Origin of the sequence: Ruegeria sp. YS9 (genome assembly GCF_024628725.1) — a bacterium.
Taxonomy (GTDB): domain Bacteria; phylum Pseudomonadota; class Alphaproteobacteria; order Rhodobacterales; family Rhodobacteraceae; genus Ruegeria; species Ruegeria atlantica_C.
Map to the genome: position 1 here is coordinate 2,319,778 of NZ_CP102409.1, position 57,431 is coordinate 2,377,208.

At 60.1% G+C, this 57,431-nt stretch carries 51 protein-coding genes and 1 tRNA gene (2 of these 52 only partly in view); 26 read left to right on the forward strand and 26 right to left on the reverse strand.

Translation table 11 applies throughout. The features are described from left to right. The 4 genes from speA to speB form a co-directional block, all read left to right on the forward strand. A protein-coding gene (gene speA / locus NOR97_RS11790; RefSeq protein ID WP_257599213.1) for a biosynthetic arginine decarboxylase crosses the window boundary here: on the forward strand, positions 1–342 show its end. 1,548 nt of this gene lie to the left of the window's left edge; 342 of the gene's 1,890 nt are visible here — the last part of the coding sequence; its start codon lies beyond the left edge, outside the window; it ends in the stop codon at positions 340–342. Between the two features lie 24 nt (positions 343–366). Next, positions 367–1,578: a saccharopine dehydrogenase family protein gene (locus tag NOR97_RS11795; protein ID WP_257599214.1), complete on the forward strand. Its 1,212-nt coding sequence runs from the start codon at positions 367–369 to the stop codon at positions 1,576–1,578. Between the two features lie 84 nt (positions 1,579–1,662). Further along, entirely contained in the window at positions 1,663–2,832 is a 1,170-nt protein-coding gene (gene nspC, locus NOR97_RS11800) for a carboxynorspermidine decarboxylase (protein WP_257599215.1), read from the forward strand. Beyond that, the gene (speB, locus tag NOR97_RS11805) at positions 2,829–3,671 is read left to right on the forward strand and encodes an agmatinase (RefSeq protein WP_257599216.1); all 843 of its coding nucleotides are present in this window, start codon (positions 2,829–2,831) and stop codon (positions 3,669–3,671) included. Before nspC ends, speB begins: the two co-directional genes overlap by 4 nt. A gap of 39 nt (positions 3,672–3,710) precedes the next feature. Here speB and NOR97_RS11810 read toward each other — a convergent pair whose 3' ends face one another. Beyond that, complete coding sequence (locus NOR97_RS11810) at positions 3,711–4,313, reverse strand: HD domain-containing protein (protein ID WP_171206203.1); 603 nt, start codon at positions 4,311–4,313, stop codon at positions 3,711–3,713. Positions 4,314–4,414: 101 nt separating this feature from the next. On the opposite strand from NOR97_RS11810, the gene NOR97_RS11815 reads away from it, so the two are divergent. After that, positions 4,415–5,248, forward strand: coding sequence for a LysR family transcriptional regulator (locus NOR97_RS11815; protein WP_257599217.1), 834 nt, complete (start codon positions 4,415–4,417; stop codon positions 5,246–5,248). Between the two features lie 3 nt (positions 5,249–5,251). Here the strand turns inward: NOR97_RS11815 and lptF are convergent, their stop codons facing one another. Next, positions 5,252–6,391, reverse strand: coding sequence for an LPS export ABC transporter permease LptF (lptF, locus tag NOR97_RS11820; protein ID WP_257599218.1), 1,140 nt, complete (start codon positions 6,389–6,391; stop codon positions 5,252–5,254). A gap of 218 nt (positions 6,392–6,609) precedes the next feature. On the opposite strand from lptF, the gene NOR97_RS11825 reads away from it, so the two are divergent. After that, complete coding sequence (locus NOR97_RS11825) at positions 6,610–7,536, forward strand: alpha/beta hydrolase (RefSeq protein ID WP_257599219.1); 927 nt, start codon at positions 6,610–6,612, stop codon at positions 7,534–7,536. A gap of 427 nt (positions 7,537–7,963) precedes the next feature. Here NOR97_RS11825 and NOR97_RS11830 read toward each other — a convergent pair. After that, positions 7,964–8,039: transfer RNA gene (locus tag NOR97_RS11830), tRNA-Trp, on the reverse strand. A 141-nt stretch (positions 8,040–8,180) separates the two neighbouring features. On the opposite strand from NOR97_RS11830, the gene NOR97_RS11835 reads away from it, so the two are divergent. After that, complete coding sequence (locus tag NOR97_RS11835; RefSeq protein ID WP_170346143.1) at positions 8,181–8,885, forward strand: lysophospholipid acyltransferase family protein; 705 nt, start codon at positions 8,181–8,183, stop codon at positions 8,883–8,885. Here NOR97_RS11835 and NOR97_RS11840 read toward each other — a convergent pair. The 5 genes from NOR97_RS11840 to NOR97_RS11860 all read right to left on the reverse strand — a co-directional run bounded on the left by NOR97_RS11840 (position 8,882) and on the right by NOR97_RS11860 (position 16,055). Beyond that, positions 8,882–9,127, reverse strand: a complete 246-nt coding sequence (locus NOR97_RS11840) for a MoaD/ThiS family protein (protein ID WP_257599220.1) — start codon at positions 9,125–9,127, stop codon at positions 8,882–8,884. The two genes, NOR97_RS11835 and NOR97_RS11840, sit on opposite strands and share 4 nt — an antisense overlap. Further along, positions 9,120–11,375, reverse strand: coding sequence for a xanthine dehydrogenase family protein molybdopterin-binding subunit (locus tag NOR97_RS11845; RefSeq protein ID WP_257599221.1), 2,256 nt, complete (start codon positions 11,373–11,375; stop codon positions 9,120–9,122). Before NOR97_RS11845 ends, NOR97_RS11840 begins: the two co-directional genes overlap by 8 nt. Continuing rightward, positions 11,375–11,854: a (2Fe-2S)-binding protein gene (locus NOR97_RS11850; RefSeq protein ID WP_117868038.1), complete on the reverse strand. Its 480-nt coding sequence runs from the start codon at positions 11,852–11,854 to the stop codon at positions 11,375–11,377. Before NOR97_RS11850 ends, NOR97_RS11845 begins: the two co-directional genes overlap by 1 nt. Further along, on the reverse strand, positions 11,851–12,717 hold the full coding sequence (locus NOR97_RS11855; RefSeq protein WP_257599222.1) for a xanthine dehydrogenase family protein subunit M: 867 nt from the start codon (positions 12,715–12,717) through the stop codon (positions 11,851–11,853). The genes NOR97_RS11850 and NOR97_RS11855 overlap by 4 nt, the downstream gene beginning before the upstream one ends. 125 nt (positions 12,718–12,842) lie before the next feature. Next, positions 12,843–16,055, reverse strand: a complete 3,213-nt coding sequence (locus NOR97_RS11860) for a reductive dehalogenase (RefSeq protein WP_257599223.1) — start codon at positions 16,053–16,055, stop codon at positions 12,843–12,845. Between the two features lie 75 nt (positions 16,056–16,130). Between NOR97_RS11860 and NOR97_RS11865 the strand changes: the two genes are divergently transcribed. Beyond that, positions 16,131–17,033, forward strand: coding sequence for a LysR family transcriptional regulator (locus NOR97_RS11865; RefSeq protein ID WP_257599224.1), 903 nt, complete (start codon positions 16,131–16,133; stop codon positions 17,031–17,033). Here the strand turns inward: NOR97_RS11865 and NOR97_RS11870 are convergent. After that, a complete protein-coding gene (locus NOR97_RS11870; RefSeq protein WP_257599225.1) occupies positions 17,024–17,875 on the reverse strand; it encodes a LysR substrate-binding domain-containing protein in 852 nt (283 codons plus the stop codon). The two genes, NOR97_RS11865 and NOR97_RS11870, sit on opposite strands and share 10 nt — an antisense overlap. Positions 17,876–17,979: 104 nt before the next feature. On the opposite strand from NOR97_RS11870, the gene NOR97_RS11875 reads away from it, so the two are divergent. Beyond that, complete coding sequence (locus tag NOR97_RS11875; protein ID WP_170346136.1) at positions 17,980–18,681, forward strand: SDR family oxidoreductase; 702 nt, start codon at positions 17,980–17,982, stop codon at positions 18,679–18,681. 2 nt (positions 18,682–18,683) lie between these two features. Here NOR97_RS11875 and NOR97_RS11880 read toward each other — a convergent pair whose 3' ends face one another. The 3 genes from NOR97_RS11880 to NOR97_RS11890 form a co-directional block, all read right to left on the reverse strand. After that, positions 18,684–19,955, reverse strand: a complete 1,272-nt coding sequence (locus NOR97_RS11880) for an FAD-binding oxidoreductase (RefSeq protein WP_257599226.1) — start codon at positions 19,953–19,955, stop codon at positions 18,684–18,686. A gap of 191 nt (positions 19,956–20,146) precedes the next feature. Further along, a complete protein-coding gene (locus tag NOR97_RS11885; RefSeq protein ID WP_257599227.1) occupies positions 20,147–21,304 on the reverse strand; it encodes an acyl-CoA dehydrogenase family protein in 1,158 nt (385 codons plus the stop codon). A gap of 141 nt (positions 21,305–21,445) precedes the next feature. Continuing rightward, the gene (locus NOR97_RS11890) at positions 21,446–22,009 is read right to left on the reverse strand and encodes a TetR/AcrR family transcriptional regulator (RefSeq protein WP_170346133.1); all 564 of its coding nucleotides are present in this window, start codon (positions 22,007–22,009) and stop codon (positions 21,446–21,448) included. A gap of 292 nt (positions 22,010–22,301) precedes the next feature. Between NOR97_RS11890 and NOR97_RS11895 the strand changes: the two genes are divergently transcribed. Together NOR97_RS11895 and NOR97_RS11900 are read left to right on the forward strand one after the other, a co-directional pair. After that, positions 22,302–22,766, forward strand: a complete 465-nt coding sequence (locus NOR97_RS11895; protein ID WP_257599228.1) for a nuclear transport factor 2 family protein — start codon at positions 22,302–22,304, stop codon at positions 22,764–22,766. A gap of 10 nt (positions 22,767–22,776) precedes the next feature. Next, positions 22,777–23,397, forward strand: a complete 621-nt coding sequence (locus NOR97_RS11900) for a pyridoxamine 5'-phosphate oxidase family protein (protein ID WP_257599229.1) — start codon at positions 22,777–22,779, stop codon at positions 23,395–23,397. A gap of 386 nt (positions 23,398–23,783) precedes the next feature. On the opposite strand, the gene NOR97_RS11905 is transcribed toward NOR97_RS11900, so the two are convergent. Both NOR97_RS11905 and NOR97_RS11910 read right to left on the reverse strand, forming a co-directional pair. Then, complete coding sequence (locus tag NOR97_RS11905; protein ID WP_257599230.1) at positions 23,784–24,479, reverse strand: VPLPA-CTERM sorting domain-containing protein; 696 nt, start codon at positions 24,477–24,479, stop codon at positions 23,784–23,786. A 257-nt stretch (positions 24,480–24,736) separates the two neighbouring features. After that, positions 24,737–25,399, reverse strand: a complete 663-nt coding sequence (locus NOR97_RS11910; RefSeq protein WP_257599231.1) for a TetR/AcrR family transcriptional regulator — start codon at positions 25,397–25,399, stop codon at positions 24,737–24,739. A gap of 65 nt (positions 25,400–25,464) precedes the next feature. On the opposite strand from NOR97_RS11910, the gene NOR97_RS11915 reads away from it, so the two are divergent. From NOR97_RS11915 to NOR97_RS11950, 8 genes are all read left to right on the forward strand, one after another. Next, positions 25,465–26,781: an NAD(P)/FAD-dependent oxidoreductase gene (locus NOR97_RS11915; RefSeq protein ID WP_257599232.1), complete on the forward strand. Its 1,317-nt coding sequence runs from the start codon at positions 25,465–25,467 to the stop codon at positions 26,779–26,781. Continuing rightward, on the forward strand, positions 26,778–27,680 hold the full coding sequence (locus NOR97_RS11920) for a bile acid:sodium symporter family protein (RefSeq protein ID WP_170346128.1): 903 nt from the start codon (positions 26,778–26,780) through the stop codon (positions 27,678–27,680). Before NOR97_RS11915 ends, NOR97_RS11920 begins: the two co-directional genes overlap by 4 nt. After that, the gene (locus tag NOR97_RS11925; protein ID WP_257599233.1) at positions 27,677–28,609 is read left to right on the forward strand and encodes an SDR family oxidoreductase; all 933 of its coding nucleotides are present in this window, start codon (positions 27,677–27,679) and stop codon (positions 28,607–28,609) included. The genes NOR97_RS11920 and NOR97_RS11925 overlap by 4 nt, the downstream gene beginning before the upstream one ends. Next, complete coding sequence (locus tag NOR97_RS11930; protein WP_257599234.1) at positions 28,606–29,370, forward strand: SDR family oxidoreductase; 765 nt, start codon at positions 28,606–28,608, stop codon at positions 29,368–29,370. Before NOR97_RS11925 ends, NOR97_RS11930 begins: the two co-directional genes overlap by 4 nt. 78 nt (positions 29,371–29,448) lie before the next feature. Beyond that, complete coding sequence (locus NOR97_RS11935; protein WP_257599235.1) at positions 29,449–31,917, forward strand: heavy metal translocating P-type ATPase; 2,469 nt, start codon at positions 29,449–29,451, stop codon at positions 31,915–31,917. Next, complete coding sequence (gene cueR / locus NOR97_RS11940; RefSeq protein ID WP_170346124.1) at positions 31,914–32,303, forward strand: Cu(I)-responsive transcriptional regulator; 390 nt, start codon at positions 31,914–31,916, stop codon at positions 32,301–32,303. The genes NOR97_RS11935 and cueR overlap by 4 nt, the downstream gene beginning before the upstream one ends. A gap of 101 nt (positions 32,304–32,404) precedes the next feature. Continuing rightward, positions 32,405–33,277: an NAD(P)-dependent oxidoreductase gene (locus NOR97_RS11945; protein WP_257599236.1), complete on the forward strand. Its 873-nt coding sequence runs from the start codon at positions 32,405–32,407 to the stop codon at positions 33,275–33,277. Between the two features lie 101 nt (positions 33,278–33,378). Beyond that, the gene (locus NOR97_RS11950) at positions 33,379–36,444 is read left to right on the forward strand and encodes an aminotransferase class III-fold pyridoxal phosphate-dependent enzyme (RefSeq protein ID WP_257599237.1); all 3,066 of its coding nucleotides are present in this window, start codon (positions 33,379–33,381) and stop codon (positions 36,442–36,444) included. Positions 36,445–36,494: 50 nt separating this feature from the next. On the opposite strand, the gene NOR97_RS11955 is transcribed toward NOR97_RS11950, so the two are convergent. After that, positions 36,495–36,971, reverse strand: a complete 477-nt coding sequence (locus tag NOR97_RS11955) for a hypothetical protein (RefSeq protein ID WP_257599238.1) — start codon at positions 36,969–36,971, stop codon at positions 36,495–36,497. Then, on the reverse strand, positions 36,968–37,135 hold the full coding sequence (gene hemP, locus NOR97_RS11960) for a hemin uptake protein HemP (RefSeq protein ID WP_083445319.1): 168 nt from the start codon (positions 37,133–37,135) through the stop codon (positions 36,968–36,970). Before hemP ends, NOR97_RS11955 begins: the two co-directional genes overlap by 4 nt. Positions 37,136–37,341: 206 nt before the next feature. Between hemP and gph the strand changes: the two genes are divergently transcribed. Further along, positions 37,342–38,001 (forward strand): phosphoglycolate phosphatase, encoded by a 660-nt coding sequence (gene gph / locus NOR97_RS11965; protein ID WP_257599239.1) that lies wholly within the window; start codon positions 37,342–37,344, stop codon positions 37,999–38,001. 731 nt (positions 38,002–38,732) lie between these two features. Here the strand turns inward: gph and dld are convergent. The 4 genes from dld to NOR97_RS11990 form a co-directional block, all read right to left on the reverse strand. Beyond that, the gene (dld, locus tag NOR97_RS11970) at positions 38,733–40,412 is read right to left on the reverse strand and encodes a D-lactate dehydrogenase (protein WP_257599240.1); all 1,680 of its coding nucleotides are present in this window, start codon (positions 40,410–40,412) and stop codon (positions 38,733–38,735) included. Between the two features lie 17 nt (positions 40,413–40,429). Next, entirely contained in the window at positions 40,430–41,581 is a 1,152-nt protein-coding gene (locus tag NOR97_RS11975; protein WP_170346118.1) for an alpha-hydroxy acid oxidase, read from the reverse strand. A 13-nt stretch (positions 41,582–41,594) separates the two neighbouring features. Continuing rightward, entirely contained in the window at positions 41,595–43,658 is a 2,064-nt protein-coding gene (locus NOR97_RS11980) for a TRAP transporter large permease subunit (RefSeq protein WP_170346117.1), read from the reverse strand. 120 nt (positions 43,659–43,778) lie between these two features. Next, positions 43,779–44,828, reverse strand: coding sequence for a TRAP transporter substrate-binding protein (locus tag NOR97_RS11990; protein WP_170346116.1), 1,050 nt, complete (start codon positions 44,826–44,828; stop codon positions 43,779–43,781). Positions 44,829–45,162: 334 nt separating this feature from the next. Between NOR97_RS11990 and NOR97_RS11995 the strand changes: the two genes are divergently transcribed. Next, the gene (locus NOR97_RS11995) at positions 45,163–45,936 is read left to right on the forward strand and encodes a FadR/GntR family transcriptional regulator (RefSeq protein ID WP_170346115.1); all 774 of its coding nucleotides are present in this window, start codon (positions 45,163–45,165) and stop codon (positions 45,934–45,936) included. A 113-nt stretch (positions 45,937–46,049) separates the two neighbouring features. Here NOR97_RS11995 and NOR97_RS12000 read toward each other — a convergent pair whose 3' ends face one another. Both NOR97_RS12000 and NOR97_RS12005 read right to left on the reverse strand, forming a co-directional pair. Beyond that, positions 46,050–46,562 (reverse strand): hypothetical protein, encoded by a 513-nt coding sequence (locus NOR97_RS12000; protein ID WP_257599241.1) that lies wholly within the window; start codon positions 46,560–46,562, stop codon positions 46,050–46,052. An 84-nt stretch (positions 46,563–46,646) separates the two neighbouring features. Next, positions 46,647–47,129 (reverse strand): Lrp/AsnC family transcriptional regulator, encoded by a 483-nt coding sequence (locus tag NOR97_RS12005; RefSeq protein WP_170346113.1) that lies wholly within the window; start codon positions 47,127–47,129, stop codon positions 46,647–46,649. Positions 47,130–47,237: 108 nt separating this feature from the next. Between NOR97_RS12005 and putA the strand changes: the two genes are divergently transcribed. Together putA and NOR97_RS12015 are read left to right on the forward strand one after the other, a co-directional pair. After that, positions 47,238–50,636, forward strand: a complete 3,399-nt coding sequence (gene putA / locus NOR97_RS12010) for a bifunctional proline dehydrogenase/L-glutamate gamma-semialdehyde dehydrogenase PutA (protein ID WP_257599242.1) — start codon at positions 47,238–47,240, stop codon at positions 50,634–50,636. 42 nt (positions 50,637–50,678) lie between these two features. Beyond that, positions 50,679–51,422, forward strand: a complete 744-nt coding sequence (locus NOR97_RS12015; RefSeq protein ID WP_257599243.1) for a rhomboid family intramembrane serine protease — start codon at positions 50,679–50,681, stop codon at positions 51,420–51,422. Positions 51,423–51,439: 17 nt separating this feature from the next. Here the strand turns inward: NOR97_RS12015 and NOR97_RS12020 are convergent, their stop codons facing one another. After that, positions 51,440–52,225, reverse strand: a complete 786-nt coding sequence (locus NOR97_RS12020; RefSeq protein ID WP_257599244.1) for an inositol monophosphatase family protein — start codon at positions 52,223–52,225, stop codon at positions 51,440–51,442. 98 nt (positions 52,226–52,323) lie between these two features. Next, on the reverse strand, positions 52,324–53,229 hold the full coding sequence (locus tag NOR97_RS12025) for a LysR family transcriptional regulator (RefSeq protein ID WP_257599245.1): 906 nt from the start codon (positions 53,227–53,229) through the stop codon (positions 52,324–52,326). A gap of 94 nt (positions 53,230–53,323) precedes the next feature. Here NOR97_RS12025 and metF point away from each other — a divergent pair, with 94 nt between their 5' ends. Then, positions 53,324–54,190, forward strand: coding sequence for a methylenetetrahydrofolate reductase [NAD(P)H] (metF, locus tag NOR97_RS12030; protein ID WP_257599246.1), 867 nt, complete (start codon positions 53,324–53,326; stop codon positions 54,188–54,190). A gap of 230 nt (positions 54,191–54,420) precedes the next feature. After that, complete coding sequence (locus NOR97_RS12035) at positions 54,421–55,086, forward strand: J domain-containing protein (RefSeq protein ID WP_257599247.1); 666 nt, start codon at positions 54,421–54,423, stop codon at positions 55,084–55,086. A gap of 49 nt (positions 55,087–55,135) precedes the next feature. On the opposite strand, the gene NOR97_RS12040 is transcribed toward NOR97_RS12035, so the two are convergent. Continuing rightward, entirely contained in the window at positions 55,136–55,654 is a 519-nt protein-coding gene (locus NOR97_RS12040; protein ID WP_257599248.1) for a YHS domain-containing (seleno)protein, read from the reverse strand. A gap of 234 nt (positions 55,655–55,888) precedes the next feature. Here NOR97_RS12040 and yghU point away from each other — a divergent pair, with 234 nt between their 5' ends. Next, positions 55,889–56,767, forward strand: coding sequence for a glutathione-dependent disulfide-bond oxidoreductase (gene yghU, locus NOR97_RS12045; protein ID WP_257599249.1), 879 nt, complete (start codon positions 55,889–55,891; stop codon positions 56,765–56,767). A gap of 60 nt (positions 56,768–56,827) precedes the next feature. Here the strand turns inward: yghU and NOR97_RS12050 are convergent, their stop codons facing one another. Then, positions 56,828–57,431, reverse strand: partial view of an SseB family protein gene (locus tag NOR97_RS12050; RefSeq protein WP_257599250.1) — the 3' portion only. 185 nt of this gene lie beyond the right edge of the window; the window shows 604 of its 789 coding nt (coding positions 186–789); its start codon lies beyond the right edge, outside the window; its stop codon occupies positions 56,828–56,830.

The window sequence follows — 57,431 nt, forward strand, 5'->3', positions numbered from 1 at the left end:
CCGGTGCATTCCCTGCCGGAACAGGATGAATACTTCATGGGCGTCTTTTTCGTCGGCGCTTATCAGGAAACGCTGGGCGATCTGCACAACCTGTTCGGCGACACCAACGTCGTCACCATCGACCTGCGCGCTGACGGAGGGTTCGACCTGCTGCACGAACAAGAGGGCGACACGATCAGTCAGGTGCTGTCCTATGTCGAATTCGACCCGACCGACTGCGTCGCCGCCTTCCGCAAAATGGTGGACGAGGCGATATCGACCGGTACTCTGAAAGCCAAGGACCGCAAAACCCTGATGAGCGCCTATCGCGACTCGATCAACGGCTACACCTATTACGAATAACCCCCTGTGAGAGGAGACTACCCCATGGGAAAAACACTGGTTGTCGGCGCGGGCGGCGTATCCCACGCCGCCGTGCACAAGATGGCGATGAATTCGGACATCTTCACCGAAATCACATTGGCCAGCCGCACCAAGTCGAAATGCGACGCCATCGCCAAATCGGTCAAGGAACGCACCGGCGTCGACATCAAGACGGCTGAGCTTGACGCCTACAAGGTCGAAGACACGGTCAAGCTGATCAAGGAAACAGGTGCCGAGATCCTGGTGAACCTGGCCCTGCCCTATCAGGACCTGGTGCTGATGGATGCCTGCCTCGAGGCCGGCTGCCACTATCTCGACACCGCCAATTACGAGCCCGAGGACGAAGCCAAGTTCGAATACCACTGGCAATGGGCCTATCAGGACAAGTTCAAGCAGGCCGGCCTGACCGCCATCCTCGGCTCGGGCTTCGATCCGGGCGTTACATCCGTCTTTGCCAAGTGGCTCAAGAAACACAAGCTGGACACCATCCGCCAGATCGACGTGCTGGACGCCAATGGCGGCCAGAACGATCAGGAATTTGCCACCAATTTCAACCCGGAAATCAACCTGCGCGAAGTCCTGGCCGAGGTGCGCCACTGGGAGAACGGCGAATGGAAGCACTCTCCCGCCATGACCCACAAGGTCGAATTCGACTTCCCCGCCATCGGCCCCAAGAACATGTACCTGATGTATCACGAGGAACTGGAATCGCTCTCGACCCATTTCCCCGAGATCGAGCGCGCCCGGTTCTGGATGACCTTCGGCGACGCCTATATCACCCACGCCAAAGTGTTGGAAAACGTCGGCATGACCCGCATCGACCCGGTGATGCATGACGGCAAGGAAATCATCCCGATCCAGTTTCTGAAAACCCTGCTGCCCGATCCCGGTGATCTGGGCGCGGAAACCAAGGGCAAGGCCTGCATCGGCGACATCGCCACGGGTCAGGCCAAGGACGGTTCGGGCGAGAAAACGTACTACATCTACAACATCTGCGACCACGAGGAATGCTACCGCGAGGTCGGCAGCCAGGCCGTCAGCTACACCACCGGCGTCCCGGCCATGATCGGCGCGGCACAGGTGCTGAAAGGCAACTGGCGCGAACCGGGCGTGTGGAACATGGAGCAGCTCGACCCGGATGACTTCATGGACATGCTGAACACCCACGGCCTTCCCTGGCAGGTCCACGAACTCGACGGCCCGGTCGAATTCTAATCCTTTCAGACTTCATCTTGTACCAAATACTCCGGGGGTCCGGGGGCAGCGCCCCCGGCCTCTCCACAATCGGAGACGCCCGACATGTCCGACATGATGACCACACAGGCCGGAGACGCCGGAGCCTTCCGCCACTTCGACCTGACACGCGTGCCGTCACCCTGTTTCGTCGTCGACGAAAAGGCGGTGGAGCGTAACCTGACGATTCTCGCCGATATCGGCGAGCGGTCAGGCGCACATATCCTGTCCGCGCTCAAGGCCTTTTCGATGTTCGCGCTGGCACCGCTGGTGCGCCAGTATCTCGGCGGCACCTGCGCCAGCGGCATCTACGAGGCCCGGCTGGGCCGCGAGGAATATGGCGGCGAGGTCGCGACCTTCTGCGCGGGCTACAAGGATTCCGACATCGACGAAATCCTCGCGCTCTCGGATCACATCATCTTCAACAGCCCGGCGCAGAAAGACCGCTTTCTGACCAAGGCACAGGCCGCAGGGCGGCAGGTCGGGCTGCGCATCAACCCCGAACATTCCGAAGGCGAGGTCGCGAAATACGACCCCTGCGCCCCCTGTTCGCGCCTCGGCACCCCGGTCAGCCAGCTGGACGCCAAGGCGCTGAAGGGTGTGGACGGGCTGCACATGCACACGCTGTGCGAACAGGGCTTCGAGCCTCTGGCGCGCACCTGGGCCGCGGTCGAGCCGAAACTCGCCCCCTTCCTGAACGGCCTGAAATGGCTGAATTTCGGCGGCGGCCACCACATCACCCGCAGCGACTATGACCGCGACGGGCTGGTGGACTTCATCAAGGCCATCCGCACCAAATACGGCGTCGAGGTCTATCTGGAACCCGGCGAGGCCGTGGCGCTCGACGCAGGCATCCTGGTGGGCGAAATCCTCGACCTGCCGCACAACGGCATGGACCTTGCCATCACCGATATCTCGGCCACCTGCCACATGCCCGACGTGATCGAGGCCCCCTATCGTCCCGCCCTGATGGACGAGGCCGAAACCGGCCACACCTATCGTCTGGGCGGTCCATCCTGCCTGGCGGGCGACGTGATCGGCGACTACATCTGGGCCGAGCCGTTGCGGATCGGGCAGCGCTTTGCCTTTCTGGATCAGGCGCATTACTCGATGGTCAAGACCAACACGTTCAACGGCGTTCCCCTGCCTACGATCGCCCTGTGGAACAGCGAAACCGACGAGCTTAAGATCATCAGGGAATTCGGCTACGACGACTTCAAGGACAGACTTTCATGAGCATTTTTCTCGACAGTGAACTGACCGATGCCGAACGCAGCGAAGACGCCCGGTTCCGTGTCATCCCGGTGCCTCTGGAACGCACGGTCTCCTACGGTTCGGGCACGGCAGACGGACCCGCCGCGATCATCGAAGCCAGCAACGAGCTCGAACGCATCACGGGCCACGCCGAGCCCTGCGTCGAAGGCATCTTCACCGAGCCCCCGCTGGACTGCGACGGCCCGCTGCCGGACGTCATGGAGCGTCTGGCCCAGCGCACCGAGGCTGCCGTCCGCGCCGGCAAGGTGCCGGTCACGCTAGGCGGAGAACACTCGCTCAGCTATGGCGCGGTCATGGGTGTGGCCCGCGCATTGGGCCAGCCCCTCGGTATCGTGCAGATCGACGCCCATGCCGACCTGCGCAACGCATATCAGGGGGAAAAACACTCTCATGCTTCGGTCATGCATCTGCTGGCCGAGGAAGGTATCCCACTGGCCCAGTTCGGCGTGCGCGCCTTTTCCACCGAGGAAGCAAAAAGCCGTCTGAGGAACCGCGTCTTCCATGTCGATGCCGAGGAACTGGTGACGGGTCACATCCACTCGGTCGACCTGCCCGAGGATTTCCCCGAACTGGTCTATGTCAGCTTTGACGTTGATGGGCTGGACCCGGCGCAGATGCCCGCGACAGGCACGCCTGTTCCGGGTGGGCTGGGATATTATCAGGCGCTTCGCATCGTCGAACACGCCCTGAAGGGCCGCCGCTGCGTTGGTTTCGACGTGGTCGAACTGGCCCCCGACGGCAACGCGGCGTGGGATTTCACCGCGGCGCAGATCGTCTATCGCCTGATGGCGAGCTGCTGAACAGGCAGGCGGGCCGGGCTGGCCCGCCTGATCCGGTACTTAGTCGGTTTTGCCGTCATCGACGGTTTCGTTCAACTCCATATGGCCTTCGCCCCTGTTCAGGACGCGGCGCAACATGGGTTCGAAGAACTCCAGCGGCTTGGTCGGATAATTCGGGTCGAACGCCTTCTGATCGTATTCATGGCAGAAATAGCGACACTCCTCCCAATAAGGACTGTCGCGGTACTTGTCGCGCGCGTTGCGGTCGCCACCCAGGTGGTGGTTGTAGTAGTACCCCTGAAACACGCAATGATGCTTGAGAATCCAATAGGTCTTCTCGCTGACGTAAGGCTTCATCATCGCCGCCGACAGCTCTCCGTGATTGTAGGGCGACAGGATATCGCCGGTATCGTGAATCAGCGCAGCCACCACCAGTTCTTCATCCGCACCGTCCTCGTAAGCACGTGTCGCGGCTTGCAGGCTGTGCTGATAGCGGTTGACCGGATAGGGCGTCCATTCTTCGTCCAACGAGCGGATGGCATCGAGGATGCGGTCAGGCAGGGCCGCATTATAAGCCTCTTCATACGCCATCACAGCGTCCCAGTCGGCCTTGGTGGCATTCTCGAAACTGGTCCAGGTGGGTTTGTGGCTTTTGTCCAGCATGGCTGATCCTTTGGCATATGTCCTGAACGGAAGCGTAGTTCGAAACCAAGCTCCAAAAAAATGAATTGATTTTATCACAATGATCAAAAAATACTTTCGACATGCAATTCAAAGCTCTGGAAACCTTTCTCTGCGTGGCCGAAGCCGGTGGCTTTCATGCCGCCGCCCGCAAGTTGAATGTGACGCAGACCGCTGTCAGCGCGCGTATTCGCCTGATCGAGGAGGAAACCGGCAGGGCGCTGTTCACGCGCGGTGCCGGCGGAACGGTGCTGACCGAGTTCGGCCGGCAGTTCAAACCCTATGCGGAACAGATGTTGTCCCTTTGGGGCTTTGCATCGCGCGACCTGCCGGTACAGGCACAGAACCGCCCGGCGCTGCGGTTGGGCGGCCAACTCAGCATCTGGGATCCGTTGCTGGTGGACCTGGCGGTTCGGTTTGAACAGCGCTTTGGCAAATTGCTGTTGACGCTGAACTACGACCACGACCTGAACATGGTCGAAGCGGTGGCAACCCATGTGCTGGACGCGGCGATCACACATGAAAAGCCATCCGACCGGCGCGTCACGTGGTACGCGCTTGAACCCGAGCTCTTGTCCCTGGTCCGGACGCCAAAGGCTGACGGCGCGGACGATGACCTGATCTTCGTCAACCTCGAACTGGGCGAAGTCTATCAGGATCATGTAAGATCGGCGGCGCGACGGGCGTCAGGTCAGACCGTATTTCTTGGCAATTGCATGATGGCGCTGCGATATGTTCTGCAACGGGGCGGAAACGGTTACTTCCCCGATTACGTCATTTCCGAACATCTGGCCTCGGGTGCTCTGGAGCGGGTCGAGGACAGTATCAGCTTGCCCTTGCCCATGTATCTGGTCACCCGAGGTGATCGCGAGGAATTCGACGACATCCACAGCTGTTTGGGGGATCTTCGCAGCTAGAACTCAGGCCGGTGTCGGCATGATCTGGGGCGCGCGCTGCCGTTTTCGCATCAACGGCCGACCAGCAACAAGCAGGAAGAGGCCCGAGATCAGCACCCCCATGATTGCGGGAAGGTACAGCAGAAACCAAAGTTCCGGGTCATCGATCACCACCGGGGAAACAAACCCGCGCACACCTTCAAGCAGCACAAGAATGGTGAAGGCGCCCAATATCTGCGGCCACAATCCAAACCGGGAAAAGCTGCCCAGCATCAGGGTTGAATACCCGGCCAGCGCCACGGCGATGCAAATCGCGATCCACGAGAACCGCTGGTGCAGCTCTTCGATCAGTTTGCCTTGGCTGAACCCTTCCGTGGCTGAAACCTCATCCCGGTTGCGGATCAGGTCCGCCGTTGGAATGGCTTCGAGACTGCGCCGGGCCATCGGATTTGTATTCGTCAGTTCCGAGATGTCGTAGGAGGCGTCCTGAAACAGGGTCGATGACAACACCTTGCCTTCCTTGTTCAGGCGCAATGCAACCCCATCAACCATCACAAGGTGGATGCCGGCATCATTGTTGACCAGATAGGCGGTTACGCTTGAATAGCTGACCGCGTTTTCAGGATCGCGGCGGTCAGACACGAACACTTCGTGGAGTGTGCCGTCCAGATCAATCCCGCCTATGTAAACCGTGACGCCTTCGGCAGGGTGCAGAAACTCGCCTTCGTTCAGCAGTTGAGCCGTCACATCTCCGGCCACTTCAGCCTGCCGGATTTCCAGCTGTTCCACCGAGGCCGGGCGCAGGAACACGCTGATGATCGCCATCATCACCCCGGTAATCACACCGAACAGCAGCACCGCCCGGGCAAGCCGCCAAGGGCTGGATCCGGTGGCCAGCATAACCGTCAGTTCACTTTCGCGGCTCAGGCGATTTGTGGCATAGACGGCGGCGGCAAACACCGCCATGGGCATGACCGTGCGGATCAGGGTCGGCAAAGTCAGCGCGGTGAATTCCAGAAAGACCATCGCCGACTGCCCGCCGCTGATGACCCTGTCAAACAGGCTGACGGACCGGGTGATCCAGAACACACCGACCAGCACCAGGGTGAAAAAGCCAAACAGAATCAGCAATTGCCGCAGGAAATATCCATCAAAACGCGACATGGGGCCTCGTGCGTGTGTTCGTTTGCAGCGGACACTAGGGCATTAAGCCGACAGAGGAAACAGGCATTGGACGTCAGGATGCCCCTGTATGCAACCTTCGCGCATACCGGTTTCACCGCACATCCCTGTTTTGGCATCAAAAGGGCCCGGAGAATACGCTTTGTGAAAACAGCGGCTCATGGCACATTTTCTGGATTGATTGGAATGGAGTTTGAAAAATGGCACTGTTTTTTTCCCGCCGCACCTATAACGCACAGAAGAAGAAATTTACCCTCAAGCCCGCCGCAAAGACGAGATATGTCAACATCACCCAGCAAAGCCCGGGTGGAAAAATCCGAAAGGGCAGTATCGTCAAAAAAGCCAAATGGCTGGATCTCGTGCGTCAGGAGGGCGGGGATTCGGCCGTCCTGATCTATGTTCACGGGTTCAACACCAGCCAGAAGGACATGCTGGACCGGCTGGGGAAAATAGAAACCAACCTAAGGGGCTACGGATATCAGGGCGCGGTCGTTGCCTTTGACTGGCCCAGCGACGGATCGGTGCATACCTATGACTCGGACCGGTCCGATGCCAAGGCGGTGGCGCCGCATCTGGTGGGGGATGGGATCTTGCCACTGTTGGGGATGTCCCCGCGCCCCAAGGTGCATCTGATCGCGCATTCCATGGGGGCGTTGGTGGTGCTGCGCGCATTCTCGGACTTCGGGGATTCGGCCGGGCCCGGCAACAAGATATGGTCGGCGGATCAGGTCATGTTCGCGTCAGCGGACATCGATTCAGAGTGGCTGGAAAAAGGCGCATGGGGCGATCTGGTCCTGAAAAAACGGTGCAAGCGGTTCACCAATTACTACAGCCGGAAAGACAAGGTTCTGGCCCTGGCCGGCGGGCTTGTAAACGGAGGGCGGCCGCGGGCGGGCCGTGTCGGGATGCCCAAGCTGACCTCGAAAGGGCATTGGGATATTTTCTGTGACCACCAATATCAACGAGACGTCCCCAAAGGACAGCGCAAGATGATGAAATCGCATCGCTGGTGGTTCGACAGCGGCGGGTTTTACAAAGACCTCGCCCTGACGATCGACGGCCATCCGGCAAAAACGATGCCGACCCGACACAAGACAAATATCGGGGATCTGGCGCTGCTGGCCTGACTGACCGGCCGCCCAACGCCTTTCTCTGGTGCAAAGCCCGTTTTCGCGGGATTTGCTCAAGTAGCGGCTTTGGGCAGATTCTCTACACGTACTGGCAGCGTCACTATGTGTTGCTGACCAGAAACGGAAAGGGCGCGCTCAACCACAAGCGCGCCCTACTCATAAGGGAGAAACTGAAAACCTGCGTTCTGAACCGAACCTGAACGCCAACTCTTTGACATCCTCAGACAAACAGACTTTCCAACATCCGTCAGTGACGCTGTTCACACTCTGGGCCGGTATTTTTAGATGGCATATGGGGTTTGGTTGCACGGCGGCTCACAATGCCTGCATGCGTCCTGATTGCCGGTTCGCCCCGGCCATAGTCGTAAGCCGCGCGCGCTGGAAACGCGCCAGGCGCGATCGCCGATTGGTGTTTTGATGCGGATGGCAGGGGCAGCAGGGTTCGAACCCGCGACCTACGGTTTTGGAGACCGTCGCTCTACCAACTGAGCTATACCCCTGTGGTGCGCCCCAGATATGACAGCCGCGCGGCGGACTCAAGAGGCTTTTTCGGATTCCACACCACTATCTGAGCCGACAAACAAGTTGCGCAAAATGTGCAGTGCGCTAAGACAAGGTCCGGTCAGCAAAAGGAACCCCGTGTGAACCTCCGCAAGAAGATCGCAGACAGCGAAGCCGTGCTGAACTGGGTGGCCCGCCGGATCGCCGCTTACATCCGATTGGTCAACCGCAACACACGTTGGCAACGCATCGGATACGAAGAACTGGATCATCTGGTCGAACAAGGTGAGCCGGTCATCGTTGTGCTCTGGCATCAACGGCTGGCGCAGTCGCCATATTTCTTCCCGCTGGACAAGGGGCGCATCTGTTCGATCACCTCCTCTGCCCGGGCGGGCAGCATGGTGGGCCGGGTCCAAAAGCTGTTTGGCATGGATACGATCGCCATGGCCAGCAAGACACGCCACGTCGCCTTGTCACGCCAGGTTCTGGGCAAGATGAAGCAGGGTATCTCAATTGGGATCGCGGCAGACGGCCCGCGCGGGCCAGAGCGGGTTCTGTCGACGGTTCCGTTGGTATGGGCGCGGACTTCGGGCAAGCGCGTATTCGGCATCACCTATTCAACAAAACATGGTCGCGAAGCGGGAACCTGGGATCACCTTCTGATGCCCCGCCCCTGGCGCAATGAGGGCGTGTTTCTGTGTCGGGAATGGACTGAAACAGTGCCCCGCAAGGCAAGCGAAGAGGAAATCGAGACCCTGCGCCTGAGCCTTGAGCAGCACATGAACGACATCACGGCAGAAGCTGACCGGATGGTCGGGCGCGAGCCCTGGTCGCCTGACGCCTAACCGCCCCTGAGACGTTGCATCAGAAAGACTTCGCTGCCTTCGGGGATCGGTTCGGTAAGCCCGGTGGCAATGACGCGCCCGTCGATCGCGATGGAGACCCCCGCATCAATGGGGGCCTGCAACTGCGGGTGGGCCCGGACCAAAGCCCGCAAAAGCTCTCCGGTGGTCTTGGCCTCGACCTCAACCACTTGCTGGCCCCCGGTCAGTGACCGGAGGCCGGACCAGAGGTGGACCTCAACCATTGTCCTTGAGCGCCGCAAGGATGCGCGGCGGAGACATCGGCAGTTGCGTCATCCGAACACCCGCCGCATTGGACACCGCGTTGGCGATGGCGGCCAGGGGCGGTACGATGCCCGTCTCGCCCACGCCGCGCACCCCGAACGGGTGGCCGGGGTTGGGCACTTCGACGATCACCGTATCGATCATCGGCAGGTCACTGGCGACGGGAATCCTGTAATCAAGGAAGATCGAGTTCTGCAACCGACCATCCTCGCCATAGATGTATTCCTCGTTCAGTGCCCAGCCGATGCCCTGCGCGGCGCCACCCTGAAACTGCCCTTCCACATAGGTCGGATGGATCGCCTTGCCGGCATCCTGAATGACCGTGTAGCGGGTGATCGATGTCTTGCCGGTTTCCGGATCGACCTCGGCATCGACGATATGGGTGCCAAAGGATACGCCCGCGCCTTCGGGGGTTGCTTCGAAATGGCCCGAAATCGGGCCTCCGGTCGATCCCATATCCGCCGTGATGTCCGCCAGAGGCATCGGGTCGAAATCCCCTGCATTGGGCCCCGAGGGTACCGCGCAGCCGTCTTCCCATTTCACCGCATCGACCGGGATGCCCCACTTGGCCGCCGCACGTTCGCACAGTTTCTCGACCGCGTGTCTTGCGGCCTTGATCGTGGCGAGGCCCGACGCGTAGGTCACACGCGAACCATGGCTCACGTCGTTGTAGCCCAGCGTCGCCGTGTCGGCGATGGTCACGCGGATATTTTCATACGGAATGCCCAGAACCTCGGCCGCCATCAGGGCCATGGATGCGCGCGACCCGCCGATGTCGGGCGTTCCGACCATCAACTGTGCTGAGCCATCCTCGGAAAGTGCCAGTGAAACGCTGGTCTCGCCGCCGTGGTTGAACCAGAAGCCGCAGGAAACCCCGCGCCCCTGACCCGGCTTCAGCGGGGCCGAGTAATGGGGATGCGCTTTGGCGGCCTCAAGGGTTTCGACCAGACCGATGCGCTCGTAGGTCGGGCCATAGCTGGCCTTCGTGCCTTCATGCGCGGCGTTTTTCAGGCGCACATCAATAGGATCGAGGCCCAGCTTGTTGCAGAGCTCGTCAATGACGGATTCAACGGCGAAGGCGCCCATGGGTGCGCCCGGCGCGCGGTAGGCGGCCTGTTTCGGGCGGTTCGACATCACATCGTAACCGATCTGCTTGACGCAGGGCAGGTTGTAGGGCGCAAAGGCACACATGGCCGTCATGTCGCCCGGGGCGCCGGGGAAGGCCCCGCCTTGCAGGCGGAAGACACCCTGCGCCGCCGTGATCGTGCCGTCTTTCTTCATGCCGATCTTCACGTCCATTGACGCCGAAGAGGTCGGCCCGGTGGCGCGGAAAACCTCGGATCTGGTCATCACGATCTTGACCGGACGGTTGGCCTTGCGGCTGAGTGCCAGCGCGACGGGTTCGATGAAGACCGTGGTCTTGCCGCCAAAACCGCCGCCGATTTCAGACGCCGTGACGCGCAGCTGAGAGGTTTCGATTCCCAGCAGCGCCGCACAGGTTTTTTGCGCGATCCAGTGGCCCTGGGTCGTGCACCACAACTCGCCCTTGCCGTCATTGCCCAGCATGCCCAAGCAGGCATGCGGCTCGATATAGCCCTGATGGGTCGCCTCGGTGACAAAGCTGTCTTCGATAACCAGATCGGCCTCGGCAAAGCCCGCCTCGACGTCACCGTGACCGCTTTCGTGATAGCGCACGACATTCGGGTGCATCCCTTCCGGCACCGAATAGTCCGCCGCACCTTCCCGGATCACCGGCGCGTCCGGGGCCATCGCTTTGTCCACGTCGGTGACGTGCGGCAGCACCTCGTATTCGACTTCGATGAGTTTCAGCGCATCCCGTGCCGCCAAGGCAGATGTGGCCGCGACCGCAGCAACCGCGTGCCCGTCATAGAGCGCCTTTTCCCCCGCCATGACGTTTTCCAGCACGTTCCAGAATTCGCCTTCAAGCCCGGGCTTGAACGGGACATCGGCGAAATCGGCACGGGTCACGACGGCTTTGACGTCCTTCGATGCCTCGGCTTTCGAGGTATCAATCCTGACGATCCGGGCATGGGCGTGGGGTGAGCGCAGAATCGCGCCGTGCAACATGCCGGGGGCCGAGATATCCGCACCGAACTTGGCCCGGCCTGTCACCTTGTCCAGTCCGTCAGGGCGATCGGGGCGGGTGCCAACGAAAGTGAAATCAGTTTTGCGATCGTCCAGAGCCATTATGACGCCTCCCGCATCTCAGCCGCCGTGTCCATCACGGCGCGAATGATCTTGTCATAGCCGGTGCAGCGGCACAGGTTGCCCGCCAGCCAATAACGCGTTTCTTCCTCGGTCGGATTGGGGTTCTTCTCCAACAGGGACTTCGCCGCCACCAGAATGCCCGGGGTACAGATGCCGCATTGAAGCGCGGCGTATTCGATCATCTTCTTCTGCAACGGGTGCAGGACATCACCATCCGCAATCCCTTCGACGGTCTCGATCTGCTTGCCTTCGGCCTCGACACCCAGCATCAGGCACGAGCACACCAGACGGCCATCGACGGTGACCGAACACGCGCCGCAATCACCGGTGCCGCAGCCCTCTTTGGCGCCGGTCAGGTTCAGCTTGTCGCGCAGACAGTCCAGCAGGGTTTCGCGCGGGTCACAGAGGTATTCAACTGCGTCCCCGTTTACGGTGGTGGATACGTGGAGCTTGCTCATGCGTTTTCTCCCTTCGCGCGGGCATAGGCGATCTTCGCGGCACGCTTGGCCAGAACGCCAGCGACTTCGGTACGGAATGCGATTGTACCTCGTTTGTCGTCGATCGGATTGCAGGCGGCCGACGCGGCCGCGGCCAATGCGTCAAGGGCGGCATCGTCCAAAGTGCTGCCGATGATCGCGTTGGCACAGTCTTCAACCAACAGAACGGTCGGTGCCACGGCACCCAGCGACACGCGCGCCTCGGTGATGACGTCACCATCCAGACGGAGGTTCACGCCAACGCCCACGACCGCAATGTCCATTTCGGTACGGGGGATGAACCGCAAATAGGCGTCGCCCCCATTTTCACCACGGGCAGGAATGTTGATGGCCGAGATCAGTTCGCCTTTCGCCAGCGAGGTCCTGCCGGGCCCGGTCGGGATGTCCTCAACCGCAACGTCACGCGTGCCATCGGGGCCGGTTACGGTGACGGTCACGCCCGCCGCCACCATGGCGGGCACGGAATCAGCCGCAGGTGAGCCATTGCACAAGTTGCCCGCCAGCGTCGCGCGGCCCTGAATCTGAGTTGAACCGATCAGGTCCATCGCCTCGACGACACCGGGCCAGTCGCGGCCAAGGTCGGGGTGCTCGCTCATCTCGGCGCCCGTGACGGCCACGCCGATCGTCCAACTCCCGTCGTCGTTGCGGGTGATGTCACGCACGCCGTCGATCTTCTTGATGTCGATCAGCGTATCGGGCGTCACCAGTTCCGAGCGCAGCTGCACCAGTACATCTGTACCGCCCGCCAGAAAACGTGTGATGCCCGTCGCATTCGCGGCCAGAGCCGAAGCTTCGGCAAAGCTGGCGGGGCTGTGATAATCCATGAAGCTACCTCGTACCTGTTGATCAGGAATATCTGGGTTCGCGGCGACGTTAATTCACACCTCGTCCGGCGTCCATGGGCCGAGCGACCAAAATTCAACTTCCAAATGTCGCTTTTGGACAGGGTTCAGAGATCGATTTCGATCACCCCATCAGGTTCCGCCGCGCGGCTTTGGCACAGGATCATGGCGCCTTCGCGCTGTTTGCGGGACAAAACGAAATCCCGATGCTCGACCTCGCCCGCAATGACACCGCATTTACAGACGCCGCAGATGCCGTCAGCGCATTTCACATCCACATGAATACCGGCTTCGTTCAGAACTTGCGCCGCGTCCTTGTCTGCGGGCACGGGCAGTGTCCGGCCCGAACGCGCGAGCTTGAGCTCAAACGCGTGGTTTTCATATTCAGGCGTTTCAGGGACCGAGAAATATTCCAGATGGCGCGCCTCTTCGGGAAAGCCTTGCTGCTCAGCCGCCTGAATCACGCCGTTCATGTAACGATCCGGCCCGCAGGTATAGACATGCCACCCATCCCGATAACCGGACAGAATCACATTCAGGTCGGCGCGGGTGCCTTCATCCGAGAAATGGTAATGAACGCGGTCCGCCCAAGGCATGGCGGCCAGATCATCCAGGTACCCCGCCCCGCCCCGTGTGCTGGCCGAATAGTGCAATTCGAACTCGCGGCCCAGCGCATGGAGGCGATGGGCAAAGGCGATCATTGGGGTAATGCCGATACCGCCGCCCATGAGGAATGTTCTGGTTGCCGTTTCATCCAATTCAAAGTGGTTGATCGGTTTGGAAACGAAAACCTTTCGCCCCTCGGTGAAGATGCGATGCAGCAGCGCGGACCCGCCACGCCCGTCATCCTCGCGCAGCACTCCGATCTGATAGGTCGCACGATCCGACGGGTCGCCGGACATGGAATATTGCCGCAGGAATTCCGGTGCGACCAGGACGTCCAGATGTGCGCCCGCTGTCCATCCCGGCAGGGGCGCACCGTCCAGCGATGTGAATTCGTATTTCGTGACATCCGCCGTCATCTTTTCGACCTTGGTCACGGCGACCCGCATCACGGGCGCATCACCGGCGATCTGATAGCGATGGATGATCGACATGTCCCCGCTTGCCTTGCGGGCCTTGTATTCATCGGCCGTCACCATGGCCTCATAGGCTGCAATCCCGGCCTCTCGGTCCATTGCAAAGGGATAGGGCCAGGGGTGCGGAGCCAGATAAGCGGGATAGACGGCCAGGGTCTGATCCTCATATTTCAGGTCCAGATCCTTTTGCAGATCGCGCCGGTTCAACGGGTGCGTCGTGGGGCGATAGGCGCCGTCGGGCTGCAACTCGATATCCCACCACCATTTCTTGATATCGTTCAGCCCGCCATTGCCGACCGCATCGTCCAGCCTGGCCAGTGCGGGCGCGGCCGAGGGGATGTTCATCGCAGCCCAGCGGAAGGGACGTTCCTTGAAGATGCCTTCGAGGTTCCACGGGCAGGTCTTCATGCACCGTCCGCACATCGCACCGCCTGGCGTCGTTACACGGTAAGTGGCGCATTTCTGGCTGTCGGACTTCCAGATTTCATAACCGTTGAACATCAGCTTCGGTCCGGCGGTGATCGCGCCCGAGGGACATTCGCGGGCGCATTTGTTGCAGGATTCACAAAAGGTTTGCAGGCCGAAATCGATGGGTTTGTCATGCGCCATCGGCATGTCGGTCGTCACCACGCCTGATTTCAGGCGCGGGCCCAGATAGGGGTTCAGGATAACTTCTCCGATCCGGCTGACCTCGCCCAGACCGGACAGCAACAACAGCGGCGGTTGCAGCACTTCGCCATCCATCACCGTATGCGCCTTGGCCTTGTAACCGAGGTTGCGGATCTGCTGGGCGATCACTCCGCCCAGCAGCGAAAAGCGCAGGTAGGCGCGCATGGATTGGGCGACACTGATCCAGTCGTCACCACTGGCACCTTCCATCGTTTCATAGCCCTGATCGATGATCATGCTGATGGCCTGATCATGAGGCGGCACGATTTCTTCGCCGGTGGCGTCATGAGAATACCACGCCCATTCCGGGCAGCGGCTGAGGCCCACTGCATCGACCCCAAGGAAATAGGTCGCCGCCTTGATGTTTGCCGCATTGCGTCGGGCATCAGTTGACTTGCGCAGGTCAGCGCTTTCACCGTCCTGCAACAGAACGAATGCACCCAGCGCGCGACGCTGGGCAAAGCTGGGCGCGGCTTTGCGCACGTAGTACCCGCCTTTCGCGGCGTCCTGCAATGACTTGCCCATATCGCCGAACTGGGCGCGGGCGAACATGTCGGCGCGCTTGGGAACGCGGGCAACATTCTCTTCGTCGATATAGGTTGTCGGAGCCTCGACCCGTTTGAGTTTTTCGAACGGATGGGCCCCGTCCACATAGCGTCGTTTGGCGTATGGGTCACGGTTGAGGGCGTTCTTGGCAAATCCCGTGCCCAGCCACCATGCCGGGCCTTGGGTCCGAAACCACGGCTGTTGCGCCATGGGCCTGAGCGGCCGGTCATGCGCGACGGGCATCTCGGTCGTCACGGCTGCAAGGCCAAACCTGGTGCCCAGCCACGGCGCAACCAGCTTGCCGCCCTCGACCGAGGCCAGACCGGCGGCCACGGCCAGCTTGCCCAGATCGATTTCGAACGACATCACGCTGTGCGCGCGGGCGTCAAAACCCAGCAGTCGGATATAGTTGGCGATGACCACAGCATTCTCGGTTGCCAGCAGGCAGGCGCGATGATCCTGCGCGTCGATGATCCAGTCCGTACCGGGTTCGGAAGGGTCCGGATCGCGGTTATGTTCGTACAGAAAGACGATGGCGTGGCGGTGGCCGCCAATCGGCTTGGGCGCGGCCTCCATACTGTCTTTCAGATCCGCCATGATGAGATCGATCCCAGAGGCCAGCGTCTTGGTCTGGCGCGTGCGCAGCGCATGGGCAAGCCGGTCGATATCGGGGTTGCGGCGTGGTTCGTCCAACAGCGCATCTGACGGCAACGGCCCGCAGCCCATCATCGACGCATCGTTGAAATACCCAAATGCCTTCAGATGGTTGGCGCGTTCCTGCGGATCTGATGGGATCTCGGATGCAATCGGGTTCACCAACCCGTCGCGAATCGCGTCCAGCATCGCCTGAAATTCGCCCATGGCGTTGACGATGCTGTCGGGCCGTTCCGGCCGGTGGAAACTCAGTTCGCCCATCAAGGGCACGCGCGACAAATCCGGCATGGTATCTTGTCGGGTCAAACGCTCCAACGGGTATCGCCCCATGTGAACGGGCCGGTTCTTGTCCGAGAAAAAGCGGATTCCCATTATGCGCCTCCTGTTGCCGCCCATCCCCTACCCCGTCATGGACAGCGAAACCATTCATGCATAATCATAAGAGATATGAAGAAAATCGATTTTACTGATCTAGACGGCAAGGTTCTGCGCATCTTTCTGACCATACTCGAGGAAAGCTCGGTCTCGAAAGCTGCGGATCGGCTGGGCGTTACGCAATCGGCCATCAGCCATACGCTGGCCAAGCTCCGACTGGTGCTGGGCGATCCGTTGTTTGTCCGGTCCGGTCAGGGCCTGACCCCGACCGAGCGCGCCTTGTCCCTGAAGGAGCCCGCGCAAAAGGTGCTGGACGGAATGCGGGCGCTGACCGAAGGGCGGCCGTTCGACCCGCAGTCTGAACAGATCAGGATCCGCATCGCCACCAATGACATGCCGCGCGAGTTGATCTTTCCGCAGCTGCTTCGAGAAACACGTGCCGAAGGCGCAGGTCTGCGGCTGGAATTCATTCCTTCAGGCGTGCCCGACCCCGAGCTGCTGCGCAGTGACAGATGCCAGTTGATGCTGACCCCGTTGCCGCCGGACGGGCCGGACATCTTTCAGAAACGCCTGATGACCAGCCCGCTGATGCTGTTCTATGACGCCACACAGCGCACGCCGCCGGACAGTTGGGACGCCTATTGCAACTGCGATCATGTCGAGGTTCGCTTTGCCGATGGCCGCAACGCCCGCGCCGTCATGCGTGGCGTTGATCAAAGCCAGATCAGACCAGCGGTGGTGACCCTGCCGCATTTCAACGCCATCCCGGCCTTCATACAGGGCAGCGACCTGATCTCGACCGACACGGCGCTGATGAAACAGGGCCCGCTGGCCATGCTGGATTGCGCGCCACTGCCGTTCGAATGCGCGCCAGTGTCGATCTACATGGTCTGGCACCAGAGGTCGGCCAATGACCCGGCACATCGCTGGTTGCGGGCCCGGATCGAGGCAATCGCCGCATCCCTTCAAACCTGAGACAACAGCCAGTCTCGCATGATCTCGACCAGTTGCGGTTGGCGTGGCTTGCGGGGTGCAACCACATAGAACCCCAGATCTTCAACCAGGACATCCGCAAGCGGCTGAACAAGACGGCCCGAGGTCACCTCGGGCGCGACGAGAGGCGCATTGGCCAGTGCTATACCCTGCCCCGAAACTGCCGCGTCGATCGCAAGACTGGTCTGGCTGAAGCTCATCATTCTGGGCTTTCCGCTTACCCCCACCCGTTCAAGAAACAAGGGCCACAATCCGTGGGTATCGTTCAGCAATACCTGCTTCATCAAGTCAGAAGGGGTGCTGACTTCCCTCGCCATGGCAGGGCTGCATACCGGGATGAATTCGGTCGAGAACAAGGGCACCGCTTCCAGTTCCGCCGCAAACGGCGCTCGACCCTGCCTGACAGCCAGATCGACGCCATCCGAACTGAAATCCGCCAGACGCTCGCGCGCATCCACCTGAACCGAGATGTCCGGATACAGGTCCGTGAAGCCCGACAAACGCGGCACCAACCATTTCGAGGCAAAGCTGGGCGTGACCGACAACGTGACCCGGCGGTTCGGAGACAGGTCTTCGACGGCCTCTTCGATCAACCTGAAGGCACGACGCAGCGGCGCGTGAAACCGCCGCCCGGATTCGGTCAGTCGCAACCCACGCGGCAGGCGATCGAACAGAACCTCGTCCAATCGTGCCTCAAGCCCGCGCACCTGCTGCGCCACGGCACCTTGTGTAACGCCAAGTTCCTCGGCGGCCAGTCGAAAGTTCAAATGACGCGCAGAAGCTTCGAAGGCACGTAAAGCGTTCAGGGGTGGAAGGGCGGCCATCGTGTTGTCCTGTAGATTTTCTACAGCATAAGGCCAGCAGAACTGATTGGTCAAACCGCTCTCTGACCGCCATCCTGGGATCAACTGAAAAACGGAGATGTCAGATGGAAAAGGTAGCACTTATTACAGCGGGCGGCAGCGGCATGGGTGCGGATTCCGCACGGAGGCTGGCGGCGGACGGGTTCAAGGTTGGCATTCTGTCTTCCTCGGGCAAGGGAGAAGCCTTGGCAAAAGAGTTGGGCGGTGTTGGCATTACCGGCTCGAACCAGTCCACCGAGGATTTGCAGAAGCTTGTCGATGCCGCCATGGCCCATTGGGGGCGCATTGACGTTCTGGTCAATTCCGCCGGTCACGGCCCCCGCGCTCCGATCCTTGAACTGACGGATGAGGATTGGCACACCGGCATGGATGTCTATTTCCTGAACGCGGTGCGTCCCACACGGCTTGTGACCCCGATCATGCAGGCGCAGGGGGGAGGCTCGATCATCAACATCTCGACCTTTGCCGCGTTCGAGCCGGATCCGGTTTTCCCGACCTCGGGCGTGTTCCGGGCCGGGCTGGCCGCCTTCACCAAGCTGTACGCGGACAAGTATGCCGCCGAGAATATCCGCATGAACAACGTCCTTCCGGGCTTCATTGACAGCCTGCCCGAGAAGGAAGAATTCCGCAGCCGCATTCCAATGGGGCGCTATGGGCGCAGCTATGACGAGATCGCCTCGGTCGTCGCTCTGCTTGCCTCGGAAGGCGGCGGTTACATCACCGGACAGAATATCCGGGTGGACGGCGGTATCACCCGGTCTGTCTGAACTCAGACCCGCGCCCTTATCAGATGCGTCAGCGCCGCGCCGGATTCGAAAAAGGCGCGGCGCAAGCGCGTCCAGTTTTCGCGGTGTTCCGATACGACAGGAACCGGCAGAAGCGAGGGATCATCCGCCAGAAGACTCTCGGCCATCATGCGACCGAACACCGTGCCCGGGCCGATGCCGCGACCGGAATACCCGTGTGCGGCCAAAGCGTTGGGGCCGATCTGCGTGATCTTCGGAAGATTATCCGATGTCATTGCGATCCGCCCGTGCCACCCGTGTTCCAACGACCGGTCGGCCAATTGCGGATAGAGCTCGGCCAGCTTGCGCCGGACCCAAGCGGAATGTGCAACCCGACCGGCATGTCCCAGATCTCCCATGCCGCCAATGATCATCCGCCCGGCCTGATCCAGCCGGAATGACGTCATGATCAGCCCGGTATCCCAGCATCCTTCTTTCCTTGGCAGGATACTGGCGCGCAAATTGTCGGTCAGCGGGGCCGTGGCGTACTGGAAATAGTAGACCGGCACAAAGGCAGGCGCGGTCTCCGGCAGCGCAAGATGATAGGCATTCGTCGCCTGAATGACCGATCTTGCCCGAACCGTCCCGCCCGGTGTCATCAGAACCCAGTGCCCAGCCTCATATGCCATGGTCTGCACGGGGCTGTGGGTATATACCCGTGCCCCGGCCTGTGACGCCGCGCGCACCAAACCCACCGCATAGGCCAAAGGCTGGATGGTTCCCGCCCGTGGATCGAACAAAGCACCGTGAAAGGCCTGGCTACCGGTGCGTTCACCGGCCTGGTCCGCCGACAACAGCTCAACCGGCGCTCCGGCTTCGCTCAACTGCGCATGACGCGTTTGCAGGTCCTTCAAACCCGACGCGGAATGAGCGCAATGCAGGGTTCCGTTGCGCACGGGCTCACACGCAATGCCATATTCATCGATCAAGGCAAACACATCCGACGGCGCCTTGGCCAGCAAGTCGATCAAACGGTTCCCCGTTTCAGTACCGAGATGCGTGCGGATGTCGTCCGGCGGCAACCACAGCCCCGCATTGACCAGACCGACATTACGCCCCGAACCGCCAAACCCGATCTCCTGCGCCTCGAGCAGGCAGACCGACGCGCCGGCGCGGGCTGCGGTCAAAGCCGCTGAACAGCCGGTATAGCCACCTCCGATGACAGCCAGATCAACCTCTGCGTCAGCGGTCAGGGGCGGTGCGGGGACTGTCTCGGTGCAGGTGGTCTGCCAAAGTGATTGTTCGGGATCGTTCACGTCGGGCCTCTGAGTCTTGTCGGCGGATCATCATCCCGATGCCCCTCCCTTTGCAAGCGGCCTTTTGACCCGTGCTGCGACAACGAAAAAGGCCCGGCAGGAACGGGCTTTGCCCGGGCCTGCCGGGCCCAACCGGAGGAGTCATTCCGTCAGGAATGACGACGACGGGCGGGAGAGGCCCCGTGGTGGGCTCAGACGTCGAGCGATCGCGCGATCAGCTCTTTCATGACCTCGTTGGTGCCGCCATAGATCATCTGCACCCTGGCATCCGCATAAAGACGCGCAATCGGGTATTCCATCATGAACCCGTAGCCGCCGAACAGTTGCAGGCATTCATGCATGATCTCATTCTGCACCTCGGATCCCCAGTATTTGGCCATCGAGGCCGTGGCCGCGTCCAGTTCGCCTGCTTCCAGCTTCCCGATACAATCATTGATGAAGCTGCGCAGAACCTCGGCCTTGGTCTTGCATTCCGCCAGTTTGAACCGGGTATTCTGAAAATCCATCACCCGCTGCCCAAAGGCTTTGCGTTCCTGCACGTATTTCACTGTTTCGGCGATGGCGAAATCGATCGCGCCCAGCGCCATGATCGCGATATTCAGCCGTTCCCACGGCAGCTGTTTCATCAGCTGATAGAAACCCTGCCCTTCCTCGGGGCCCAACAGGTTTGTCATCGGCACTTTGACATCTTCGAAAAACAACTCGGCAGTGTCATTGCCCTTCATGCCCAGTTTCTTGAGGTTCCGCCCCCGGCGAAAACCCTCACACCCGTCGGTTTCCACCACGATCAACGAAACGCCGCGTGCGCCGGCGGACTTGTCGGTCTTGGCGGCCACGATGATCAGATCCGCAGTCTGTCCGTTCGTGATGAAGATTTTGGACCCGTTCAACCGGTAGGAGTTGCCGTCCTTCTCGGCAGTCGTCCGCACCGCCTGCACGTCCGAACCGGTACTGGGTTCGGTCATTGCCAACGCGCCGACCAATTCACCCGACGCCAGTTTGGGCAACCACTTCCGCTTCTGATCTTCGTTGCCATAAGCGGTGAGATAGTGGGTCACGATCGACTGGATGCCATAGCCCCAACCCGCATCACCCCGCGCGCCCTGTTCATAGGCCGTGATGGCGTCAAAGCCCATGCCGCCGCCGACACCGCCATATTCTTCGGGAATCGCACCCGCCATCAGCCCGGTTTCGCCGGCCTTGCGCCAGAAATTGCGATCCACAACGCCGTTTTCAACCCAGGTTTCGATATTGGGCGACAATTCGTCATCCATGAACCGACCCGCCATATCCGCGAACATGCGGTGTTCATCAGTGACCCATGCCGCAGTCGAAGTGAAAAGTGACATTGAACGCCCTCCAATCGGTCTTTCCGAAAAGGCTAGCGCCGTGTTCGATTCACGCCAATCCTTGTGACGCGGCGTCCCTTTGAGGAACAACGCAACGTTCCTCAGCCTGCAATGTCAGAGAATCCCTTTTGACCGGCGGGGTTAAGCCAGTGCTTTGGCCAACAGGTGCTTGGCCGCATCCTTGGCGTCTTCCGCCGGATCGCAGTTCTTGAGCAGGACCGCGGATACGATGGCTCCTTCTTGCAACAACACGATCTGACTCGCGAGCTTCCGAGGATCATGCGCGCCGGCTTGCTGGGCTATGGCCGTGAAGTGTTCCAGCAAAAGCTGTTTGTGTTCGGCGGCCTGTACATGGATCGGGTGATCCTTGTCCTGATACTCGGCCCCGGCCTTGATGAACATGCAGCCCCGGAACCCGTCCTCTTCGAACCACTCTTTCAGGGCATCGAAGCTGACGAGGATCTGCTCGGCCGGTGTTTCCGCCATCTCGTCGATGCGTTGAAAGAACCAGTTGCGAAAGTTCTCATCCCGCAGGCGCAGCGCGGCGACAATTAGGTCTTCCTTGGTGCGGAAATGCTTGTACATCGACGTCTTGGACACGCCCGTTTCCACAACCAGCTTGTCCATGCCGGTTGCGTGAAACCCGTCGCGGTAAAAGACCTTCAGGGCCTTGCTGACCAACTCATCCCGTTTGTTTGGGCGCATGATTCGGCTCCATGGTGTACCGTTCTGTACATATTACCATGGAGCGTGAAGTACAATGACCCCAGGCCAAAGCATTGTTTTGGAATGGTTTTGCCAGACGCCCAGTCTCATCGTGAAATTTCTACTTGCAAAGGTTTACAGATCAGTACACCTTATTCGTAAGTTAACCGATCTGTACACCATGGGATTTGACCGATGAAACGTCGCGCCAGCATTTTTCCACCTCAGTACGTCCCCTTCCTTCTGACCATGGCTATTCTTGCCGCCTCACTCACCTGAAAGCCTTTGCAAAATGTCCAGACCCCCTCTGCCCCCGTTCACCGCCGAAACCGCCACTCAAAAAGTGCGCATGGCGGAAAATGCCTGGAACAGTCGTGACGCCGACCGCGTGACGCCTGCCTACACCGACGACAGTCAATGGCGGAATCGGGCTGAATTCCTGTCCGGCCATACCGACATCCACGCCTTTCTGACCCGCAAATGGCGGAAAGAGCTGGAGTACCGCCTGATCAAGGAACTGTGGGCCTTTGCCGGAAATCGCATCGCCGTGCGCTATGCCTATGAATGGCGCGACGACAGCGGTCAGTGGTTCAGATCCTATGGGAATGAGAATTGGCAATTCGCCGATGACGGGCGCATGTCACATCGCCATGCCTCGCTCAACGATCTTCCCATTACCGAAGGCGACCGGCTGTTTCATTGGCCCCTGGGCGAACGCCCTGAAAACCACCCCGGATTGACCGAACTGGGTCTTTGAAAGGACATTCATGCCCCGCGCTTTTGCCGAACTGACGTTCACTCCCGCTGTCCGCGCCTATCAGGAGAGGATGGGTTCGGCCAGAACCTATACCAAGTTCATTGAAGGTGGTCCCCAGCAAGGCCATCTGATTGGAGACCCCGAGAAAGAGTTCATTCAGGCACGGGACGGGTTCTATCAATCCACCGTGTCCGAGACCGGCTGGCCCTATGTGCAGTATCGGGGCGGGCCGACAGGGTTTCTGAAAGTGCTGGGGCCCCAGACCATCGGATATGCGGATTTTTCGGGCAACAAACAGTATATCTCGCGCGGGAATCTGGACGGCAACGATCGCATCGCGATGATCCTGATGGATTACGCCAACCGACGCCGTCTCAAGATCCTTGGGCGCGTCGCATTCACGGAAGGCGAAGCAGCGGCCGCCACCCTTTACCCGGAAGAGGCCGAGGCACCGGCCGAACGGGCCGTGATCATCCGCGTCGAGGCGCTGGACTGGAACTGCCCAAGTCATATCACACCGCGCTTCACCGAAGCAGAGTTGCGTCCTCATCTGAACAGGCTGGGGCAGCAGTTGGCAGAGTTGCAGGCGGAAAACCAAAGACTGAAACAACAATTGGCAAAGTCAGGTTGACGTTTCAGCCCTCACAGAATTTTCGGATATCAAGAGAAGGGAGTGTCGCAATGGTTCGCTCGGTCTTTCACCTATCGGCGGCTTGCCTTGCCGGTACTGCCCTGATCATACTGATCATCATGTTCGGTTTTTTCGCCTCGCCCAGTGCCGTGCGAACGTCACCGCCATCGGTGTTCAGCAAGATTTTATTCGAACATTTGCAGCAAGAGTGATGCCCGGGCGGCATTGCGACAGGTGCCCGGCAAGCGCGCAAATCTTTTCAAGCCAAAGCCATCAACTCGGGCCCACGGGGCGCATACGCTGAAAGACTGAACATCCTGGCCCAAACGCGACCCGGTTCCAGGTCTGCTCTCACCACACGAATGGTGAGAGCACGAAAAGCCAGGTCAGGCCGTGCTGCGCTTTTTCCGGCGGCCCATTACGAACAAGCCACTGATGCCGCCAAGAAGCAGCCAGCCAGCGGCGGGCAATGGCACAGGGGCAATCGTGTATTGCCCGTAAAGGGTCGCGACGTTTTGCATGTTTTCCGTTGTGCTGAAGCCGTTTGAAATGGTGCCGCCACCGTTCTGCGAGAAACCGAGGACCGAGAACACGTAATTCTGCCCACCAAAGCTGAAGTTCTGTGAGCCCAGAGTATTGGTAATGGTCACGATGTCATCGCAAGGGGTGGAATCCGCCGGACAGTTGCTTGGACGATTCAATGTCTCGTTATGCGTCAGCGCAAACGACGAAGACACCAGAGGGCCACCGCTGATCAGTATGTCGACAAGAAGGTCGACCGAGCTCAGCGTTGTTCCCGTGATCGGGAAATTCAGATGCGAGAACTGTCCCAGAGCAAATGCCGTATCAGGCAACAGACCTGAAATCGGCGTGCCAGTCGGCGTGAAATCGTAGCCACTTGAGCTGCTGCCATTTCCCCACCGAAGAGAGATCGTTGAACCAGAGGTGCTTTCAGTAACGCCGGGCGTTGGATTTACGTTTTGCCAAGAGGGCGAGATGCTGGAAATGGTCAGCGCCGACGCACCGCTTGCAGCCATCACGCCTGCAACAGCGACAGCAGCTATGTTTCGTATGAATGTCATGTGCCCACCTTACGATCTAATACTCGTTACAAACCACTCTGTGAAAGAGTAGCACAACAGAATCATATTTACAGATCACGCGCCACATTGACGCCACGTTTTCACCTCAATCAAGGCGAATGACGCCTCAAAGAGCGTCAAAGAGGACACAATCGTTCTACCTGCGCTAATTGTCCGTTTTTTGGAAACAGGTATGTAGATGTAGATACAGGGCACCACCTCAACGATTGAACGCACAACCGGCGTCGCGTGAGGGTTCATTCACGACCGGATCGTACCATTGCTTCGATACCGGCGGCGCAAAAGTCCACCAGACGTTCCATGCCTGATACGTCACCGCCCTGCGACAGGGCTTCGACCCGCCATCCACTGTTGAGATGGGCCAGCATCGCCGAGACCGAATAAACCTGGCCACTTGCCAAAACGGCTGGATCGACATCCGGGTAAAGCTTGGCGATTTCGGTGATGAACAACTGGGCGGTGGGGTCGAAACACTCTGCTGCGATATCGCGCCACCTGGGGTCAACCGATACGTGGGCCACCAACCGCCCATACGCCATCCATCCGGGCCCACCCGTCTCAGCCAGGTCCACATAGGGTCGGATAAAGCTGTCCAGAATGCTGTGAAGCGTCAGCGGAGCAACAGCCCTGGCCCTGTTCAATGCGTCGATCCGAAGCTGCGCCAGCGCGTCCGCGCGCCGCGCGACCGTTCGGTAAAACAACTCCTCCTTGCCACCACCATGATGGTGCACAAGACCAATCTGAACCCCCGCCAGTGCCGCGATGTCCCGGATCGACGCACCTTCGAATCCCCGTTCGGCAAAGACGGTTTCAGCCGCATCCATGATCCGCGCCTTGGTTTCAAGCGATCGCTTGGACGGTGCTCTTTGCCTTGGTTTTTCGATGTTTTTTGGACTCATGAATTTCATCTTGCCTTATTTTGGTCGTTCGTTCAAGTTAAGTATCGCGAACTTCGGGAGGGTTCATGACACAGACGCGCAACGCATTCGCCCTGATCGGGGCGGGGCCGATGGGTTTGGCCGCAGCCAAGGTGCTGAAGGAACAGGGCATCGCCTTTCAGGGGTTCGAATTGCATTCGGATGTGGGCGGTCTGTGGGATATCGATGCCCCCAGATCAACCATGTATGAATCGGCGCATCTGATCTCTTCCAAACGCATGACCGAGTTCGAGGATTTCCCGATGGACGAGGCGGTGGCCGAGTACCCCTCGCACCGGGCGATGCGCGACTATTTCCGGGCCTTTGCCGATCGTTTCGGCCTGCGTAAGAGTTACAAGTTCAATGCAGAAGTCACCCGGATCACTCCGCTGGGCAAATCCGGCGACGGTTGGCGTGTTGCATGGCGGGACGCCGAAGGTGAGCATCAGGCTGAATTCGCAGGGGTTCTGATTGCAAACGGCACCCTGTCGGAACCGAATATGCCCAGCTTTCCCGGCACATTTGACGGCGAGTTGATCCATGCTTCGCAATACCGGTATCCCAGCCAGTTCGACGGCAAGCGCGTGTTGGTCGTGGGCGCGGGCAATTCCGGCTGTGACATTGCGGTTGACGCAATCCATCACGCAGAACGCTGCGATCTGTCCATGCGCCGCGGCTATTACTTCGTGCCCAAATACGTTTTCGGCAAACCGGCCGACACGATGGGCGGCAAGATCCGCCTGCCTATGTGGCTGAAGCGCAAGGTGGACAGCCTGATCCTCAGCTGGTTTGTCGGTGATCCGCAGAAATACGGCTTTCCCAAGCCCGATTACCAGCTTTACGAAAGCCATCCGGTGGTGAATTCGCTGGTCCTGTATCACGCGGGCCATGGCGATCTGCGCATTCGTCCCGATATCGACCGGCTGGAGGGTCACACTGTTCATTTCAAGGATGGCTCCAGCGAAGACTACGACATGATCCTCGCGGCAACCGGATACAAGCTGCACTATCCGTTCATCGACCGGGGCCTGCTGAACTGGCGGGGCGATGCCCCCCATCTGTACCTGAACGCGCTGCACCCTGAACGGGACGATCTTTTTGTGCTGGGCATGGTCGAGGCCACGGGTCTGGGCTGGCAAGGCAGGCACGAGCAGGCCGAAATGGTGGCGCGCTATATCAAAGGTCTTCAGAAGGGTTGCCCGGTGGCGGCCGATCTGAAAACCGAAAAGCAAAAAGACTATACGCGCGCCACCGGAGGCATGAGCTATATCGATCTGCCGCGAATGGCTTACTACGTGGACAAGGCCACTTACAGAAAGGCTGTCACCGGGTGGATCGAACGGCTGCGGAAAGCCGCCGTATGAGTGGTATCGACGAAATCACGCTGAATTTCAGCCCGGCCTCTCTGACGCTGTTGAACGCGATATTGGCGATCGTGATGTTCTCGATTGCGATCGATCTGGCACCAAGGGATTTTGATCGTCTCAGGCGCGCGCCCAAGCCGGTACTTGTCGGGCTGGTATCCCAATTCATCGTTTTGCCCGCTCTGACCTTTGCTTTGGTGTGGATGACGGAGCCGCGCCCGTCAATCGCGCTTGGGCTGATCCTTGTCGCCGCCTGTCCGGGGGGCAATATTTCGAACTTCATTACCCACCGCGCCGGTGGCAATGCGGCGCTGTCAGTGTCGATGACCGCCTTTGCCACCATCGGCGCGATTTTCATGACGCCCTTCAACATTGCGCTTTGGGGCGGGCTGTATCCTCCGACACGCGCGATTCTGCAACAGACACAGATTGACCCGGTGCAAATCGCAATCCTTGTCGGGCTGATGCTGATCTTGCCTCTGGTCCTGGGCATTGCTCTGAACCAGCGCCGCCCGGCCCTGACCGCACGGTTGCGTGCGCCGCTGCAATACCTGTCGATGGGTATCTTTGCGGCCTTCATCGTACTTGCCCTGGCCGCAAACTGGGGGTTCTTCCTCAGTTTTGCCGGGGCTGTTGCCGGGCTTGTGGTCCTTCACAACGCCCTGGCACTGGGGGGCGGTTGGGTTGTGGCCACTCTGACCCGGCTGTCCCCCTTCGATCGCCGCGCCATCACCATCGAAACCGGCATTCAGAATTCCGGCCTTGGGCTGGTGCTGATCTTTGCCTTCTTCCACGGGCTGGGCGGCATGGCTGTCGTGGCCGCGTTCTGGGGAATCTGGCACGCGATCTCGGGGATTGCTCTGGCGTCGGTCATGGCCCGAACCGAGGCCGCGCGATGACCCGTATCCTGATCACAGGTGCCGCCGGGTTGGTCGGGCAGGCGCTGCTCCCCGAACTTCAGGGGCACGAGGTTTTTGCCACGGATATCAAACGCCCCGACAGCATGCCGGAAAACGTCCACTATCTGCCCATGGATGTGACAACCGACGCCCCCGCGCGCGTGATCTGCAACGTAAAGCCTGAAGTCATTGTGCATCTGGCCTCCATCGTGACGCCTCCGCCCAAAATGGAGCGGGCGGCGGCATATGCCGTTGATGTCGAGGGCACCCGCAAGGTGGTGAACGCAGCCCTAGCCAACGGGGTGCGCCGGTTGGTCGTCACATCCTCGGGTGCGGCCTACGGCTATCACGCGGACAACCCCGTGCCCCTGCGCGAGGATGATCCGCTGCGCGGCAACCCCGAGTTCCCGTATTCCGATCACAAAAGGCAGGTCGAAGAGATGCTGGCCGAGGTTCGCAGAGCCGCCCCCGATCTGGAACAGGTCGTGCTGCGCGTGGGCACGGTTCTGGGGGCCGGGTCCGAAAACCAGATCACCGCCCTGTTTCACAAACCCCGCCTGCTGGCCGTGGTCGGCAGCGAAAGCCCGTTTGTGTTCATTTGGACGCATGATCTGGCACGCATCCTTCAGCGCGCGGCAACCGACGGGCCGGTTGGCGTTTACAATGTCGCCGGGGACGGCGCGATGGGTGTGACCGATCTGGCCCGCGCCATGGGAAAACCGGTTCTGCGCCTGCCCGCTTGGGCGCTGAAATCGGCTTTGGCCGCTGCGCGTCCGCTGGGTCTGTCCCGTTATGGGCCGGAACAGGTGCGATTTCTGCAATATCGACCGGTTCTGGACAACACTGCCCTGAAATCCGACTTCGGTTACACACCCGAAAAAACCAGCGCCCAGGTATTCGCGCTCTGGCAAAAGCAGGCGGGGCTATGAAGACGGCTGTCATATCCGGCGGGGCGGGCGGTTTGGGGCGGGCCCTCAGCCGTGCTCTGCAAAGTCGCGGGTGGCGGGTGGTGCTGCTGGATCTCGATGTTTCAGGTCTGGACGCCGGGTCGAACCAGCTTCCAATAGCGTGTGATCTGACGGACCCCGCGCAGCTTGCCAGCGCGTGCCAAAGGGCGATCACGACCTGCGACAGTATAGATCTGGTCATCTACAACGCCGGCGTCACGCAAATCCGGGGCTTTGAAAAGTCAGACGCGGCCAGCCACCGAACACTGTTTGACATCAACTACTTTGCGGCCGTCGAAATGGCCCGCGCATTCTTGCACCCGGTTCGGGCGTCAAAGGGGACACATCTGGCCATCTCATCGGTTGCCGGGTTTGCTCCGCTTTACCATCGGACGGCCTATGCTGCCTCGAAACACGCGTTGGAAGGGTTCTTCAAATCGCTGCGCTCGGAAGAAGCCCCTCATGGCGTTCAGGTCCAGATCGCTGCGCCGTCCTTTGTGGCAACCAACCCCGGCAATGCGCAAGAGCAAGCGGATGGCACAGCCCGGCCCGGATCGGCGAAGGACGGGATGGACGAGATGAGCCCCGAGGCCGCCGCTGAAACGATCCTGCGCGGGCTGGAAAAATCGCTGCCCATGATCCCGGTTGGCCGCGTGGCGCGCCTGTCCTGGTGGCTCAACCGCCTTTCGCCACGCCTGTATCAGCGCATGATGGAGCGCAACATGCGCGGCGCGGGGCACTAAAAAACTGCCCCAGGCCCTTGACCTTCCCGTCACTGGAACCCCCATCTGGTGAGCAAGGAAATTTCAGGGGCGAGTCGCATGGCGCAAAAAGCACTGACAGAGCTGAAAATCACGGGCATGGGATGCGCATCCTGTGTGGGCCGCGTTGAAGAGGCGCTGCGTGATGTGCCCGGGGTTGAAACGGCCTCGGTCAACTTTGCAACCAAGTCCGCACAGTTGGCTTTTGACGGGCCGGTTTCGGCGCTGACCAAAGCATTGGACGCGGCAGGGTATCCGGCCGAGACCAGCCGGGTGGATCTGAGCATTGAAGGCATGAACTGCGCCTCGTGCGTGGCCAAGATCGAGCGCGCGCTGACGGCCAGCCCCGGTGTGATCGAAGCACAGGTCAATCTGGCGACTCAAACTGCCGCGGTGACTTACGCTGCCGGGGCAACAACGCCAGAGGCGCTGGCGCAGGTGGTCACCGGCACCGGATACCCGGCGCGGCTACAAGGCGCTTCGAAACCTGAAAACCGCGAAGATGCCGAAATTCAAAGGTTGACCCGGACCACTATATTGGCCGCCGTACTCGCCCTGCCTGTGTTCGTTCTTGAGATGGGCGGGCACATGATTCCCGCTTTCCATCACTGGGTTCACGCCACCATCGGCGCGCAGAACAGCCAGTTGATTCAGTTCGCCCTGACATCGGCCCTGCTGCTGGGGCCCGGTCGCGTGTTCTATCGCAAGGGCATCCCGTCGTTGCTGTGGGGCACGCCGGATATGAACGCGCTGGTCGCGCTGGGAACCGGTGCGGCCTATCTGTATTCGGTCGTGGCCACATTCGCCCCCGGCGCGTTACCGCAAGGTACAGCCAATGTCTATTTCGAGGCGGCGGCCGTGATTGTCGTTCTGATCCTTCTGGGCCGTCTGATGGAGGCGCGCGCCAAGGGCAAAACCGGGGCCGCGATCCGTAAACTGGCGGGCCATCAACCCAAAAGCGCGCGGATCGAAGTCGATGGCCGGATGGAAGACCGTGCTATCGCCGAGATTGCGGTGGGCGACATCCTGCACATCCGCCCGGGCGAACGTGTGCCGGTGGATGCCGAAGTGCTCGAGGGCACCTCGTACGTGGATGAAAGCATGATCACGGGCGAGCCGATACCGGTTGGCAAATCAGCCGGTGCAACGGTTGTCGGGGGAACCGTGAATGGCACCGGCGCCTTGCGGGTTCGTGCGACGCGCGTCGGGGGTGACACCGTGCTGGCGCAGGTCATCCGCATGGTACAGCAGGCGCAGGGGGCCAAGCTGCCGATCCAGGGCCTGGTCGATCGGATTACATATCGCTTTGTCCCGGCGGTCATCCTGGTCGCCATGATCACCGTCGCAGCCTGGCTGATTTTCGGCCCAAGACCGGCCCTGCCGCTGGCGCTTGTCGCTGGTGTTTCGGTGCTGATCATAGCCTGCCCTTGTGCCATGGGGCTGGCCACGCCGACCTCGATCATGGTCGGCACCGGGCGAGCAGCCGAACTGGGGGTTCTGTTCCGCAAGGGCGATGCCCTGCAACAGCTTCAGCAGGCACGCGTCATCGCTCTGGACAAGACCGGGACCCTGACTCTGGGCCGTCCGGAACTGGTCAGTGTTTTGACGGCGAACGGATTTGACAGGGATGAGGTTGTGCGGCTGGCCGCCGCCCTCGAGGCGCGGTCGGAACACCCAATAGCTTCGGCGATCACCCGGGCCGGGCCTGCGACGCTGCCAGAGGCGACGGACGTCCTGTCGATTACCGGGCTTGGCATGCAGGGGCTGGTTGAAGGCCGGAACGTGTTGATCGGGTCGCACCGGCTTATGCAACAACGCGGGATCGACCTTGGACCCCTGGCAAGCGAGGCAGAGGCCCGCGCCGCCGAAGGGGCAACACCATTGTTCGTCGCATTGGATGGACAGGCCGCGGCCACGTTGTCGGTGTCCGACCCGGTCAAACCCGGCACCGAAGAGGCGCTGGAGCGGCTCCACCAAATGGGTCTGACCGTGGCCATGGTCACCGGAGACAACGCGCGCACCGCGCAGGCCTTGGCTGATCGGTTGGGGATCGATCACGTCACCGCCGAAGTGCTGCCCGACGGCAAGGTGGATGCGGTCACCGCCTTGCGGGACCAGTTCGGAACGCTGGCTTTCGTCGGCGACGGCATAAACGACGCCCCGGCGCTGGCAACGGCTGATATCGGCATCGCCATCGGGACGGGCACGGATGTAGCCATCGAAACGGCCGATGTCGTCCTGATGTCCGGTGATCTGCGCGGGGTTGCAAATGCGACCGAGATCAGCCGCCGGACAATGCGGAACATTCGCCAGAACCTGGGATGGGCGTTTGGTTACAACGTCCTGCTGATCCCCGTCGCTGCTGGCGCCCTTTACCCGTTCGGTGGCCATCTGTTGTCTCCGGCATTGGCGGCTGGTGCGATGGCGCTGTCCAGTGTCTTTGTCGTCTCGAACGCGCTGCGCCTGCGTCGCGTCCGAGCCAGCGTGCCGGAAACACCGATCCCGCCCGCCAAGGAGGTGCATGCATGAATATCGGAGATGTGTCCGCCCGCACCGGCCTGCCTGCCAAGACAATCCGGTATTATGAAGATATCAACCTCATCAAACCGCTGCGCGATGACAACGGCTATCGCCGGTTTCGCGATCAGGACGTGCACAAGCTGAACTTTCTGGGCCGCGCCCGGGCGCTTGGGTTCACCATCGAGGATTGCCGGACATTGCTGGCGCTTTACGAGGATGAAACCCGCGCCAGCGCAGATGTGAAACAGGTCGCGCGGGATCATCTGGCGCAGATCGAAGCCAAGATCGCCGACCTGAACGCGATGCGCGAGACGCTGAGCCACCTGATCGACGCCTGCGCCGGGGATGACCGGCCTGATTGCCCGATCCTGCGGGATCTGGGCGGGAAAGGCTGACTTGGGGTTGCCCTTTGGGCGCAGCTTTGCTTTGTCTTCGCCAAACATTTCGGCCAGGCATCCACCGCTGAAGCCGACCGAACAGCGGAGAGGATCACAAAATGGCAAAAGTCGCGTTCCTTGGCCTGGGTGTCATGGGCTATCCAATGGCTGGGCATCTTCAGGCCGCAGGTCATGACGTTACTGTCTACAACCGCACGGCCGCCAAGGCCGAAGCCTGGGTAAAGCAGCATGGCGGGTCGATGGCGGCCACCCCGAAAGACGCGGCTGAAGGGGCCGAGTTCGTGATGGCCTGCGTCGGCAATGACGACGATCTGCGCATGGTTTGCACCGGCGGCGACGGCGCATTTCACGGCATGTCCAGCGGGGCTGTTTTCGTCGACCACACGACGGTGTCAGCAAAGGTCACGCGGGAATTGTACTCTGCCGGCCAATCACGGGGTATAGCCTTTGTGGACGCGCCGATCTCGGGCGGTCAGGCAGGCGCTGAAAACGGTGTTCTGTCAATCATGTGCGGCGGAGATCAGGCGGCCTATGATGCGGCTGAACCGGTGATGCAGGTCTATGCAAAGATCTGCCGCCGGATCGGGGACAGCGGCGCGGGCCAGATGACCAAGATGTGCAACCAGATCGCCATCGCTGGGTTGGTTCAGGGTCTCAGCGAAGCGTTGCACTTTGCCGAAAAGGCAGGGCTGGACGGACGCGCGGTGGTCGAGGTGATCAGCCAGGGAGCGGCGGGGAGCTGGCAGATGGCAAACCGGTATGAGACCATGCTGGATGATCAGTTTGAACATGGCTTTGCCGTCGACTGGATGCGCAAGGATCTGGGTATCTGTCTGGATACCGCCGATGAAACCGGCGCGTCCCTGCCCGTCACCGCTCTGGTCGATCAGTTTTACAAGGATGTACAGAAACTGGGTGGTGGCCGCTGGGACACCTCGTCGTTGATCAAGCGCCTGCGGGCCATGGGGTAAGGCGGGGGGCTGTCTGCCCCCCATCGCGCCAAGGCGCGATTCCCCCCGAGGATATTTTGGCCAGATGAAGAGGGCTCCGGCGCGATCGGGGCGGAGACGGGATGGACGATTTGAATGCTTTTTGGACGGCCGCGCTGCGGCAGCTCTGGGGGCTGGACGCCCGTTTGACGCGGTTGGATGGTGAATATGACCTGAACTTTCTGGTGCAGGCCACCAATGGTCAGGATTATGTGCTGAAAGCCATGCGGGCCGGATGCGATGCGGATCTGGTTGATCTTCAGATCAAGGCGCTGGCGCATATCTCTTCAGAGGCACCGGGGTTGCCGTTTCCCAAGGTGTTCCCCGATTTGGCCGGCGCAACGCTGCCCGAGATCGCCGATTCTGAAGGGCAGCGCAGGCTGGTTTGGCTGTTGGAGTGCCTGCCGGGGCAATGTTACGCGAAGGCCGCCCCAAAATCCGAAGAGCTGATCCTGAAACTGGGGCGCGTATTGGGGGCGACCGCCCGGGCCCTGGAAGGGTTTGAGCATGCGGGATTGCACCGGGCCGGTTTCAAATGGGATCTGATGCAGGCGGGCTGGATTGCTGACAAGTTAAACGCTATCCCTGACCCCGCGCGACGGGCACTGCTGACGGAAATCTGTGAGGGGTTCGCTGCAATCGCGGATGTCCTTGCGGACCTGCCGAAACAGGCCATCCACAATGACGCCAATGACTACAACATTCTGGTCGAAGGGGAACTGGGCGAGCGGCGGCGTATCTCGGGCCTGATCGATCTGGGTGACATGTGCGCCGCGCCGCGCATCTGCGATCTGGCGATTGCCGGCGCGTATGTCGTGCTGGATCACCCCAAGCCGGAACGGGCACTGGCTGCTCTGGTAAAGGGCTATCACGCGGCCAACCGGCTGCGGGCGGATGAGGTTGACCTGATCTGGCCGTTGCTGAGGATGCGGCTTGCCGTGTCGGTCGTCAACTCGACCCTGATGGCGGCCGAGAACCCGGATGATCCCTATGTGACGATCTCTCAGGCGCCTGCCTGGCGGTTCCTTGAGAACACATCCGTCAATGGCGGGCTGATGTCGGCGCGGTTGCGGGCAGCTTGCGGCTTGCCGGTTGTCGATGGGGCTGAACGCATCCACGCCTATCTTCAGGAACACCGTGGACATTTTGCCGACATGTTCGGCCAGGATCTGAGCGATGTGCCCATGGGCTCGCTTTCGGTCGAAAACTGCGTCTGGCCCCAAGACCCGTTCCACATGCCTTTGGCCGAGGCTGCGCGGGTTGGCGAGGAATATGGTGAGGGGTTGTGGCTGGGTTACTATAACGAGCCCCGCCTGATCTATGCCGAGCCGGGGTTCCGCAAGGGCCCCTGGAAAGCCTCGGACAGGCGGACGGTGCATTTGGCGGTGGATGTGTTTGCGCGTGCCGGGACGGTTCTGCATGCACCGATGAGCGGGCGGGTCGAAGTGGTCGAGAACCGCGACCAGCACCTTGATTACGGCGGCGTGATCATCCTGCATCACGAAACGCCCGAAGGCGACCCGTTCTATACGCTCTATGGCCATCTGGACCCGGAATGCTGCGACCGGCTGAAACCTGGGGACCCGGTGGCACAGGGAGCCGCGTTTGCCAGGTTGGGAGATGCCAGCCAGAATGGCGGATGGGCTCCGCATGTGCATTTCCAACTGGCGCTCACCACTGATGGCATGAGAGCGGACTGGCCCGGCGTCGGCGATCCGGACGAGATGGAGCTGTGGCACGCGGTCTGCCCGAACCCGGCGGCGTTGCTGAACCTGCCGGATGACAAGGTGTTCTATCACCCTACGGATAAAACGGAAATCCTGAACAAACGGCGGGCGCATTTCGGGGGCAACCTGTCCCTGACCTATGACGATCCGGTCATGCTGGTGCGCGGCTGGAAGCATCACCTGTTCGACGAATGGGGACGCCCCTATCTGGACGCCTACAACAACGTCCCGCATGTGGGCCATGCCCATCCGCGCATTCAGGCCGTGGCTGCGGATCAGCTAAGGCGCATGAACTCGAACACCCGCTATCTGCATCCGGCACAGGTGGAATTTGCCGACAAGATCCTGTCCAAGCTGCCGGATCACCTACAGGTCTGCTTTTTCGTCAACTCGGGAACCGAGGCCAACGAACTGGCCCTGCGGCTGGCCCGCGCCCATACCGGCGCAAAGGGGATCGTGACGCCGGATCACGGCTATCACGGCAACACGAACGCTGCGGTGGCGATCTCGGCCTACAAATTCAACAAACCGGGCGGCATCGGGAAAGCCGACTGGGTTGAACTGGTCGAGGTTGCGGATGACTATCGCGGGTCATTCAAGCGAGATGATGCGGACCGGGCGCAAAGATTTGCTGATCTTGTCGATCCGGCGATTGCGGCCCTTCGGGACCGGGGACAGGGCGTGGCCGGTTTCATCGCGGAAACCTTCCCGTCCGTCGGCGGACAGATCATTCCGCCCAAGGGCTATCTGCCTGCGGTTTACGAAAAAATCCGGGCTGCCGGCGGCGTTTGCATCGCCGATGAGGTGCAGACAGGTCTGGGACGACTGGGCGAATACTATTTTGGCTTCGAACACCAGGGCGCGGTTCCGGATATCGTGGTGATGGGCAAGCCAATCGGCAACGGGCACCCGCTGGGCGTGCTGGTGACGACCACAGAGATCGCGGACAGCTTCAACAACGGGATCGAGTTCTTTTCGACCTTTGGCGGCTCGACCCTGTCCTGCCGGATCGGCAAAGAGGTGCTGGATATCGTTGACGACGAAGGCTTGCAGGACAATGCCCGCCTGATGGGGGATCGCCTGATGGCGGGGCTGCGCCAGATCGAAACCGACTTTGGTTGCGTTGGCGACGTGCGGGGTATGGGGCTGTTTCTCGGCGTGGAACTGATCAACCCCGACGGAAGCGAAGGCACCGAGATTTGCAGCTATGTCAAAAACCGGATGCGCGATCATCGCATCCTGATCGGCAGCGAGGGACCCAAGGACAACATCCTGAAGATTCGCCCGCCCCTGACCATCGAGGCCGAGGATGTTGACATGATCCTGTGGGCGCTGCGGGATGTGTTGTCCGAAGTGGGTGACTTCACCCCTGCCCTTGTGTGCGATCATGACCATCACCATGCCGGATGCGGGTGCTGCTGAACGAAAAAACCCCGGCGCATCGCCGGGGTTTGGCCGTTCAACACTCAGGGTCAGTGGAGCACGGCCGAGGGGGTCTGGTGGCCGGTGATCGGCATTTCGAAACCAGCCGTCATACGTCTGAGAGTCAGTCCCAGTTCTTCCGACAGGGATGCCAAGGCGGGGGCAAAATCCGGACGCACGATCAAGGACGCCAGCATCATCGCGTCTTCACGCGCCCCTTCGGACGCTGCCGCGATCATCTGGGCAAAGCAATTCTCATCCGCGCCGAGGCATGCACATCCAAGACCATGCCGGATCAAAGGGCGGCGGCCATGGGTGGCGCATAGCGAACACAAGCGGTCCAGGGTCAGCATTGCGGCACGCCCGCATTCCGCGCCCAGCGCGACTTGGAAATCGCTGGCAGCGTCGGCGCGCCCGCCCTCACCGTCGCTCCACATCCGCAGATACATCACGGCGCCCGCTTCGATGGGATCGAGATCGGCAAGGCGGCCCACTGCTGCGCCGCCGCGCTTGAAAGGCGCGCTCATTTCGTCAGGATCAGTTTGCCTGCGCGGGTGATGCGCAGGGTATAGAGCTGATCGCCCAGTTCTATGTGGGCCAGGTTTCCGCCCTTGGTCAGATCCTCGGCCTTGTGCGCGGGAAGCATCGAGACAGCGTAACCTTGGGTTGGGGTCGGGTTCTGTACGTTCATCGGGACATCTCCAGAGCGTTTCGGCATGGTGCCATATCTATCGCGTTTCATGTGATCTGGCTGACCCCGAAAGGGCTGGCTTTCTGTTCCTGTCGCTTAATCTGATTATTTTAGTAAGGTTTGTCAAGCATCGTTTTGAAACAGGCGATTGCCCCCCGGAACAGGGCGGGTTAGGTCTTGGGTCGGGCGATGAAGGGCAAGCAAACATGACCGCAGCAGTTGTATTCGATCTGGACGGAACGCTGGTGGACAGCCTGGGCGATCTGGCGGCGGCGGCCAACCGCACGCTGAACGACGTTGGGCATGATCCTCTGCCGACGGACATCATCAAAGGATTCGTCGGCAACGGTTTGCCCAAACTGGTTGAACGCGTGATCCTGCATTGCGGCCTGCCGCTGGACCGCCATGCGGAACTGACGCAACTGACCCTGAAGCATTACAATGCCGCTGCAAGCGAAACGACTGTTCCTTACCCAGGCATCCCCGAAGCGCTGGTTGCCTTACGACAGATGGGGTGCGCTTTGGGTGTCTGCACCAACAAACCAGAAGCGCCCGCACGGCATGTGCTTGAGGCGCTGAACCTGTCGCAACTCTTCGACGTTGTTATTGGTGGCGACAGCCTTTCGACGCGAAAACCGGACCCCAACCATCTGTTCGCAAGCTTCGATGCGCTTCAGGCTTCTGGCCCACGTTTGTTCGTCGGCGACAGCGAAGTTGACGCGGAAACGGCCGCTCGGGCGAAAATCCCGTTTTTGCTGTTTACCGAAGGGTATCGGAAGACGCCGGTCGCGGAGATTCCACACACCGTGGCCTATTGCGCATCGCAAGACTTGCCCGCGCTCGTCGCCGCGTTGATCAAAAGCTGACACCGCTCGGGAAGATCATCACGCCCTTCGACATTGGCAACGATCCGCATTGCCACTGACCCCAAAAGTTAAGAGGGGCCGGCCGAGGGGGTGTGACCAGCCCCTCATCGGGGAAAGTTAATACCGTGTGTGTGTTTGTGTGGTAAGTACGGTAGGTCATGTTTACCCCTGTTTGTCGCGGCGCGAAATTGGGGGTTTCCCGTAGTTCTCCAAAAAACGTGAAAAATAAGGGAAAATTGGCGATTTCCCGGCTCTCTTCATCTGCAATTTTTCGCATGCAAAACGGGCTTCTGGCCCGCAGCTTCGGAGGGTTGATCTGCACATCGATTGCAGATCAAGGGTAACCCTAGGAAAACCCGTCAGAAATCATGCAATCCCGAATTTACCTGAACAGAAAGGTGCTCAGCCAATGGACCGTCCGAACCCGCCGGTTCAGATCTTTAACGGCCTGACAAACACGTGTGTTTGACACTCAAAACCAAACGATCTGCACCAATCGCGGCAGAGTTTCGCGCCTCACCGCGAAATTCCTTGCCGATTCCGACTGCGCTGTCCGAATCTTCCCTACGGCTGACAAGCGACGCCCATTCGGTTTTGGCAGCCTTCTGCGCGGCAGATGCTTGCGGGGGTGCGCTCAGGAAATCAGGCAGTCGGGTACCAACACCCTTCTCATCAGAACCCGACGTATCTGTCGGCCGTTTTCACAGCACCCCGCCGCGCCGGAAAACCGGTTATTGATAATTCTTAGCCTTGGACATTTTGCCGATACCCGGATTGAACGAGTTGGTCGGGTCACAGCATTTGTAATGTGCCGCCAGGTCGGGCTTGGCCTTGTAAAGGTGCCCCACGTTATGTTCAGCAGGGTATTCCGCGCCGCGTTCGTCAAACAGTTTCAACATTGCGGCCTTGAGCGCTTTTGGGTCGGCCCCTTTTTTGACTATGTAATCCTGATGCATCACGTGGCACATGAAGTGCCCGTAATAGAGTTTGTGAACCAACTGGTCTTCGATCTCAGGCGGCAGCTTCTCCAGCCAGTCCTGATCGTTGCGGCGCAGTGCGACGTCCAGTGCGATGATGTCTGCGACGTCGTCCGAATGGATCGCCATGTAACGCACCGCCGCGCCCGCCGCCGCAAAACGATGGAGGCCTGCAATCTTGGCCTCGCGCGGATCACATTCGAAAAATCCGCCATCGCGGTCCCTCAGAAATCGCGGCAGCCACTCAGCAGCCTCGGACACACCTTCATCCTTCATTTTCAGGATAAGGTGATGCTCGTACTTGTCGCGAAAATCCATCATCCGTTTAGGCAGGACACGTGGCCACAAAGCTATTGCTGCCTGCATGAAACGATCAGTGAAATTGCGCAGGAACGGAATGCGCCGCAGGCGGGCATCCACGGCGCCTTTCATCGCAAAGAACATCGGCAGACGGTCCGTGCCAAGCTTGTCGATCATCACGACCGTGTCCTTGCCATAGCGTGCTGCAATGTCGAACGCTTCGCGCTGCATGTATTCGGCCGAAACCGGCAGCGATTTGAACTCTGACAAAATGTGGCGCCGCAGGTCTGCCAGATCGTCGGGATTGTTGGTGCCCACATAGAACACCTTCTCGACTTCGTTCTTGGGAAAGGTGTCAAGGCGTACGGCAAAAACGGCCAGCTTCCCGGCCGAGCCCGAAGATTCGAAAAGCCTGGCCTTGTCCGCATTGAACCGCGCAGGCGTTTCCGCATTCACGTCCCGCACGATCTGTGCGTAGTCGCTGGCCGATGCGCGTTTGTTGGTTGCCCCGGGATTGCGTTCAAATTTCCCTGCATCAAGGTTGGCAAGGATCTCTTCCGGCGTGTTGCCCAGATCGATGCCGAGGTGGTTGACCAGTTCCAATTCACCCTGTTCGGTGACTTGCGCATAGACGGAAAGTTCCGTGTAAACCGGCCCGCGCTCTACCAGAGAACCGCCGGAATTGTTGCATACCCCACCCACGATCGACGCGCCGATGCAGGACGAACCGATCACCGAATGCGGCTCGCGCCCCAAAGGGGCCAACAGTTTTTCCAGCGCAAAAAGCGTGGCGCCCGGAAAGCTGACGACCTGCTCTGCGTCGTTCAAGGGCACCAGAGTATCCATTCGGCGCGTGTTGATCAGAACCACGTCACGGTCATAGGTGCCGGACGGCGTAGACCCTTCGGTCAGGCCAGTATTGGCCGCTTGCATGATGACGATCTTGTCGGCTGCGACGCAGGCTTGCAGGATCTTCCATTGTTCCAGCAGAGTCCCCGGCTGAACGACGCACAGCGCCTCGCCCTCGCCCGAGCGGAAACCACGCCGAAAACGCTCTGTCGCGCGCGCTCCGATCAGCACGTGACGCGCACCGACGATGGAGCGGAAATGTTTGATCAACGCGTCATTGGTCATATCGGCCCCTGTTTGGGTTAGGGATTGCGGAAACGAATATTCTCGCGGCTGAGCTGGCCAACACTGGTGACACCCATCAGTTTCATGTCGCGCTCGATCTCGGCACGCATCAGCCCAAGGGCCCGTTCGACCCCCGCCTGCCCTGCGGCAGCCAAAGGATAAAGGTAGTGCCGCCCGACACCCACGGCTTTGGCCCCGATCGAAAGCGCCTTGAGCACATGGGTGCCACGCTGAATGCCGCTGTCCATCATCACGTCCAGCTTGTCGCCGACGGCATCGACAATCTCGGCCAGTTGGTCAAACGGTGTGCGCGAGCCATCCAGTTGGCGGCCACCGTGGTTCGACAGAATGATGCCGGTACACCCGATCTCTGCCGCGCGTTTCGCGTCACCGACGGTCATGATACCTTTCAGGCAGAACTGACCATCCCAGTCGCGCACCATCTGCGCCACGTCATCCCAGTTCATCGACGGATCGAGCATATCGGTGAAATACCCGCCGATCGAGCTGGCCCCACCGCCCATATCCACATGTTCTTCCAACTGAGGCAGCCGGAACTTTTCATGGGTGACATAGTTGATGCCCCACATCGGCTTGATCGCAAATTGGATCATGCCGCCCAGCGTCAACCGGAACGGGATTGAGAACCCCGTGCGCAGGTCACGCTCGCGGTTGCCACCGGTGATGCTGTCGACGGTCAGCATCATGACCTCGACACCCGCCTCTTTGGCGCGCTGCATCATCGCGGCATTCAATCCGCGATCCTTGTGGAAGTAGAATTGATAGACCTGCGGGTTCTTGTGTTTCTGGCGCAGTTCCTCCAGCGAGACAGTACCCAGAGAGGAAACTCCGAACATGGTGCCGTATTTCTCGGCCGCCGCTGCAACGGCGCGTTCACCCTGATGGTGGAACAGGCGCTGCAACGCGGTGGGCGAGCAATAGACCGGCATGTCCAGTTTCTGCCCCATCACCGTGACGGACATGTCCACGTCCGAAACCCCGCGCAGGACCGAAGGCAACAGATCGCATCGGTCAAACGCCTTGGTGTTTTCCCGATACGTCACCTCATCATCCGCGCCACCGTCGATATAGTTGAAGATCGGCCCCGGCAGCCGCTGCTTGGCCAGCCGCCGGAAATCGTGGAAGTTATGACATTGGCTCAGACGCATGGCGATAAGCTCCTTAGTAGGCGACCGAGGGCAACCAGGTGGCGAGGGTCGGCCACAGGAAGACCAGCGCCAATCCGGTCAATTGCAGCAGGACAAATGGGATGATGCCCTTGTAGATGTGGGTCAGCTTGATCTCTGGCGGGCAAACGCCTTTGAGATAGAACAAGGCAAAGCCAACGGGCGGCGTCAGAAAGCTGGTTTGCAGTGTCACAGCGACAAGGATCACGAACCAAACCAGTGCCGGTTCATCAAGAACGCCGAAGCCGGGGATGTCGATGCCCAGACCGTTCACGATGGGGCGCATCAGCGGAAGCACGATCAACGTGATCTCGATCCAGTCCAGCACAAATCCCAGCAGGAAAACGATGAACAGGATGAAAAGGATGGTGCCGTTCGCTCCAAAGCCGGTGGATTGCACCACATGTTCGATCAGCTCGTCTCCACCCAGTTCCCGCAGGACATAAGAGAACACGGTCGCGCCGAGGAAGATCGCAAAGATGTAGGCGGTGGTGTTGAAGGTCGAAACCAGAACGTTCCACAGCTTGGCAAACGTCAGCTTGCGATAAGCCAGAGCCAGCAGGGTCGCACCCAAGGCGCCGATGCCGGACGCTTCGGTCGGCGTAGTCAGACCCGCGAAGATCGAGCCCAGTACCGCAAGGATCAGCATCAGCGTCGGGATGACGGCGATAAGAACGTCCTTGACGGCGGCCCAATCGGGGGCTTTCGCGCCTTCGGGCACGGGGGCCGCGTCGCGTTTCACCAGCGCGAGGATGAAGATGTAGGTCAGGTACAGGGCGCCTATGATCACGCCCGGGAAAACGGCAGCCATGAACAGGTCACCGACAGACAGGGCCATCTGGTCGGCCATGATCACCAGCATGATCGAGGGCGGGATCAGAATGCCCAGCGTCCCCGAAGCCGAAACCACGCCCGCCGCCAGCGTCGGCTGGTATTTCTGCTGCATCATCGACGGCAACGACAGCACGCCCAGCAGAACAACCGAGGCACCGATGATGCCGGTCGAGGCCGCCAGAATGATCCCGATCAGGGTCACGGTGATGGCCAGACCTCCGCGCACCGTCCCGAACAGGCGCTGCATCGAGGACATCAGACGCTCGGCCACACCGGATTCGTCCAGCATCAGACCCATGAAGATGAACATCGGCAGGGCAACCAGAACCGCGTTGGACATGGTCGCGTAGACCCGGTTCACCACCGCCCCAAGGGTCAGGTAATCAAGACCGGTAAATGTGCTTTCCAGACCTGTCCACAGCATCAGATCGTTGTCGAACAGATAGGCCAGACCGCAATAGGCGACACCGACACCGGCCAGAACCCAAGCCACCGGATAGCCAGTAAACAGCAGCGCGATGAAGGTCAGGAACATCGCGATGACCAGCTTTTCCTCGGTCGTTTCGACCAGGAAGGTCAGGCCCACACAGACGGCAGCAAAGACCGCGAGCACCAGCAGGATACGGCGCAGCGGTGCGCCCTCGCGCTCCGAGGCCGGTCCGTACATCAACGCGTGCCCGTCATGGATCAATCGTGCCAACGCGGCCAGCGCCAGCAGGACAAAGCTGATCGGAATGACAGCCTTGAAGGCCCAACGCGCAGGCAGGCCCGTGGGGCTGTCCGAGCGTTCGTTGACGCGGAAGCTTTCGTAGAAATAGTCATAGCCCTGATCGACCATCAGATAGATGAACGGGGTCAGCAGGGTCAGGATGCCGATCACCTCGATGATCCGCTGCGCGCGGCGCGAAAGCTGCATATGCAGGACATCCACACGCACATGGCTGTCGGTGATCAAGGCATACGAGATGCCGATCATCGTGACGATTCCATAAAAATGCCACTGGATCTCATCCAGTTTCGGGTAGTTCTGGCTGAACAGGTAACGCAACGAGACCTGTGCGAAGATCGCGCCCATCAGCAGGACATTGGCCCACATGACGACATGACCCACAGCCTTGACCCCGGCGTCGATCGCGACGGCGATTTTCTGGCGGTCGGATTCGGGGTGTTCCAGGATGCCTTCATAGGCTTCGACCGGATCGTTGAGGTTGTTTTGGGTGGTCATGGTCATTCCTCGCTCAGCAACCCGGAATACGGGTAGTGAAAGGTTAGAAAGTCCGAAGATCGAAAAGCAGGGGCCGGAGCGGCGGATCGAGCCGCCCCGGCAACGTCAGTGAGGGAGAGATTACTGACGTGGGAGGAAAGCGTTTGTCTTCCAGAGGTTATAGCCGTCACGGAATTCGTTCATGTCGGCCAGAACCTGTGCAAAGAAAGCATCATTGGCGGCCTCTTCAGCGGCAACCTCTTCCCAGGTTGCGCGGAAGGTATCCAGCATCTCGGGCGACCACTGCTTGATGGTAACGCCGTTGTTTTCAACGTTGTCGATCAAGGCCGCGTGCTGGATGGCTTCGCCTTCGGCAAAGCTGTCTGCCATCGAAGCCTTGCAGGCGTTTTCGATGATTGCCTTGTGCTGATCGCTGGCTTCGTTCCAGACGTCCTTGTTGATCAGCAGTTCAAATACGGTCGCCTGCTGATGCCAGCCGGGGAAATAGTTGAATTTGACCAGCTTGTGGAAGCCCAGGCGCGCGTCGATCGCAGGCATCGAAAACTCGGTCGCGTCAATCGCACCTTTTTCCAATGCGGGGAAGATCTCACCACCTGGCAGCAGCGAGGTTGCCACACCCAGTTTCTGCATCACCTTGCCGCCCAGACCGAAGAAACGCATCTTCAGCCCGTTCAGGTCTTCGGGCGAGTTGATCTCGGAGGCGAACCAGCCCGAGGTTTCCGGCGCGATGATGGCGCAAGGCAGAACTTTGACGTTGAAACCGGCCTGATCATACATCTCCTGATACAGGGTCATGCCGTTGCCATAATACAGCCAAGCCATGTATTCGCCCGCCTCGGGGCCGAACGGCACAGCCGAGAACAACGGCGCAGCCGGGATTTTCCCGGCCCAGTAACCAGCCGTGGTGTAGCCCGAGTTGATCTTGCCGGTGGACACGGCGTCCAGAATTTCGAAGGGCGGAACCAGTTTTCCCGGCTCGTACACCTTCATCTTCAGCGTGCCGCCGGACATCAGTTCCAGCTGGTCAGCCACACGTGGAATAGGCGAACCCAGGCCCGGCAGTTCGGTCGAAAAGGCAATCGGTGTTTTCAGCAGCAGCTTGTCCGCCGCAACCGCGGGTGCCGCCAGCAGGCTGGCGGCCACGGCCAGGCTCGTCAGGGTCTTCTTCATGAAATCTCCTCCAGGGTTGGTCGGGTTTTCTCCGATCAGTGGCGCAGGCTCTTCCAGCGCCGCTCCGGTGGTAAACTAACTTTACCAGATTAAACCAGTCAATAACTTTATTTACCACTGGTATGAGCGGAAATGGGAAACCTGCATCCGGCAAACCCGGAAAAACACTGATGCGACCACATGAAAATCCGATAATTTCCTAAAAAACCCTTCGCAAACAAACATGTACTCCACGTCCGGAAAGAACATCCCCGCGCTTGAATTTAGAACGGATATGGTTATCTTTATTTACCAGTTATTCTGGTTATTTTAGCATCACACGGGGCAGCATCTCATGAACACCACGGCGATTTTTGAACCGGTCGGACACGAATCGCTGGCTGATGCGGTGGTTTCACAAATCGAGGACCTGATCGCGTCGGGCATCCTGAAACAGGGCCGGAAACTGCCGTCCGAGCGCGATCTGGCCGAGATGCTGCGCGTGTCGCGACCAAAGCTGCGCGAGGCCCTTCAGGTGCTGGAAGAACGCGGGCTGGTCACAACGCAACACGGTGAAGGGACATTCGTCGCGGCCCTGACCGGACAAGCCATGATGCCCGCGCTTCTTGCTTTGTACGAACGCCATGAGCCGGCTTTTTTCGACTATCTGGAGTATCGCCGCGAACAGGAAGGTTTCGCGGCCCGGCTTGCCGCCCGTCGTGCAACCAAGGCAGACAAGGAACGGATTTCAGAGATCCTTGATGAAAACGAGCGCGCCTGGCAGGAGCAGGACGCCAAGGCTTCGCAAGAGGCGGACTTTGCGCTGCATTCAGCGATTGTTGATGCCAGCCAGAATGCGACCCTGATCCACATGATGGCGTCGATCTACGAACTCACCCGCAAGGGCGTTTTCTACAATCGCGACTTCCTGCGCACGATCGATGGGACCGGCGAAAAGCTGTTGCAGCAACATCTCGAACTCGGCCGCGCAGTGATCGAAGGTGATGAGGAGCGGGCCGAAAAAGCGGCAACGGATCACATCGACTTTGTCGAAGAGTCCTTCAAACTCGGGATCGAACAGCGGCGACGCGAAGCCATGGCCGAAAAGCGCCGGATACTGTCGCGCTGACGGCTTTGTCACCCATTTGCCCTTCTGATTGCGGGGCCCAGTCCCCGAGGTGGCCGTGAAACTCTCCTGTTTGGCGGTTTTCGACCGGTTTCAAAACTTACCCGAGCTGGCTGTCAGATATCCTCTCCGGGCGGTTCCAGAAGGCCGCCGGGTTCCAACAACGCCCGCTCGGACAGCCACGGGTTGAGTTCCAGCGCTTCGGACAGTGCTGTGCGCGCGTCTTCAAGACGTTTCAAACCCAGTAAAGACAACGCGCGTCCGCTGAGCGCGCCGATGTGGTTTGGCGACATTTCGATCGTGACATTCAGATCGCGCAGCGCCGCTTCAAAATCCTGCCTCAGGTAGTTTACGAAAGCCCGCTGATTGTAGCCTTCGGCGTAATCCGGGCAATATTCGACAAGCTGGTTGAAATCGTCCAATGCGCCCGACAAGTCCCAAGCCTCTCGTCGCGCCATTCCCCGGTCCAGCAGAGTCTGCGACCGGGCATCCGGCGCGTCCGTCCAGAGTTCCCACATTTGATTCGAGATGACCCGGGCGTCGCTTTGCGATTCCGCCTTTTGGACCTGCTTGATCAGCGCATTCACCCCTTCGGAATGATCCGGAGCCGTGGGGCATGTCTCGGCCATGGCCGAGCATGAAAACGCGATCAGGAAAAACGTTGCAGCACAGGTTCGCATCACGCAACAAGGGTGGGCCAAAATTCTGCCGGGTCAAGACTGATGTTCAAAACCGCCCAGCATACCGGTTTCCTTCACGGCCTCCATCGCAACAAAAGTTGAGGTATTGGCGACATGCGGCAGAGACGAGATCTTCTCGGCCAATACACGGCGGTATTCCGACATGGTGGCGGTGCGCACTTTCAGAAGATAGTCAAAGTTGGACGCGATCATATGGGCCTGCTCGACCTCGGCGGTTTTGCGGACGGCTGCGTTGAACTCGGCCAGAGCCTTTTCGCGGGTATCGGTCAAACGCACCTCGACAAACGCGACGTGATCCAGGCCCAACCGGATCGGATCCAGCATCGCCCGATACCCCTGGATTACTCCGCTTGCCTCAAGCCGTTTGAGCCGCGCTTGCGTCGGAGATTTCGACAGCCCGATCTCGCGCGCAAGATCGGCCACCGAGATACGACCATCCTCGGCCAGAATTTTTAGAATCGACCGGTCGAACCGATCCAGATCAGGAAAGCTCATTTGCGCTGTCTTTTGCCAAATCTTCAGAACACAGGCCTTCCAATAGCCAATATTCGGGCCGCTGTCCTGAATTTTCCGCATTATATTATCAAAAAGACCGGAGGACATATGTCACACAGCCTGCGCACCCTCATCGATAGCTCTACCTACGCCGATCAGTCGGCAGTTCTTGATACACTGATCTCTCAGGCGAACCTGACAGACACGGATCGCAGCGCCATCGGCACCGCCGCTGCGCAGCTTGTGCGCGACATCCGGTCCAGCACTTCTCCGGGGTTGATGGAGGTGTTTCTGGCCGAATATGGCCTGTCCACCGACGAAGGTATCGCCCTGATGTGTCTGGCCGAGGCGTTGTTGCGCGTGCCGGATGCCGACACAATCGATGCGCTGATCGAAGACAAGATCGCACCATCCGATTGGGGCAAGCATCTGGGGCAATCCTCGTCCTCGCTGGTGAACGCCTCGACCTGGGCGCTGATGCTGACGGGAAAGGTACTGGACGAAGGCAAGGCGTCTCCGGTCGGGGCGCTGCGCGGTGCAATCAAGCGGCTGGGCGAGCCGGTGATCCGCACGGCTGTCGCGCGCGCGATGAAAGAGATGGGGCGACAGTTCGTTCTGGGGGAAACCATTCAGTCCGCCATGGAGCGTGCGCGCGGGATGGAGGAAAAAGGCTATACCTATTCCTACGACATGCTGGGCGAAGCGGCCCGGACCGAAGCGGACGCGGCGCGCTATCACCTGTCCTATTCCCGCGCCATCTCGGCCATTGCCGAGGCCTGCACCCATGACGATATCCGCGCCAACCCGGGCATTTCGGTAAAACTGTCCGCCCTGCATCCCCGTTATGAGCTGGCACAGGAACAGCGTGTGATGGACGAGCTGGTGCCGCGGCTGCGGGCGCTGGCCCTGCTGGCCAAGGCGGCCGGAATGGGCCTGAACGTCGATGCAGAAGAGGCGGATCGTCTGTCGCTGTCGTTGCAGGTGATCGAGGCGGTGATGTCCGACCCGGCCCTTGCCGGATGGCACGGGTTTGGCATCGTGGTTCAGGCCTATGGCCCGCGTGCAGGTCTGGTACTGGATACGCTGTATGGCATGGCCGAACGTCATGATCGCCAGATTATGGTGCGATTGGTCAAAGGTGCCTATTGGGATACCGAGATCAAACGCGCGCAGGTCGAAGGGGTGGATGGCTTTCCGGTCTTCACGCACAAGGCCGCGACCGACGTCTCCTATATCGCCAATGCACGCAAACTGCTGGGCATGACCGACCGGATCTACCCACAATTTGCCACGCACAACGCCCACACGGTCAGCGCCATCCTTCACATGGCCGAAGATCAACCGTTCGAGTTCCAGCGCCTGCACGGCATGGGCGAGACCCTGCATCAGATCGTGATGGACAAGCAGAACACCCGGTGCCGCATTTATGCGCCGGTCGGGGCGCATCGCGACTTGCTGGCTTATCTGGTTCGACGCTTGCTGGAGAACGGCGCGAATTCATCCTTCGTCAACCAGATTGTGGACGAAGATGTGCCGCCGGAAGAGGTCGCAGCCGATCCGTTTGTTGCGCTCCGGACTCCTCCGCCCGCGCTGCCGACCGGGCCGGACCTGTTCCAGCCTGAAAGACCGAACTCCAAGGGTTTTGACCTGCATCACACACCAACGCTGGATAAGATTGATGCGGCACGGGATCAGTTCCGCGCCCATCACTGGTATGCGCAACCCTTGCTGGCCGGCGAGGCCAAGCCTGAAGCGGACGAGCCAGTGATCAACCCGGCGCAGCCTCAGGACAAGCCCGGCGCGGTGGCCGCAGCGAGTGCCGCGGACGTGGAGATGGCATTGGCTTCGGCCAACCCCTGGGACGCCCCCGGTGCCGAACGCGCCCGTGTCCTCAATGCCGCAGCCGATCTTTATGAAGCGCATTATGGCGAGTTGTTCGCGCTGCTGGCGCGTGAGGCCGGGAAGTCGCTGCCCGATGCGGTGGCCGAACTGCGCGAGGCGGTGGATTTCCTGCGCTATTATGCAGCCAACATCCCCGAAGCCGAACCCGCGGGGATTTTCACCTGTATCAGCCCGTGGAACTTCCCGCTGGCGATTTTCTCTGGGCAGATCTCTGCTGCACTGGCCACCGGAAACGCGGTTCTGGCCAAGCCTGCGTCCCAGACGCCCCTGATCGCACATCGTGCCATTCAGCTTATGCACGAGGCAGGGGTGCCACGCGATGTGCTGCAACTGTTGCCGGGTGGGCCTGCCGTGGGCGCGGCGCTGACATCGGATCCGCGTGTCTCGGGTGTGGCCTTCACCGGGTCTACGGCCACCGCGCTGAAAATCCGTGCGGCGATGGCCGGATCCATGCGTCCCGGCACGCCTCTGATCGCGGAAACCGGCGGTCTGAACGCAATGATCGTCGACAGCACGGCCCTTCCCGAACAGGCCGTGCAATCGATCATCGAAAGCGCCTTTCAGTCGGCGGGCCAGCGCTGTTCCGCCCTGCGCTGCCTGTATTTGCAGGAAGACATCGCCGACTACGTTCTGACCATGCTCAAAGGGGCGATGGATGCGCTGTCGGTCGGCGACCCTTGGCTTGTGTCGACGGATTGCGGACCGGTGATCGACGAGCAGGCCCGTCAGGGCATCGCCGAACATGTGACCAAGGCGCGCAACGAAGGACGGGTTCTGAAAGAACTTCCGTTGCCGCCCGATGGCACCTTTGTTGCACCGACACTGATCGAGATCCCCGGCATCGCCGCGCTGGAACGCGAGGTGTTCGGCCCAGTGCTGCACGTCGCCCGATTCAAGTCGCAAGAGATCGACAAGATCATCGCCGATATCAACGCCACCGGATACGGCCTGACCTTCGGACTGCACACCCGCATCGACGACCGCGTGCAGCATGTGACCGAGGCGATCCATGCGGGCAACATCTATGTGAACCGCAACCAGATCGGCGCAATCGTCGGGTCTCAGCCCTTCGGGGGCGAAGGATTGTCAGGCACCGGCCCCAAGGCGGGCGGGCCAAACTACATGATCCGGTTCTGCGCACCCGACCGTCAAAGCACGGCGGATACCTGGGGCGCCGTGGCTGATCTGCCTGCCGCACAAGGTCAACCTGCGCCGGTCACAACCCGATCCCTGCCCGGCCCGACCGGTGAATCGAACCGCCTGAGCGAGTATCCGCGTCCGCCCCTTCTGTGCATGGGGCCCGGAGAGGCCGCAGCGCGTGCGCAGGCCGATGCTGTATCTGCGTTGGGTGGCACCGCCATTCAGGCGACCGGAATGCTTGACCTGCACCGGCTGGAAAACCTGACCGGCATTTCGGGCGTGTTGTGGTGGGGAGACGACGAAACAGCGCGGCAGATCGAACAGCATCTGGCGCGCCGCGACGGCCCGATTCTGCCGCTTATCCCCGGCAAGCCCGACCGCGCGCGTGTTCTGGGTGAACGCCATGTCTGCGTCGACACGACCGCAGCGGGTGGAAACGCCGCGTTGTTGGGAGGTGCGGCATAAGCTTGCCTTGACGCTGGGCACACAAAAGCCCAGCGTCACGGCATGTTTCCGATCCGCGACCACAACCCTTCGGGGCGCACACCTCATGTTGTCTATGCCTTGCTGGCGGCCAATATCCTGATCTTTCTCAGCTATGTGGGGATTTTGGGTGACGGGCCGCGGATCGGCAGGCTGTTTTTCGACTACGCCATAATTCCGGCGCGGGTCAGCGACGGGTTCGGGCTGGAAACCCTCGTGACATCCATGTTCCTGCACGGGGGGTGGATGCATCTGGCCGGGAACATGCTGTTTCTGTGGATCTTCGGTAACAATCTGGAAGACGAGATGGGCCATCTGCCTTTCCTGCTGTTCTATCTGGCAGCCGGAATTGGCGCGGGCCTGATTCACATCATCACCGGGCCCGAGTCCCAAGTCCCCACGGTTGGGGCCTCGGGCGCGATTGCTGGCGTTATGGGCGGGTATCTGCTGCTGTTCCCGAAAGCACGGGTAGATGTCCTGCTGATCCTGGTCGTCTATTTCAGGGTCTTTACCATTCCCGCCTTCATCATGCTGGGCGTCTGGCTGGCGATACAGTTCTTTGGCAGCGTCACGAGCAACCCGGACGAAGGCGGCATCGCCTATTGGGCCCATACCGGGGGGTTTGCCGTTGGCCTGATCCTGTGCATACCGCTGTGGCTGAGACGCGGAGGAATTCAGTTCTGGAACCGCACCCATGGGCACCCGCCCCACCCGGAGGCGAAGTACAAGCTGTCGCAATCCCGCATTCCGCGCGTTCCGCGCCGTTAAGGCCGGTAAACGGGCGTCTAGCCCCGGATCACCTTGGCGAACTGATCGAAGATCGGTTCGTTAGAACAGATCACTTCACCATCTTCCAGCACGTTGCCTTCAGGGTTCAGCGCCTGCACGAAGCCGCCGGCCTCTTTGACGATGATCACGCCAGCAGCCAGATCCCACGCATTCAGGCGGCGTTCCCAAAAGCCCTCGTACCGGCCGGCGGCCACATATGCCATGTCGAGCGCGGCAGCACCCCAACGACGGACACCGGCGCAGGCGGGCATCAGGCGCGCCAGATCCTGAAGGGTTGCTGGCAGGTCCGAACGGCCACCAAAAGGCAGACCGGTCGCGAAGACCGATTCAATCATGCGATGACGGCCCGACACGCGAATACGCATGTCGTTCATCCAGGCGCCCTCACCCTTTTCCGCAAAGAACATCTCGTCCTTGGCGGCGTCATAAATCACGCCGGCAACGATCTTGCCCTTGTGTTCCAGCGCTATGGAAATCGCCCAATGCGGCAGGCCGTGCAGGAAATTGGTGGTGCCGTCCAGCGGATCGACGATCCAGCGGCGGGTCGGATCCTCGCCATCGATGGAGCCGCCCTCTTCGGCCAGCCAGCCATAGGTCGGCCGTGCGCCCAGAAGCTCTTCTTTCAGGATGGCTTCGGCGGCGATGTCAGCCTTCGAGACGAAATCACCGGCGCCTTTCATCGACACCTGCAGATTTTCGACTTCACGGAAATCCTTGACCAAAGAACGCCCCGCCTTGCGCGCGGCCTTGATCATGATGTTGAGATTTGCGCTGCCAACCATTGTCAAAAGGCTCCTGTCCGGTCAAACCGCGCGTATACTGCCGCAATGCGCCCTTGCCAAGAGGAATGATGCGCATAACAGACCCGCCGGAAACGCCGTTACTGGGATTGCAGCTTGCGCGCTTCTTCCCGGGCCAGTTTCACCAGCTCCTGCACATAGGGTTTCTCCAGATCTTCCGAGCGGACCGCGGCGTAGAGACGCCGTGTAATGCCCTCTTTCGTCAGCGGTCGGGTGACGTAGTCCGAGTTGTATTTGACCTCGCGCACGACCCAATCCGGCAGCACTGAAATGCCCCGGTTCGATGCGACCAGCAGCAGAATGACGGCAGTCAGTTCCACCTGCCGGATCGTTGCAGGCTCAACCCGCGCCGGGATCAACAACTGGCTGAACACATCCAGACGCGTGCGTTCCACCGGATAGGTGATCAGGGTCTGGCCGCGAAAATCCTCGGCCTCGATATAGTCTTTCTTGGCCAGGGGATGGGTCGAAGCGGCCACAAACACCGCGTTATAGTCGAAAAGTTCGACAAACTCGACACCCGGCAGGTCTTCGGGATCGGACGAGACCACCAGATCAACCTCTTCCTTCTGCAAGGCCGGAAGCGCGTCGAAGGCCAGGCCGGGGCGGATATCGACATCCACATCGCCCCAGGATTTCCTGAAGGCTTCAAGAACAGGAAACAGCCATTCGAAACAGGCATGGCATTCGATGGCTATATGCATCCGCCCCGTTCGCCCGTCCCGCAGCGATGAAAACTCGCTCTGCGCGGCCTCGACCTGAGGAAGGATTTGTTCGGCCAGCCGCAACAGGCGGAATCCGGCGGCTGACAATTTCATTGGCTTTGAGCGGCGCAGAAACAGTTCAACCCCCGCCTGATCTTCCAACCCTTTGATTTGATGGCTCAATGCGGACTGGGTGATGTTCAACTGATCCGCAGCGCGGGCCAGCCCGCCGCATTCATGGATCGCCTTGATGGTGCGCAGGTGCCGGAATTCAATATGCATTTCAAACAGTATTCATGTTGTTGTTGAGTAATATGAGTTTGTTTCACAATGCTCGCCATGGCACAAGGGGCTCAGTTGATCCAGTGAGGCCACAATGTCTAACCCTGAAATTTCCTTCGAGTTCTTTCCGCCCAAAACTCTGGAAGCCTCATTCCGCCTTTGGGACACGGTCCAGACATTGGCCCCTTTGGATCCCCGCTTTGTTTCCGTCACCTACGGCGCTGGCGGCACGACGCGTGAACTGACACGCGACGCGGTTTCAACCCTGCACAAGTCATCGGGCCTGAACGTGGCCGCTCATCTGACCTGCGTCGATGCTTCGCGGCAGGAAACGCTGGAGATCGCAGACGCCTTTGCACGCGCCGGCGTGCAGGACATCGTCGCCCTGCGCGGCGATCCGCCAAAGGGTCAGGACAAGTTTGTGCCGCACCCCGACGGGTTTTCCAGTTCTGTCGAACTGATCGAGGCACTGGCCGAAACCGAAATGTTCAGCATCCGTGTCGGGGCCTATCCCGACACCCACCCCGAGGCCGCAGACATGGCTGCGGATGTGGACTGGTTGAAGGCCAAGCTAGACGCAGGCGCAGACGAAGCGCTGACACAGTTCTTCTTCGAAGCCGAGACCTTTTTCCGGTTCCGCGATGCGTGCGCCAAGGCCGGTATCGACAAACCGATCGTTCCGGGCATCCTGCCGATCGAGAACTGGTCGGGTGCCCGCAATTTCGCCAAGCGCTGTGGCACGCATATTCCGGTTTGGGTCGAACAGGCCTTTGAAAAAGCGGTGCGCGACGAGCGCGAGGATCTGTTGGCCACGGCAATCTGTACTGAACTGTGTTCGGACCTGATCGAAGGCGGCGTGGACAAGCTGCATTTCTATACGCTCAACCGTCCCGAACTGACGCGCGATGTCTGCTTTGCACTGGGCATTACACCGCGCGTTGAACTGGAAAACGTGGCCTGACTTGCAAAAAATCCAATGATTCGCCCGGGTTACATTTGCGCCCGGGCGTTTGTCGTTTCGGAAGATGTGTACTGTTTACCAGCACCACCCCTAAAACGGTGCCTTTGAGGGACAATTGAATCTCAACACCGCGATTGTTGTCACCAGCCCCGCAAATCATCCCTGAAATTTGACAAAACCATGACGCTGGCGACACTGGAAAAGTGTAGTTTGTAATGAGTGTTTTGAGTATGGAACCTGTCGATAAAGTGCGGGCGCGCGCGGATGCGTTGGCGGATCTGGGGTTAAGCCCCTGCGCCGGTTCCCAAGAGATCAGGGACGCCTGGAGGCAGATCGCCTTCCATTCACATCCCGATCACAAGGATGGGGACAGTTCCGGTTTTTCGCGCGCCAAGGCGGCCTATGATTTTCTGCGCCAGGAAGGGTTGGTTACAAAAGGTGGTGCCAGTTCCGGCCCTCCGCAACCGCGCCGACCCCGTTTGAAAAAGCGCATCATCGAACTTCCGCTGGAAGATATCGCCGCCTGCAAGGCGATGCTGAATCCCGACCAGAGGTTGCCGAAAATGCAAGATGAAGCGGATGTTCAGGACACATCTGATGCATGTGTCTCGGATCACGTTCCTGACGCGGTCGGGTGTTACGGGCGGCATCTGACCTATTTTGTCACCACGCCCGTGCATCATGGGGCAAATCGCGTGGCCTTGCCGACGACCGTCCTGACCAGCGCACGCCACACCGAGGCTGAAATTCTGAGCTTTCAGTCAAAAGATACCGGTGCCGGAGAAGTCATCATCCCCGATACGATCCGCGAACGGAAGTTTCCGGGGGCCAAGAGTGTGCGGATCAGGTTTGACGCTGATCAGGATATTCGGGATCAATTCTGGCTTGCGGGGTAAGGGCCTGAGCCCGGCTGAGCCAGCCGGGCATTGATCTTGTGACGCCGGATCAGTTCGAAACCGGGCCTTCTGACGTGAATTTCGGAATCACGTTGGTCGAGGCGTCGCTTGGTTCGATACCGGGCCAGTTTCCTTCGGCAAGATTGATATTGCCCGGAATGTCTTCCTCGAAAAATCCGACAACCACATCGGTGATGTTGAGATACAGCTTGTCATCCACGATCCGCCACAGGTTCGGGTTTGCCGGAACCTTGCCACCGCGCGACACGCCATAGGCGCAGTGCCCATCATATTGCGGCGCGTAGTATGCCGGGTTTTCCAGGAATTTGTTTCGGTTTTCCTCGGTCGCAAAAGCCCAGGTCGCACCGTTGTACTCGGCGGTGATGTTGGCATTTCCGCGCACACCCTCGGGCTGCGGCTGGCCCACCGGCACCTGATCCAGGCTGCGATAGGCAACGACATCGTAACCCGAAACAGCAAAACCTGTGCCGTCAACATATTGAGGGCCGGCAAAAGCCGGAACTGCCAGCGCTAAGGCCGCAGCGAGTGTCAATGCAAAGCGTTTCATGTCGTCCATCCTTTTCGGGTCAACTAAATCCGTGATGCCTTGGGCAGGTCTGAATGGACAATATGCGATTCCCGTGCGGTGCGTAGTCCCCCTAACGCCGCTGTGACCCGGCACGAGAAAACGTGAAAGTTTGGCGGCGGATTGTTACAGAATGCGCCAGTTGGGTGGGGTTGGACTCGGCGGTTTGCAATATTAGCTGTATGGCAGCCCTGACATAGGCAAGAAAGGCAAGTGATGAGCGACCAATCCTCGTATACCCCTCCAGCGGTCTGGACCTGGGACAGTAAAAGTGGCGGACAATTCGCCAACATCAACCGGCCGATCGCCGGAGCGACCCATGACAAGGACCTGCCGGTCGGACAGCATCCTCTTCAGCTGTACTCGCTCGCGACACCCAATGGCGTGAAAGTCACGGTGATGCTGGAAGAGCTGCTGGCACTTGGTCATGAAGGCGCTGAATACAACGCCTGGCTGATCAACATCGGAGAAGGCGATCAATTCAGCTCGGGCTTTGTCGAGGTCAACCCGAACTCGAAAATCCCCGCGCTTTGGGATCGGTCGGGCGACAAACCTGTTCGGGTTTTTGAAAGCGCCTCGATCCTGTTCCATCTGGCCGAAAAGTTCGGCGCGTTTCTGCCGGCTTCCGGCCCCGAGCGGACCGAGGTGATGAACTGGGTATTCTGGCAGATGGGCAGCGCGCCGTATCTGGGCGGTGGGTTCGGGCATTTCTACGCCTATGCACCCGAGAAATGGGAATACCCGATCAACCGTTTCGCCATGGAGACCAAGCGCCAACTGGATGTTCTGGATCGTGAACTGGCAGAAAAAACCTTCATCGCGGGCGAAAACTATTCGATCGCCGACATTGCGATTTGGCCCTGGTATGGTCAGTTGGTTCTGGGCCGCCTTTACAGCGCGGCAGAGTTCCTGGACGTGGAGTCCTACAAGAACGTCATGCGATGGGCCAAGGCGATCGACGCGCGCCCTGCGGTTCAGCGCGGCCGCATGGTCAACCGCACCTTTGGCGAGCCGCACACGCAGCTTCACGAACGCCACGACGCCACCGACTTCGAAACCCGCACGCAGGACAAGTTGGAAGCGGCAGCGGAATAAACATAACCCAGGCGCAGCAACACGCGGTGCAGCTTGCGCCGCGTGTTTGCGTTTGGATGGTTATTTCAGAATGGGTGGGTTGTCCGGGTTCCTGCCGGGGGCTTCACGGACCGTATCGGCAACTTGCGGCTGGGGCAGATCAAACCGAAGGCCCACCTTGGCCAACAGCGTGGCGGCGGCCTCGCTTGCGGTGAAAAACCCGACATCCATCGCGCCTGCCTCGATCCCGGAAAAGGTCAGCGCCTCGGACGCGGCCTTGGCCAAAGCGGGCTCGGCCCCCTCGATCGCATCGACAAACCCCAACAGATGGCCCTGCGCGCCCGATTTGGACTTGGTGGCGACCAGATAAGCCGCGCTGGCAAGTCCGCCTGCCGTCGCCAGTTTTGCATCCAGCGCGGTCAGCAGGTTCTGCGGCAGGCCAGCGGGCGGCAAAAACTCGGCAAGCTCTTCCTCGACCTCTTGCGGGCTGTGCTGCAACGTTTGAGCCAACCATTCCAGTGCTTCCACCGGAATCAGCATGGAAGATGGCGCCGTCTCAAGGTTCAGACCAAGCCCGATGCCCTGTCCCGACAGCATCCCCGAAAGCACCCGCCCCGACAGCGCCACATACGGCACGGGCCGCCCGGCAAACTGCGCCAGCCGGTCCTCACGATCAAAGGCAAGA

Coding starts and splice junctions, on each gene's coding strand:
- NOR97_RS11795 (WP_257599214.1), top strand. CDS start 367: ATGGGAAAAACACTGGTTGTCGGCGCGGGCGGCGTATCCCACGCCGCC.
- nspC (WP_257599215.1), top strand. CDS start 1,663: ATGTCCGACATGATGACCACACAGGCCGGAGACGCCGGAGCCTTCCGC.
- speB (WP_257599216.1), top strand. CDS start 2,829: ATGAGCATTTTTCTCGACAGTGAACTGACCGATGCCGAACGCAGCGAA.
- NOR97_RS11810 (WP_171206203.1), bottom strand. CDS start 4,313: ATGCTGGACAAAAGCCACAAACCCACCTGGACCAGTTTCGAGAATGCC.
- NOR97_RS11815 (WP_257599217.1), top strand. CDS start 4,415: ATGCAATTCAAAGCTCTGGAAACCTTTCTCTGCGTGGCCGAAGCCGGT.
- lptF (WP_257599218.1), bottom strand. CDS start 6,391: ATGTCGCGTTTTGATGGATATTTCCTGCGGCAATTGCTGATTCTGTTT.
- NOR97_RS11825 (WP_257599219.1), top strand. CDS start 6,610: ATGGCACTGTTTTTTTCCCGCCGCACCTATAACGCACAGAAGAAGAAA.
- NOR97_RS11840 (WP_257599220.1), bottom strand. CDS start 9,127: ATGGTTGAGGTCCACCTCTGGTCCGGCCTCCGGTCACTGACCGGGGGC.
- NOR97_RS11845 (WP_257599221.1), bottom strand. CDS start 11,375: ATGGCTCTGGACGATCGCAAAACTGATTTCACTTTCGTTGGCACCCGC.
- NOR97_RS11850 (WP_117868038.1), bottom strand. CDS start 11,854: ATGAGCAAGCTCCACGTATCCACCACCGTAAACGGGGACGCAGTTGAA.
- NOR97_RS11855 (WP_257599222.1), bottom strand. CDS start 12,717: ATGGATTATCACAGCCCCGCCAGCTTTGCCGAAGCTTCGGCTCTGGCC.
- NOR97_RS11860 (WP_257599223.1), bottom strand. CDS start 16,055: ATGGGAATCCGCTTTTTCTCGGACAAGAACCGGCCCGTTCACATGGGG.
- NOR97_RS11865 (WP_257599224.1), top strand. CDS start 16,131: ATGAAGAAAATCGATTTTACTGATCTAGACGGCAAGGTTCTGCGCATC.
- NOR97_RS11870 (WP_257599225.1), bottom strand. CDS start 17,875: ATGGCCGCCCTTCCACCCCTGAACGCTTTACGTGCCTTCGAAGCTTCT.
- NOR97_RS11875 (WP_170346136.1), top strand. CDS start 17,980: ATGGAAAAGGTAGCACTTATTACAGCGGGCGGCAGCGGCATGGGTGCG.
- NOR97_RS11885 (WP_257599227.1), bottom strand. CDS start 21,304: ATGTCACTTTTCACTTCGACTGCGGCATGGGTCACTGATGAACACCGC.
- NOR97_RS11890 (WP_170346133.1), bottom strand. CDS start 22,009: ATGCGCCCAAACAAACGGGATGAGTTGGTCAGCAAGGCCCTGAAGGTC.
- NOR97_RS11895 (WP_257599228.1), top strand. CDS start 22,302: ATGTCCAGACCCCCTCTGCCCCCGTTCACCGCCGAAACCGCCACTCAA.
- NOR97_RS11900 (WP_257599229.1), top strand. CDS start 22,777: ATGCCCCGCGCTTTTGCCGAACTGACGTTCACTCCCGCTGTCCGCGCC.
- NOR97_RS11905 (WP_257599230.1), bottom strand. CDS start 24,479: ATGACATTCATACGAAACATAGCTGCTGTCGCTGTTGCAGGCGTGATG.
- NOR97_RS11910 (WP_257599231.1), bottom strand. CDS start 25,399: ATGAGTCCAAAAAACATCGAAAAACCAAGGCAAAGAGCACCGTCCAAG.
- NOR97_RS11915 (WP_257599232.1), top strand. CDS start 25,465: ATGACACAGACGCGCAACGCATTCGCCCTGATCGGGGCGGGGCCGATG.
- NOR97_RS11920 (WP_170346128.1), top strand. CDS start 26,778: ATGAGTGGTATCGACGAAATCACGCTGAATTTCAGCCCGGCCTCTCTG.
- NOR97_RS11925 (WP_257599233.1), top strand. CDS start 27,677: ATGACCCGTATCCTGATCACAGGTGCCGCCGGGTTGGTCGGGCAGGCG.
- NOR97_RS11930 (WP_257599234.1), top strand. CDS start 28,606: ATGAAGACGGCTGTCATATCCGGCGGGGCGGGCGGTTTGGGGCGGGCC.
- NOR97_RS11935 (WP_257599235.1), top strand. CDS start 29,449: ATGGCGCAAAAAGCACTGACAGAGCTGAAAATCACGGGCATGGGATGC.
- cueR (WP_170346124.1), top strand. CDS start 31,914: ATGAATATCGGAGATGTGTCCGCCCGCACCGGCCTGCCTGCCAAGACA.
- NOR97_RS11945 (WP_257599236.1), top strand. CDS start 32,405: ATGGCAAAAGTCGCGTTCCTTGGCCTGGGTGTCATGGGCTATCCAATG.
- NOR97_RS11950 (WP_257599237.1), top strand. CDS start 33,379: ATGGACGATTTGAATGCTTTTTGGACGGCCGCGCTGCGGCAGCTCTGG.
- NOR97_RS11955 (WP_257599238.1), bottom strand. CDS start 36,971: ATGAGCGCGCCTTTCAAGCGCGGCGGCGCAGCAGTGGGCCGCCTTGCC.
- hemP (WP_083445319.1), bottom strand. CDS start 37,135: ATGAACGTACAGAACCCGACCCCAACCCAAGGTTACGCTGTCTCGATG.
- gph (WP_257599239.1), top strand. CDS start 37,342: ATGACCGCAGCAGTTGTATTCGATCTGGACGGAACGCTGGTGGACAGC.
- dld (WP_257599240.1), bottom strand. CDS start 40,412: ATGACCAATGACGCGTTGATCAAACATTTCCGCTCCATCGTCGGTGCG.
- NOR97_RS11975 (WP_170346118.1), bottom strand. CDS start 41,581: ATGCGTCTGAGCCAATGTCATAACTTCCACGATTTCCGGCGGCTGGCC.
- NOR97_RS11980 (WP_170346117.1), bottom strand. CDS start 43,658: ATGACCACCCAAAACAACCTCAACGATCCGGTCGAAGCCTATGAAGGC.
- NOR97_RS11990 (WP_170346116.1), bottom strand. CDS start 44,828: ATGAAGAAGACCCTGACGAGCCTGGCCGTGGCCGCCAGCCTGCTGGCG.
- NOR97_RS11995 (WP_170346115.1), top strand. CDS start 45,163: ATGAACACCACGGCGATTTTTGAACCGGTCGGACACGAATCGCTGGCT.
- NOR97_RS12000 (WP_257599241.1), bottom strand. CDS start 46,562: ATGGCCGAGACATGCCCCACGGCTCCGGATCATTCCGAAGGGGTGAAT.
- NOR97_RS12005 (WP_170346113.1), bottom strand. CDS start 47,129: ATGAGCTTTCCTGATCTGGATCGGTTCGACCGGTCGATTCTAAAAATT.
- putA (WP_257599242.1), top strand. CDS start 47,238: ATGTCACACAGCCTGCGCACCCTCATCGATAGCTCTACCTACGCCGAT.
- NOR97_RS12015 (WP_257599243.1), top strand. CDS start 50,679: ATGTTTCCGATCCGCGACCACAACCCTTCGGGGCGCACACCTCATGTT.
- NOR97_RS12020 (WP_257599244.1), bottom strand. CDS start 52,225: ATGGTTGGCAGCGCAAATCTCAACATCATGATCAAGGCCGCGCGCAAG.
- NOR97_RS12025 (WP_257599245.1), bottom strand. CDS start 53,229: ATGCATATTGAATTCCGGCACCTGCGCACCATCAAGGCGATCCATGAA.
- metF (WP_257599246.1), top strand. CDS start 53,324: ATGTCTAACCCTGAAATTTCCTTCGAGTTCTTTCCGCCCAAAACTCTG.
- NOR97_RS12035 (WP_257599247.1), top strand. CDS start 54,421: ATGGAACCTGTCGATAAAGTGCGGGCGCGCGCGGATGCGTTGGCGGAT.
- NOR97_RS12040 (WP_257599248.1), bottom strand. CDS start 55,654: ATGAAACGCTTTGCATTGACACTCGCTGCGGCCTTAGCGCTGGCAGTT.
- yghU (WP_257599249.1), top strand. CDS start 55,889: ATGAGCGACCAATCCTCGTATACCCCTCCAGCGGTCTGGACCTGGGAC.